Genomic DNA, 57671 nt, shown 5'->3' with positions numbered 1-57671 from the left:
GAGGATCGGCACCAGCACCTGCCCGGCGCGGCGGCTTTTCGCGGCGAGCGTGCCGTACACGAGCGTGAAGATCAGCGAGGCAACCATCGCCGCGAGCATGCGCAGCGTGGTGCGCATCGCGTATTCGGGCAGATTCGCCGGATCGAGCGAGATGGCCTGCGTCTGTAACGTGGAGATCGGCGCCATCGTCTCGTGAAAGCCGATCGCCGCCATCGCGATGATGCAGATGATCAGCGGAAACGCGACGAAGTCCCAGCGATTGGGCAACACCCGCCATGCGGACGCGTTGGCGGTGCGATTCAGGTTGAAACCGAAGTCCATCAGGCACGCTCCCCGGCCGGGCAGGCGGTGGCAGCAGCCGCGGCAACGGCGGCCGCGTCGATGCGGGGAAGGCGTGCAACAGCGGCCGCGCGCGCGCTGCTACGGTCGAAGGATCGGTCCGGAAAGCGGAATTCAGGCATGGCTAGACGCTTCTGCGCGGTAAATCGTTGGCATTGGAGACGCGTTGGCCGGTTACAGTGCGAGCCGTGCGGCGAATCACGCCGACTTCCCGCGCCGCCCGGCGCACCCGCCACCGCTGGCGCCGCCCGAGGGCTGGCGAGCTTTCCTCGTTTTGGACGGCACGACACTACTACAACCTGTGTTTCAGGCACAACCTCGGGCACCACTTTTGCATCGGTCGGGAGCCGTTCGGGACGTCCGGCGGCCTCTCCCGCACACAGGCGTCGCGTCCAGGCCACATCTGGCAAACCCGTGTTTCCATTCAGAAAATGCCGCGGCGAGCCGTTAAAGACGCTGATGAGTGGTCAGGCGATGCAATATGCGCCTCCCGGGTCGCCGCGCGGCGGTTAAAATCGCAGCACGGCAAGCGGCGCCTGGATTTCCCGGCGACCTGCGCGACCCTGCTGCTGAGGTCCACGGTTACACAACATCGGCACGGCGGGCAGATACCCTCGAGGACACGCCCCGGCGCCGGCAGGCTGCAACGCATGACCCTGTCGCATTAAACAGTCAGACGGATCGAACGGATCAAGCAGATCAACACGCCGATGAACAGGACAACCTTGCGCCAGCTAACCGGGCCGGTCAGTTTCATGCTGATCGTGCTTGCATGCTGGCTCGCCGCCGGCGTGATCGCGGACCGGATGGTACAGCAAGAACTGAACGCGGCCATGCGGGCGCAGCAGCAAATGTCCCTCTCGATCGTCGACAATATGGCCGAAGTGATCGCGAGCGATCTCGCCATGTCACGCGCCATTCCAGCCACGATGGCCGAACTGGGTGTGATCCAGCACGCGCTGACGCAAACGCAGAATTATGCCGCGAACAGCGCCAGCGCGGAACCCGCTCACCGCGACGAACTGCTGCGGATGCCCGAGCTGGCGGCCGTCAGCAGCTTCCTGCATGACGCGCAAGGCTTCTCCGGTCTCGACTCCATCTGGCTCGTCAACGCGAACGGCCTGTGCGTCGCGTCGAGCAACGCGCAGAACGGACAGAGTTTTGTCGGCATCGACATGCGCTCGCGCGGTTATCTGGCCAACACGTTGCTCGGCGCGTTCGCCGAAGCGTACGGCGTCGGGCGGGCGAGCGGCGAGCCGGGCATCTTCATCTCGGCACCGGTCTACGACGACGGTGTACTGGTCGGCGCGGTCGCCGCCAAGGTCGGCATCGCCCGGCTGCGTCACTGGGTCGCGCACGCCGGCACCTTCGTCGCCGACGACAACGGCGTCATCATCATGGCGCACAACAGCGCGCTCGAAGGCCGCGCGCTGCCCCACTCGCGCGTCACGCAGATGCCGGTCGCCGCGCGCATGAGCATCTATCGCCGCGACGCTTTCCCCGAAATCGAAATTCGCGACGCCAGCCACAACGTGTATCAGCAGGCGCCGTGGTTCCCCGAATCGCAGGCGGCGAAGCTCGTCGAGATGCCGGAATATCGCGATCCATCGCTCTACCAGTCGCGCATTGGCCTGAATTCCGGACTGTCCGCGCATCTGGTCGACCCGCTCACCGCGTATCCGGAACTCGTGCGCAATCACAAGCGCGACCGCCTGCTGGTGTTTCTGACGCTGGCCGGCACCGCGGCGCTCGCATGGGTGATCGCGGTTTCGTATATGCGCGAGCGGCGCCATCATCGCGCGACGCGCGATCTGGCCGAGCAGCTGCAATCGGCGAACACGTTGCTGTCCGCCGAAGCACGCCACGACGCGCTGACGGGCGCCCTCTCGCGACGCTATTTCCTCGATCTGCTGCGCCGCGAGATCGACGGTGCACGCGCGGCGCGCGAGCCGCTGTGCGTGGCGATCGCCGATCTCGACCACTTCAAGCAGATCAACGACCGCTTCGGCCACGCAGCGGGCGACCGCGCGCTCGAACATTTCGTCGATACCTGCCGCATGGAACTGCGCGGTGGCGATTCGACCGGCCGGCTGGGCGGCGAGGAATTCGGCATCCTGCTGCCGGCTACGTCGCTCGCGGCGGGGCTCGAAGTGGTGGAACGGCTGCGCAAGCGGCTGAAGGCGGCGCCTTCCACGAAGCTGCCTTCGTCGGCGGCATTGAGCGTGAGCATCGGCATTACCGAGCTGTCGCCGGAAGACCTGCCGGAGCGCATCATGAGCCGCGCCGACCTCGCGCTGTACGCAGCCAAGTCAGGCGGACGCGACCGCAGCGAAGCCGTTCCGCCCGACGACACCGCGCCGCCCGCGCGCGCGGCGGCGTCGGTGTGGTGAGCGCCTTTGCGCGCGCGGGCGCATGAACTGAAGCGCCCGCGGAATTCCCCTGAAGGAAGCAGGTATCATCAACCTTCACAGGAAGGTTGTTGCCACTGTTTACCGGGAGAGTCGCATGAAGGGAAATCTGGTCATCGTCTGTCGCGATCAGGATGCTGTCGCGTTCGACCAGCTGCTGGCCGAATATGGCTCATTCCAGACCAGGCTGTCATCGACCACCTGGTATCTGAAGCTCGAGGTCGCGCCGGAAGTGATTCAGGAGGAAATTCTCGCGCGGCTCGGCAAGTACACCACGCATTACATCTTCGAGGCGGAAACGGTCACCTGGAATACGGTCGACAGCGACGCCGCTACCGCCCTCAACACGCTTTTCGCCGAGTAGGCAGCGCCAGAACAGGAACGCGCCAGCGGCCCGAAGACCGCTGGCGCGTTGCCTCGCACTGCCTTGATCCGCTCCGGGCCAGGGGCGTTGGCGGGGCCTATCGTCCCCAGGCCGATTCCGTTATTTTCGACGTGGCGCGCGGCAGCACATCGAAAGCGAAGCTCATCTGCACACGCAGACCACGCCCTTCGTGGTTGCCGATGTCCCACTCTCCGCCCGCCCTGCGCACCAGCCGCTCGACAATCGCGAGGCCAAGCCCGCTGTGACCGTTGCCGCCACGCGCCGGATCGAGCCGCACGAACGGCCGGCTTGCGTTGATCAGATCGTGCGCGGCAATACCGCCGCCGCTGTCATGCACCGACAACGTGAAGCCAGCCGACGTGCGCGCCGTTTCGACGACGATCGGCGGCGCGCCATACGCGTGCGCGTTGTCGAGCAGATTGGACAGGATCCGGTCGAGCGTCGCGGCCGGCAGGCGGAAGCCCGGGCCCGCGTTCAGCACCGTCTGCACGGCCGATGCGCCGGCTGCGACCGCGCGGTAGGTACGCACCACGCGCTCGCATTGCGTATCGACTTCGACCGCTTCGCTGCGATCGGCGCCGTCATGCGCGAAAACCAGAAACTGGTCGACGATATGCGCCATCGAATCGACGTCGCGCACCACGCCATCGCGCACCTTGGCTTCGTCCATCAGTTCGGCGCGCAGGCGCAGCCGCGCGAGCGGCGTCTTCAGATCGTGCGCGACGCCCGCCAGCATCACGGCGCGGTCGTTCTCCGTGCTCGCGACTTCCTGAACCATCTGGTTGAAGCCGCGTGTGAGCTGCCGCAGTTCGCGCGGTCCGCGCTCCCGCACGGGCGGCACCGGCAGCCCGCGTCCGAACCGCGCGACGGCCTGCGCGAGCGAGCGCAACGGCTGCTGCAACTGCCACGCGGCAAAGAGCGCGGCCATCACGCCCGCCGAAAAGATGGTGATGAGCCACCAGACGGTCCGGTCGAGCGAACGCGGCGGCCTGAGCGGCTGCACGGGCACGACGATCCAGCTATGGTCGCTGGCCGAGCGCACCCACAGCGTGGGCGGCTTGCCGGGCATGCCCACGCGCACCTGGGTGCCGGCGGGCATGCGGTCCTGCACGTCGTCGAGAAAGCGCTGCAACCCGGGCGGCACGCCCGCGTTTGCGGCGGGCACGTCCGGGCTCGCGGGATCGACGAGCCGCACGCGCGAAGGCAGCGGCTGATCCGGCGAGCGCGCGACGTGCTGGCGCACCGCCTCGACGAGGAAGGTGGCTTCTTCGACCGCGTAACGCGCCTGCAACTGGTTGCGATCGAGGCGCATCAACGCGTACCACGCGAAATGCGAGATCAGCAGCACACTGACGACCAGCAACGCCAGCCGTCCAAACAGCGAATCAGCTGGCCGGTGCATGTTGCTCGCCGTCGGGCACGAACACGTAGCCGCGGCCACGTACGGTCTGGATGAAGCGCGGCGTGGCCGGGTCGGTTTCCAGAATGCGGCGCAGACGCCATACCTGCACGTCGATACCGCGGTCGGTACCGTCGTATTCCGGGCCGTGCAGCAGTTCGAGCAGGCGCTCGCGCGTGAGCGTGCGCATCGGATGGTTCACGAAGATCTTGAGCAACGCGAATTCGCTGCCCGACAGTGTGAGCGGCCGGCTGTCCTGGTTCAGCGTGCGCGACTGGAAGTCGAGCGTGAAGCGGCCGAACGTGAACGGCTCGCGCTGCTCCGGAGCGGCCGCCGAAGGCAGCGTGCGGCGGCGGCGCAGCACCGCCTGCACGCGGGCCAGCAGCTCGCGCGGATTAAACGGCTTGCCGAGGTAGTCGTCCGCGCCCAGTTCGAGACCGACGATGCGATCCACGTCGTCCGCACGGGCGGTCAGCATGATGACGGGGATGTCGTCGCCCGAAGCGCGCAGCTTGCGCAGCGCCGTCAGCCCGTCGACGCCCGGCATCATCAGGTCGAGCACGATCAGGTCCGGCCGCTCGCGTTCGAGCCGGCGTTCGAGAGAGCCGGCATCGTGTAGCACCGAGACTTCGATGCCCTGCCGGGCCAGATAGTCGCGCAGAAGATCGCGCAGTTCGACGTCGTCATCGACGACCAGAATTTGAGTAGCCATGGGACGAAGTTTAACGCGCGCACCCTCCCGTTTTCGACACAAACATCCCGCAAAGGGTTACTGGGTGTTACCGCGAAAGGCGCACGTAATGTCGTGTAATGGCAACGATGGCGCGTGTAACACGCCGCGGGCCGGGCGCCTCTACGCTGTGTCTAACCGAATGCGGGCCGTTTCACTCTCTCGTGATCACGCGCTCGCACCGTCGGCCTGGATCAACATAAAGGAGTCGCTCCATGTCTACAAAAACTTCACGCTTTCTCGCCGTTGCCGCTTCGTCTCTCGCACTGAGCCTTGGCGTCGCCTATGCTGCCCAGCCGGGCGGCGCCATGGGTGGCCCCGGCGGCTGGCACGGCCACTTCATGAAGGAACTGAGCCAGCTGCACAGCCAGTTGAACCTGAACGCGGATCAGGAGAAACAATGGCAGGCCGCGCTCGACACGATGAAGCAGACGCGCGAAGCCGAACGTGCGAATCATGAGCAGATGAAGCAGCAGTTCAAGTCGATGCAGCAGCAACCGATTCTCGACCTGAACGCGATGCACGCTGCCCATCAGAAGATCGAGCAGCAGGACGCGCAACTGCGCGAGCAGAGCGCAACCGCATGGCTCACGTTCTACAACGGCCTGAACGACCAGCAAAAGACGACCGTCAGTACCGCGCTCAAGCAACGTTTCGCGAAGATGGAACAACGCCACGAGAAGATGCATGAGCGTTGGGAACACCATCGTGGCGCGGCGCCGGGCGCGGCTTCGGCGGTCAAGCCTTAAGCGGCAGGCACCACGCCACCGTTGCTCCCGCAGGCGGCACACGCTGCCTGCGGGAAATACAAAAACGCCACGGATGAAAATTTCCGTGGCGTTTCTTTTCGCGACGTTACCGCGCGAAGGTTTTCACCCGCACGCGCGGCCTGTGACGCCGGCTTCAGCCCAGATCGAACAGCAGCACTTCGGCCTGATTGCCCTTTTCGAGCGTTACCGTGTCGACGTCGGCGAGCATCGCCGCATCGCCGGCCGCGAGCGCTTCGCCATTGACCGTCACGCCGCCGCGCGCAACCTGCACATAGACACGCCGTCCTGCCGGCACCTTGTAGTCAGCACGCTCGGCGCCGTCGAACAGCCCGGCGTGAATCGATGCATCCGAATGGATCGTCACCGAACCGTCGCGTCCATCGGGCGAAGCGACGACGCGCAGACGGCCACGTTTGTCCGCATCGTCGAAGTGTTTCTCTTCGTAGCCGGGCGCGTCGCCGCGTCGGGCCGGCAGCACCCAGATCTGCAGCAGATGCAGCGCATCTTCCTTCGATGCGTTGAACTCGCTGTGCATGACGCCCGTGCCGGCGCTCATCCGCTGGACGTCGCCGGGGCGGATCGTTGAACCGTTGCCCATGCTGTCCTTGTGCGCGAGCGCGCCCTGCAGCACGTACGTGACGATCTCCATGTCGCGATGGCCGTGCGCGCCGAATCCTTCACCAGGTCCGATCACGTCTTCGTTGATGACGCGCAGCGGGCCGAACTGCATATGGTCCGGATCGTGGTAGTCGGCAAACGAAAAGCTGTGATACGAGTCGAGCCAGCCGTGGTTGGCGTGACCGCGCTCGTCCGAGCGGCGAATCTGCAGCATGTCGATCTCCTGTCAATATTGAGCGATGCACAGAATGTAGGGGCGCGCAGCCGAAAGGACAATCCGCACCCGCGCACTGCATCGTTTCGCCAGTGACGCCAATCTGATCCCGATCGCGGGCCGCACGACGCGGGCATGCCCGACCAGGGGCGAAGCCCGGGTGGCGCGCGCCGGCTGTTCGGGTAAAATACCGCGCTTTTCGGTCGGACGGACTTGTGCCGCACGCCCTCGCGCCTTCCGCCATGTCTCCCATCACTCGAACGGGCGACCCGTAGGGACCTGCGACGGGCCTGCGCGGCAATTTTGTCCGCCTAGAATAGCGACGGCGAACCAGACACGGTGACCGCTGGCCGCTGGCCCGATAACGGTCAACGGCGGCGGTCGGGAAACCAGCGGAAAGCGGCCACGGGAGACCGGGCCGGTACCAATGGGCCGGACGGGGTTCTGGTTATACAGTCGGAAAAAGCGCTGCTTCGCCGGCGAAGACATGGCAGGTAACCCGCACAAGGGGGAACGCCTGACGTGTCTCGCGGCCCCGGATCCGGGGCACGGCGAGGCAGTCACGAATCGCACAGCGGCCCGCTGTGCGTTGGGCGTCTCGCCGGATCGACGGATCCACCGGCAACGGGATGCACGGCGCGCGCGGAACCGCGTCTTTCGCGGCGTCGAGACGCGTCGTCAAGGACTTATATGTTTCTTTCAGGCTACGGCCCCATCATCCTTGCCGGCACCTGGCAGACCGTCAAACTGGCGGTGTTGTCGCTGGTATTCGCCTTTCTCCTCGGCCTGATCGGCGCGGGGGCGAAACTGTCGAAGAACCGTGTGTCGCACGGCATCGGCACGCTGTATACGACGCTCATACGCGGCGTGCCCGATCTCGTGCTGATGCTGCTGCTCTTCTACAGCATCCAGATCTGGCTGAACAACCTCACCGACCTGATCGGCTGGGACCAGATCGACATCGATCCGTTCGTAGCCGGCGTGATCGTGCTGGGCTTCATCTACGGCGCGTACTTCACCGAGACCTTCCGCGGCGCGTTCCTCTCCGTGCCGCGCGGCCAGCTCGAAGCGGGCTCGGCCTACGGCATGAGCGCCTGGCAGGTGTTCTCGCGGATCATGTTCCCGCAGATGATGCGCTTCGCGCTACCCGGCATCGGCAATAACTGGCAGGTGATGGTCAAGGCCACGGCGCTGGTGTCGATCATCGGTCTCGCCGACGTCGTCAAGGCTTCGCAGGATGCCGGCAAAGGCACGCTGCGATTCTTTTTCTTCACCCTGCTGGCGGGCGCCATCTATCTCGTCATCACCACCGTCTCGAACTTTGTGCTGATGTACCTCGAAAAACGTTACTCGACCGGTGTGCGAAAGGCGGACCTATGATCGGGCTGATCCAGGAATACTGGCGCAACTACCTCTTCACCGACGGCTATCGTTTCACCGGTCTCGCGATCACGATGTGGCTGCTGGTCGTGTCGATCGGCCTCGGCTTCTGCCTGTCGATCCCGCTCGCGGTCGCGCGCGTGTCGAAGAAGAAGTGGCTGTCGCGCCTGGTGTGGCTGTATACATACGTGTTTCGCGGCACGCCGCTGTACGTGCAGCTGCTGCTCTGCTACACGGGCCTCTACAGCCTCGAATTCATCCATTCGCACGAACTCACCGACGCGTTCTTCCGCAACGGCATGAACTGCACGCTGCTCGCGTTCACGCTGAACACCTGCGCGTACACCACCGAAATCTTCGCGGGCGCGATCAAGGCCACGCCATACGGCGAAATCGAGGCGGCCCGGGCGTACGGCATGTCGCCGTTCACCCTGTATCGCCGCGTGATCCTGCCTTCGGCGCTGCGTCGCGCGCTGCCGTACTACAGCAACGAAGTGATCCTGATGCTGCACGCGACGACCGTCGCGTTCACCGCGACCGTGCCGGACATCCTCAAGATCGCGCGGGACGTCAACTCGGCCACGTACCAGTCGTTCGGCGCGTTCGGCATTGCCGCCCTGCTCTACCTCGCCATTTCCTTCACGCTCGTGTGGCTGTTCCGCCGCGCCGAGCACCGCTGGCTCGCCTATCTGCGGCCGCAGGGCAAGTAAGCCCGACGACGGAAGACACAGATGAAAACCAGCAAACAGAAGCTCTTCGTCGATGAGCTCCACAAGCAGTACGGCGACAACGAAGTCCTGAAGGGCGTCTCGCTGCAGGCGAACGCAGGCGATGTGATCAGCGTGATCGGCTCGTCCGGTTCGGGCAAGAGCACGATGCTTCGCTGCATCAACTTCCTCGAACAGCCGAACGCGGGCCGCATCTTCGTCGACGGCGAGGAAGTGCGTACCGTGAAGGACATCCGCAGCGGGGCATTGCGCGTCGCCGATCCAAAGCAGTTGCAGCGCGTGCGTACCCGGCTTTCGATGGTGTTCCAGCACTTCAACCTGTGGTCGCACATGTCGGTGCTCGAGAACGTCACCGAGGCGCCCGTGAATGTGCTCGGCCTGCCGCGCCGGGAAGCCGAGGAGCGGGCGCGTCAGTACCTCGAGAAGGTCGGGCTCGCGCCGCGTGTCGAGAAACAGTATCCGTCGCATCTGTCGGGCGGCCAGCAGCAGCGTGTGGCGATCGCCCGTGCGCTGGCGATGCATCCCGATGTGATGCTGTTCGACGAACCGACCTCGGCGCTCGACCCGGAACTCGTCGGCGAAGTGCTGAAGGTGATGCAGACGCTCGCGGAAGAAGGCCGCACGATGATCGTCGTCACCCACGAGATGGCGTTCGCGCGCAACGTGTCGAACCACGTGATGTTCCTGCATCAGGGGCGTGTGGAGGAAGAAGGCCACCCGGACGAAGTCTTCAAGAATACGAAGAGCGAACGCCTCAAGCAGTTCCTCTCGGGCAGTCTCAAGTAAGCACGACGGATCTGTAGTTTATGTAGTTTTACAAGGCGCTTTCAGCGCCTTGTTTTATTTCGGTTACCTGCACGTTGAATGCGCGGCTTTTCCCAGAATGTGTGCAAAAACAGCCCGCTTTTGCCCTACTCCTGACGATTTCAGACGTCAATAGTGGCAATCCTTGACTTCATGCGTTATGAACCGTGATTCCCTTGTCGCACAAGGGTTTGAGCGTGTTTTAGAGCATTGTTGCCGAAGTGGTGGGCACAGACGTATTGCAATTTGGCGACACCTCTTTGGGAGACGTCGATTTTCTTCGCCACGTAGGGGTATTTTTGCTAAATTAGTAACCAAAGTAGCAAAACAAAGTTCGATAAAAGTAGTTTCACTTCATAAGACGCACAGGAGATACCGGTCGACGAGGGATCGGGCATGACGCAAAGATGGCCATACCAAGGCCGCAGCGTCATCAACATACGACCTCGGCCGCACAACTCTCTGGTACGGATTTCTGTTCGGCGCCTCTGGCGTCCGGACACCATTCGCAGTACTGGGTTTACTTTTTGACAGGGTATGGAGGAGAAGATGAAGAAAGTTTTGCTCGCGGCATCGCTGCTGACGTTCGGCATGGCAGCACAGGCACAGAGCAGCGTCACGCTGTATGGGCGTCTGGATGCCGGTCTTGAGTACATGAGCGGCGTGCCGCAAGGCACCGGTGCAAATGGTCAGGCAACTGGCAGCACCAACCGTTTCCGCGCGGAAAGCGGCGACTGGGGTACCAGCCTGTGGGGCATGAAGGGTGTTGAGGACATCGGTGGCGGCAACAAGGTTCTCTTCCAGCTGGAAGGCTCCTTCAACACGATGAACGGCACGGGCCCTGGCGGCGGCGGTCTCTTCAATCGCTGGGCAACGGTCGGTATGTCGAACAACCAGTTCGGTACGCTGCTGCTGGGTCGCGAACTCTTCATCTCGAACGGCGTGTGGGACTTTGACCCGTTCGGTCAGTCGAACTGGTCGTCGGCGTCGCTGGTGCGTGGCCGCAACTGGCCGCAATCGAGCAACAACATTTCGTACCAGTCGCCGAAGGTCGCGGGCTTTGACTTCTATGGTCAATACGCGCTGTCGAACGCAACGAGCTGGAACGGTAACGGCACCACCCCGCAAGGTCGCGAAGGTGGCGCACAGATCACGTACACGAACGCACTGTTCCAGATTCGCGGTTTGTACGATGAAATCCGCAACCCGGCAAACGGCTCGCTGTACGGCCCGAACCTGACTGGCGTCAATACCCTCAACACGGGCAACGGCGTGTTCGCAGCATCGCGCGAATACTCGGCTCTCTTGAACGTGTTCCTCGGCCAGTTCAAGGTCCAGGCTGCATACCAGGCTATCCGCTCGTCGGGTGCTGAAGGTGTTCTGCCGGGTCAACCGACGACGCTCGATCACGAATGGGGCGGTGTGACGTGGCAAGCAACGCCGGCAGCTGCGCTGATCGCAGCGGTCTACCACGTGAACGGCAACAACGGCGCAGGCAACGCGACGATCTACACGATCGGCGGCTCGTACAACCTGTCGAAGCGCACGCTGCTGGACATCCAGATCGCAACGACGCAAAACAGCAAGGGTGCTAACTACGGCCTGAATGCGAACAACGCCGGTACGGCTACCAGCACGGACAATCCGCTGCCGGGTCACAGCCAGTCGGGCGTGTATGCAGGTATTCAACACTCGTTCTAATCGAACGGTGTAATCAGAACAGTTAAAGAGAAGTTTTCACGCTGCTGCGAGAGGCGCGTATCGGTGCGGTACCTGAAAGGGTATCGCACCGTTTTTTATTTCTGGCGCGCGTATAAAAAAAGCACCGGCGTGGTGCAACGCCAGTGCTCTCTTCCAGCCGTCAGTCTTCTGGATCCACCTCAAACCGCTGCTTCGTTTTCCTCGCCGGTGCGAATCCGGATCACGCGCTCGACTTCCGCCACGAAGATCTTGCCGTCGCCGATCTTGCCCGTGCGTGCCGCGCCGATGATCGCGTCGATCACCTGATCGCACTGATCATTCGCCACCACCACTTCGATCTTCACCTTCGGCAGGAAATCGACCACGTATTCCGCGCCGCGATACAGCTCGGTGTGGCCCTTCTGACGGCCGAAGCCTTTGACTTCCGTGACGGTCAGCCCGGTCAGCCCGACTTCGGCCAGCGCTTCGCGCACTTCGTCGAGCTTGAACGGTTTGATGACTGCGGTGATGCGTTTCATGGCGTGCCTCGTCCAGATCGAAAGATTGAAAAAACTGAAAATGGAATGAATGCTTTTGATTCTACGCCGCGCCAGACCGGTTGCGAGTAGTCCGGCGCCGCGCGCGCGATCTCATTCCACCGGTTCCGTATAGCGCGACGTGACCGGATAGCGCCAGTCGCGACCGAACGCACGATGCGTGACGCGAATGCCGATCGGCGCCTGACGCCGCTTGTATTCGTTGATCTTGATGAGGCGCGTGACGCGCCTGACGTCGTCCACCGCGTAGCCCGCCGCGACGATTTCCGCGAGCGAGCGGTCCTCTTCCATGTACATGCCCATGATCGCGTCGAGCACGTCGTATTCCGGCAGGCTGTCCTGGTCGGTCTGGTTCTCGCGCAGTTCGGCCGAAGGCGCGCGCGTGAGAATCCGCTCCGGGATGATGTCCTGCCGCGCGAACGTCGTCGCGGCATTGCGGTAGTGGCACAAGCGATAGACGAGCGTCTTGGCGATGTCCTTGATGACCGCGAAGCCGCCGGCCATGTCGCCATAGAGCGTGCAGTAGCCCACCGCCATCTCGCTCTTGTTGCCCGTCGTCAGCACGATCGAGCCGAACTTGTTCGAGAGCGCCATCAGCAACGTGCCGCGAATGCGGGCCTGGATGTTTTCCTCGGTGGCGTCTTCGGCGCGGCCGGCGAATTCATCGGAGAGCGACGTGCGAAACGCGTCGAACATCGGCGCGATCGCGATCTCGTCGTAGCGTACGCCGACGCGCCGGGCCATCTCGGCGGCGTCGGTCGTGGAGATGTCGGCCGTGTAGCGCGACGGCATCATCACCGCGCGCACGCGCTCGGCGCCGAGCGCGTCGCAAGCGACCGCGAGCACCAGCGCCGAGTCGACGCCGCCCGACAGCCCGATAAGCGCGCCAGGAAAGCCGTTCTTGTCGATGTAGTCGCGCACGCCCATCACGAGCGCCGCGTACACCTGCGCTTCGACGGAAAGCTCCGGCGCGATTGTGGACGGCAGCGGCACCGCGCCGTCGAATTCGACGATCGGGCACGTCTCCTCGAACTGCGCGAACTTCGCGACCAGCTCGCCCTTGCCATCGAGAACAAACGAGCCGCCGTCGAACACCAGTTCGTCCTGCGCGCCGACCATATTCACGTAGACCATCGGCAGGCCGGTCTCGCGGATGCGCGCACGCAGGATGTCGACGCGCACCGCTTCCTTGTTGAGGTGATACGGCGAGCCGTTTGGAATCAGCAGCACCTGCGCGCCCGCGGCCTTCGCGATCTGCGCGGCCGACGCATGCCAGACATCCTCGCAGATCACGACGCCGTATTTCACGCCGTCGAGCTCGAACACGAACGGCTGCGGATCGGTGGCGAAATAGCGCTTCTCGTCGAAGACTTCCGTGTTCGGCAGATCCTGCTTGCGATACGTGCCGACGATCTCGCCATCGACAATGAGCGATGCCGCGTTGAACGTATCGACCGGCGGCACGCCGCGCTCAATCGGCGCGTTTGCATTACCATGGCCGTTCGCCGTGTCGCGATACGGATGGCCGACCACCACGTGAAGGCCCGTGAAAGGCTTCAGCTGCGCGGCCAGATCCGCGAGCGCAGCGGCGCTCGCGGTATAGAACGCCGGACGCAGCAACAGGTCTTCAGGCGGGTAACCGGAGAGTGCGAGTTCCGGCGCGACCAGCAGCTTCGCACCATCGTTGTGCGCTGTGCGCGCCGCGTCGACGATTTTGGCGACGTTGCCGGCGAAGTCGCCGACGGTGACATTGAGTTGGGCTAGAGCGATTCGGGTCTTCATGACAGAGCGTGAAAGGCGGGCCTTGAGCCTCGCGACGACGGCAGCAACAGGGGTTCGAAGCAACGGACAAAACGAAGGCCGGCATCAAACCCGGCGCAATCACGGACGACGCGGCGCACCTCGTGCATCCCGACGTCGAACAGAGTGGAACGGTTACACAGATTGAATCAGGAACGCTTCGATTATCGCACGGGCATTCTGGCGTCGCCGCTCGAGGTGGACGCCGTCGAATGGAACGCGCTCCTCGCACGGCAGTCGCAACCGACGCCGTTTCTGCGCCACGAATTCCTGAGCGCGCTGCACACGACGCGCTGCGCGGTGCCCGACACCGGCTGGGCAACCCAGTTCGTCACGCTGACGGACGAACGCACCGGGCGTCTGGAAGCGGCCGCACCGGTGTACCTGAAAGGTCACTCCTACGGCGAATATGTATTCGACTGGGCATGGGCCGACGCCTACAAGCGCAACGGCGTGCCCTACTACCCGAAGCTCCTGTGCGCGGTGCCGTTCACGCCCGTGCAGGGCAACCGGCTGCTCGCCAGCGGCGAGCCCGCGCTGCGTCAGCTGGCGGCGACCGTCGTGGCGTTTGCCGAACAGGCCGACGTATCGTCGCTGCATGTGCTCTTCCCGACCGAAACCGAAGCCCGTGCGCTGACCGATCTCGGCATGATGCAACGTGAAGGGGTGCAGTTTCACTGGCTGAACGACGGCTATCGGACGTTCGACGATTTCCTGTCGACGCTCGAACAGAAGAAGCGCAAGAACATCCGCGCCGAGCGGCGCAAGGTACACGACGCGGGCATCACGTTCCGGCGCGTGCGCGGCGAGGACGCCACCGACGCCGACTGGCGTTTCTTCAACAAATGCTACCGGCAGACGTATCGCGAGCATTTTTCGACGCCGTATCTGAACCTCGACTTCTTCCGGATGATCGGCGAGACGATGCCGGAGAACCTGCTGCTCGTGATCGCGGAATTCGAGGGCAAGCCGGTCGCGGGTTCGCTCGTCGTCTACCAGCGCGACGACAAAACCGGCGGCACGCTGTACGGACGCTACTGGGGCGCGCTCGAACACGTGCCGTGCCTGCATTTCGAAACGGCGTACTACCAGCCGCTCGAATTCTGCATCGAGGAAAAGCTCGGCGCGTTCGAAGGCGGCGCACAGGGCGAACACAAGATGGCGCGCGGTTTTCTGCCGACCGTCACGCGTTCCGCACACTGGCTCGCGCATCCGGCGTTCTCGGATGCCGTCGAACGCTTCCTTGAAGGCGAAACGAACAACATCCACGCGTATGTCGACGAACTGCGCGAACACAATCCGTTCAGGACGTGATGCCCTGGTTTCTCTACCTCATCGAATGCGAAGACGGCAGCGTCTACACCGGAATTGCGGTCGACGTGCAGGCGCGCTTCGACAAACACGTCAGCGGGACGGGGGCGCGCTACACGCGTTCGCGCAAGCCGCGACAGCTGCTCGCTTCGTTCGAGCTCGCCGACCGCTCGAGCGCATCGCGCGCCGAGTACTGGGTCAAACGGCTCACCGCCACCGAAAAACGCGCGCTGGCGGCCGGCGTGCGCACGCTCGATTCGGTGTTGCCCGTGGTGGAAGTTGAGGCTGAGATTGAACCCGAGGCCGATGTATCCGCACGCACGGCATAAAAAAACCGCGCGGCCCCGAAAGGCCCGCGCGGTTTTTTCCATCTGGCGGCGACTGCTTACTTCTTGTGGTTCGCAACGCCTTCGGTGATTTCCTTGTGTGCGGCCTCGATGCCCGCCCAGCCGTCCACCTTCACCCACTTGCCCTTCTCCAGCGCCTTGTATTGCTCGAAGAAGTGCTTGATCTGGTCTTTCAGGTACGCCGGGACATCGTCGACCGACTTCAGGTCCGCCGTCATCGGGCAGATCTTGTCGTGCGGCACGGCGATCAGTTTCGCATCGACGCCCGATTCGTCCGTCATCTGCAGCATGCCGAGCGCGCGCGCACGCACCACGGAACCCGCGAGCAGCGGGAACGGCGTGATCACGAGCACGTCGACCGGGTCGCCGTCGCCCGACAGCGTCTGCGGAATAAAGCCGTAGTTGGCCGGATAGCGCATGCCCGTGCCGATGAAACGGTCGACGACGAGCAGGCCCAGATCCTTGTCGGCTTCGTACTTCACCGGATCGCTTTGCGCCGGGATTTCGATGATGACGTTGAAATCTTGCGGGAGATCTTTGCCTGCGGGGACGTGATTGAAGCTCATGGGCGTTCTCTGGTCAGGATGAAATCGGAGCACGGCCTGGGCGCGGCGCCCTTTGGAAGCGCTCGCGGCCGCGTGGCCGGACAGTGCGGAATGCGCCATTATAGCCAATCGGCCGATGGCGGCCGGCGCGGGATCGGCGCGATAATCGTTCCGTGCCCCGCGGATTGCGCGGCTGCCGCGGATTATCTTCACCATGCGGCGCGCAACCTCGGGCACGATCCGTTCAGGTCCGCGAGCGCGGGCGTTTCCGGTTTTCAGCCAGGAGCATGCATGGAAGAAGCGAAACACTTCATCGGCGGCGAATGGAGCAGTTCCACGGGTGGCGGCACGATCGACGTCATCGACCCATCGGACGGCCAGCCGTTCACGCGCCTCGCGCGCGGCACGGCGGCCGATATCGACCGCGCGGTAGGGGCCGCCCGGCGCGCGTATGAAGGCGCATGGGGTGCGGCAAGCGCGGCCGAGCGTGGCCGCGTGCTGTACCGGCTGTCGATGCTCGTCACCGCGTGTCACGAGGAACTGGCGAGGCTCGAGGCGCGCGATACCGGCAAGCCGCTCCGGCAGGCCCGTGCCGATGCGTCCGCGCTCGCGCGCTACTTCGAGTTCTACGCCGGTGCCGCCGACAAACTGCACGGCGAAACGCTGCCCTATCAGTCCGGCTACACCGTCTTCACGATCCGCGAACCGCACGGCGTCACCGGCCATATCGTGCCGTGGAACTATCCGATGCAGATTTTCGGCCGCAGCGCGGGTGCGGCGCTGGCCGCGGGCAACGCATGCGTCGTCAAACCCGCCGAGGACGCGTGCCTGACAGTGCTGCGCGTCGCCGAACTTGCTGCCGAGGCGGGTCTGCCGGCGGGCGCGCTGAACGTCGTCACGGGTTACGGACACGAAGCCGGCGCGGCGCTCGCGCGTCATCCTGGCATCGATCACATCTCGTTCACGGGTTCACCGGACACAGGCAGGCTCGTCGCGCAGATGACCGCCGACAACCACGTGCCCGTCACGCTGGAACTCGGCGGCAAGTCGCCGCAGATCGTGTTCGCCGATGCCGACCTCGAAGCCGCGCTACCGGTACTGGTGTCGGCGATCGTCCAGAACGCGGGCCAGACGTGTTCGGCCGGCAGCCGCGTGCTGATCGCGCGCGAGATCTACGAGCCGCTGCTCGACCGGCTCGGCGCGGCGTTTCATGCGCTGCGCGTCGGGCCTTCCGCCGCGGACCTCGATTGCGGCCCGCTGATCAGCGCGAAGCAGCAGCAACGCGTATGGGACTTCCTCTCCGATGCGCAACACGACGGCATCGCCATGGCGGCGCACGGCGAAGTCGTCGCCGAGGCGCCCGAAACCGGCTTCTACCAGGCGCCCACGCTGCTGCGCGACGTGCCGCCCACGCACCGGCTCGCGCGCGAAGAGGTGTTCGGTCCGGTGCTCGCAGCCATGCCGTTCAGCGACGAAGACGAAGCGGTGGCGCTCGCTAACGGCACGCCTTACGGGCTTGTCGCGGGCATCTGGACGCGCGACGGCGCGCGCCAGCTGCGTCTCGCGCGGCGCGTGCGCGCGGGGCAGGTGTTCATCAACAACTACGGCGCGGGCGGCGGCGTCGAACTGCCGTTCGGCGGTGTGGGGCATTCCGGTCATGGCCGCGAGAAAGGCTTCGAAGCACTCTACGGATTCACCGTGCTGAAGACCGTGGCTATCCGGCACGGCTAGTTTTGGGTTCAGGGATATTGCGTTCCGGCGTCCACGAAAAAACAAGGAGACATCATGCGGTTGACAGGCAAGACAGCCATCGTCACAGGTGGCGGCTCGGGTTTTGGTGAAGGCATCGCGAAAACGTACGCGCGCGAAGGCGCCAACGTCGTCGTCAACGATCTGAACGGCCCGGCTGCCGAACGTGTCGCGAGCGAGATCGCGCTGGCGGGCGGCAAGGCGATCGCGGTCACAGGCGACGTCACGCGCGGCGAAGACTGGAGCAGGTTGCGCGAAGCCGCGCTCGAAGACTTCGGCAGCGTGCAGATCGTGGTCAACAACGCAGGCACGACCCATCGCAACAAGCCGGTGCTCGACGTCACGGAGGCCGAGTTCGATCGCGTCTACGCGGTCAACGTCAAAAGCCTCTACTGGAGCGTGCAGCAGTTCGTGCCGTACTTCCGCGAACAGGGCGGCGGCGTGTTCATCAACATCGCATCGACGGCGGGCGTGCGACCGCGGCCCGGGCTCGTCTGGTACAACGGCAGCAAGGGCGCCGTGATCATCGCGAGCAAGTCACTCGCGGCCGAACTCGGGCCGGACCGCATCCGCGTGAACTGCGTGAATCCGGTGATCGGCGAAACCGCCCTGCTCTCCGAATTCATGGGCGTCGAGGATACGCCGGAGAACCGCAAGCGCTTCCTGGCTGGCATCCCGCTCGGCCGCTTCTCGACGCCGCAGGACATTGCCAATGCATGCCTGTACCTCGCCTCGGACGAAGCGGAGTTCATCACCGGCGTGTGTCTCGAAGTGGACGGCGGGCGCTGCGTCTAGCACGCGCCGGAGCGCATTGCGGTGGCTTGGGGCGACCCCCGTGGATCGAGGTAACGCCGCGGCGACCTGACGTCACCCGTGTTGCCCTGGGGCGTATCGCCGCGACTTGCAAAGCAAGCCCGGAACGCCGATATGCAGCACCGTTCGCGCCGCGAACTCTCAGTGTTTTCCCCGACCCGGGCGGCACGGATTTCGCCTGAACCCCGTATAGAATGCGCGAAACCCGGCACTTCTTTCTACGTAGAACGAACGAGGAAAAAAACCATGGCCAGTCCCGCGAATCCGCTGCGCGCCCCCGGCGCCGGCGCCCCGCCTTCCACCTTCGAGGAGGCGACGTACCGCAAGGTGGCCTGGCGGCTCACGCCGCTCCTGATGCTGTGCTACGTCGTGGCCTATCTCGATCGTGTCAACGTGGGCTTCGCGAAGCTGCAGATGACCACCGACCTCAACCTGAGCGACGCGGTCTACGGCTTCGGCGCGGGTATTTTCTTCGTCGGCTACTTTATCTTCGAGGTCCCGAGCAACATCATCCTGCACAAGGTCGGCGCGCGCGTGTGGATCGCGCGGATCATGGCGTCATGGGGCATCGTCTCGATGCTGACCATGTTCGTCACCACGCCCACCATGTTCTACGTGATGCGTTTCCTGCTCGGTCTCGCTGAAGCGGGCTTCTTCCCAGGCATCATCCTGTATCTCACATACTGGTATCCGGCACACCGGCGCGGTCGCATGACGACGTGGTTCATGACGGCCATCGCGCTCTCCGGCGTGATCGGCGGCCCGGTATCAGGCTATATCCTGAAGAACTTCAACGGCATGAACGGCTGGCAAGGCTGGCAGTGGCTGTTTCTGCTCGAAGGCATTCCCTCGGTGATCGTCGGCGTCTGGGTGTTCCTGAAACTCGACGACCGCATCAGCAAGGCGAAATGGCTGACGCCGGAAGAACAGCAACTGCTCGAACGCAACGTCGCCGCCGAGGAAGCGGTCAAACACGACATGCCGGTCCGCAAGGTGATGTCGAGCCCGCGCGTCTGGCTCATGAGCCTGATCTATTTTTCGTTCGTGATGGGCCTCTACGGCGTGAGCTTCTGGCTGCCGACGATCATCAAGGCAACCGGCGTCACCGACGCCTTCACGATCGGCCTGCTTTCGGCGATTCCGTTCGCCGCCGCCGTCGTCGCGATGGTGCTCGTCGCGAAGAGCGCCGACCGCATGCGCGAGCGTCGCTGGCACATCGCGGTGCCGGCGTTCGTGGGCGCGCTGGGGCTGGTGCTGTCGGTGGTATGGGCGCACAACACGCTGCTCGCGATGACTGGCCTCACAATCGCGACGATGGGCATCATGACGACCCTGCCGCTCTTCTGGAGCCTGCCGACCGCGTTTCTCGCCGGCACGGGCGCGGCGGCCGGCATCGCGATGATCAATTCGCTCGGCAACCTCGCCGGCTTTCTGAGTCCGTACGCCGTGGGCTGGCTCAAACAGGCCACCGCCGCCAACGATTCGGGCATGTACATGCTGGCCGGCTGCATGATCGTCGGCGGCCTGCTCGCGATCAGCGTCCCGGCGCGCCTCGTGAACCGTTAGCGCACTTTCGTTTCGGCCCATCGTAAAAAAGCCTCCGTGAGCAACGCTCACGGAGGCTTTTTCCATCGATCTCGCTTTGCGGCGTCAAACCACGTTCATCGCCAGCGCGCTTTCCCGATAGTGTTCGCTTGCCTTGCCTGCGTCGCCAAGCTGCTCGTGCAGTCGCGCGAGCGCGCGATGGGAGCGGATCTTGAGCGGCTCGTTGTCGGCGAGCTTCAACGCCTGTTCGAGAAACGACTGCGCCTTGCCCCACAGCTTCTGATGCAGGCACAGACGTCCGAGCGCGAACAGCAGATCGGCGTCGTCGGGGCGATCGTTCTTCCAGGCTTCCGCCTTCTGGATCAGCGGCAGCGCGTCGCCGCCCGCGGTTTCCGGATAACGGCGCAGCAAACGCGCGTCCCAGTTCTGCGCAAGCGCTTCTTCCACGATCCTGCGTGCGTCGCCGGGACGGTTCAGGCCGGTCAGCAACTCGGCAGCCAGATCGGCGAGACGCGGCGAATGCCGCTCGGTCGGCGTGAGCGAATGCCATAGTTCGAGCAGTGCGTCCGCGTTGTGACGACGGTCGCGCAGCAGGTTCTCCGCCGCCAGTTGACGCAGGCGCACCGCGACGGCCGGATGGATGGCCTCGCGCTTTTCCAGCGTCTTGACGAGCTTCAGCACCTCGCTCCAGTTCTTCAACTGTTGCTGCGCGCGCAGCGTGATCTGCTGCGCATGAATACGCCGGCCGCCCTGCGTCTGCATCTGTTTCAACGCTTCCAGCGCGCCGTCCGCATCGCGGCCATCCGCGCGCATGTCGGCGGTTGCCATGAGACGTGCGTCCTGCCAGTCGGTTTCGTCGATCTGCGCGAGCCACTCGTCGCGACGCGCGTATTCGTGCATGCGATGCGCCGCATTTGCGGCGATCAGCCCCGCGGCGCCCTTGTTGTCCGGGTTCGCCAGCGCGTCGCGTGCCGCTTTTTCCGCGCGCGAGAAACGGCCTGCATAGAAGTTGCCGATCGCGTCACGCAGCGCCGCCTGCGCCTTCGCGACGCGCGAACGCGCACGGTAGGCCGCGACACGTTGCGGCATGCGCCAGAGGTTGCGGATCGCGCGCATCAGCGTGTACAGCACGATGAACGTGATCACCAGACCGACGACGAACAGGTTCAGCGAAATGTCGACGCGATACGGTGGGTAGACGATCAGCACCTGCCCGGTGTCGAACCGGCCGGCCGTCGCCAGCACGACCGCGATCACGAACAGGAAGGCCAGCCAGAGGAGTCCGCGGATAGCCATGATTAACCCCGGCTCCGGTATTGATGGACAGCCTGCAGGCTCGTGTTCAGGTTCGGCAGTTCGACCGCTGCCGAACCGGTGTCCACGTCCTTGACCAGGCCGCGCACCGTTTGCACGCGCTTCGAGGAACTGTCGAAGTAGCGGTCGAGTGCGGCATCGGCGGCATGCAGGTCGGACTTGAGCGTCGTCTGGTTGCGCGAGAGGAGAGCGAGCCGCGCCGACAGCAGGCGCAACTTCAGGTTCTCGCGCACGAAATAGCCCTGGTCGGGCGACACGAGCATCGCGTCGGCATTGTCGATGCGGCGGACCTGGACGAGGCTCGCGAGCTGCTGGCCGAAGCCCGCGGTGAACTCATGCCACAGCACCTTCCAGCGTGGCTCGCCGGTCGCGGCCGACACCTTCGCCGAGTCGGCGGGCACGGCCGCATGCGCGGTGGCGTGGCCGATCGGCGCTTCGCCGGAAAGCGGCAGCGTGTCGACCTGTTCGATCGCGTTGTCGAGCTTGATCGCAAGGCCCGTGAGGTCGGTGGACGGCGCCGATTTCAGCTTGTCGATGTCCTGCGCGATCGCCTTGCGCACGACGACGACCTGCGCGCTGTCCGACGCGGCGAGGCGCGTGTCGGCGCTTTGCAGCGCGAAGAGCGCAAGCTGCGTATTGCCGGTGAGCTGCAGTTGCTGGCTCGCCGCCGACAGCATCTCGCCGACTTCCGCAAGCGTCCAGTCGTCGCGATTGCGCGCGAGATCCGCGTACTGCTGCTGCAACGCCTGCTGACCGGCCTGCGCGTCGGCGAGCTTGCCTTCGAGTTGCGAGACCTGCGAGTCGGACTGGTGAACCGTTGCGAGTGCCTGTTCGGTCTTCACATTGAGCGCGGCAGTCTGCGCGTCGTTGGCCTGCTGACGCTGCACCAGCTGCTGCTCCATCCGGTCGACCTTGCGGTTCAGCGCGAACGCGCCGACACCTGCCGCGCAGATCAGCACGACGATCACGAACCACAGCAGGGGGTTGCTCGTGCTGCGCGGCTTGTGCTGCGCTTCGTAGGGCGTGAAAGGCGGGTTCGGCGGCAACGGAGGCGTGGCAGCCGGCGGGATGGATGCGTTTCTGGAATCGTTCGAATCTGTCATGCGTGAGTGAGCCGGGTTGGACGGTACCGGTTTAACAACGGAAGCAACGGAAGCTGCGGAGGCGAGCAACGCACGGGCAATACGCTCGTCGCCCGCGCCAGACACCGTAATCCTATCAAAACCCACCCCCCGTGCGGTCTGCGCGATGCGTGGATGAGGCGTGACGAGCATCGCGCGCTTCAACTGCGCGATCTCGCCGGCGGTCAGATGCTCGCGAGCCAGTTCGTCGAGGTTGCGCACGCCTTCGGAACTCGTGAGCAGCCACGTGTGCGGCACGCCCGACAGCAGCGCATGCACGCGCGACCATGCGCTGACAGACGGCTCCGGCACGATGCGCCGGTAAGCCGCCACGGTCTCGACCTGCGCGCCTGCTTCACGCAGACGGTCGGCCAGCCATTCGCGCCCGCCGTCGCCGCGCACGATCAGCACGCGGCGCCCCTCGAAGCCGCCCGTGCCGGGCGTCGCCTCGAGCGCCGCGAAGAGCGCCTCGGAATCGAAACGGCCAGTGTCGTCATCGGCGGCGACACTCGGGCTGATCACACGATACGCAGGGGCTTCGACACCGTGACGCGCGAGCGCGGCCACGCTGCCCGGCCCGACGACGCCCACCGGCAGCGCATGCGGCCAGATTGCATCATGGTGGGCGAACGCGCGGTCGACGGCGTTCGGCGAGACAAACACCACCAGCGCATAGTGTTCAAGCGAAGTGAGCGCGGCACGCAACGGAGCGGCATCCTCGACTTCGCCGATGTCGATCAGCGGGAATTCGAGCGTCGCGACGCCGGTGGCGGCCAGTTGCGCCATCAACGCCGCCGACTGCCCGGCGGGCCGCGTGATCACGACGGTGAACCCGGGCGGCACTGTCGCGCCGGCGGCAGGAGGCGGATCGACGTGTGCGCCGGTCGACATCACGCGCCGGTCACGTCGCCGCTCGCGGGACTCAGCGAGCGGACAATATCGAGCGCGCCCTGGCTTTCGAGCGACGCCGCCACTTCCCGACCCAGTTCGATCGCGGCGCCGACCGTGGGCGCGGGCGAGGACGCCTGCGCGGTCAGCACGCGCCGGCCGTCGGGTGTGGCGACCATGCCGCGCAGATGCAGCGCGCCGTCATGCCATGTCGCGTACGCGGCGAGCGGCACCTCGCAGCTGCCGCCCAGCATGCGCGACACCATGCGTTCGGCTTCCACCGCGGCGGCGGTATGTTCATGATGAAGCGGCGCAAGCCACGCGGCGAGCTCGGCGCGATCCTCGCGGATCTCGATGCCGAGCGCGCCCTGTCCGGCTGCGGGCAGGCTGTCGTCCGGATCGAGCAGCGCGCGGATACGGTCAGCCAGACCCAGCCGCTTCAAACCCGCCGCAGCGAGAATGATGGCCGCGTAGTCGCCACGGTCGAGCCTGGCGAGACGCGTATCGAGGTTGCCGCGCAACGGCTGCACGACAAGTTGCGGATAGCGCACGCGCAGCATCGCCTCGCGCCGCAGGCTGGAGGTGCCGACCACGCTGCCCGCGGGTAGCGCCGCAAGCGAATCAAACGTGTTCGAGACGAATGCATCACGTGGATCCTCGCGCTCCATGATGGTAGACAGCGCGAAGCCCGCGGGCAGTTCCATCGGCACGTCTTTCAGCGAATGCACGGCCAGATCGGCGCGGCCGTCGGCCAGCGCGCTCTCCAGTTCCTTGACGAAAAGACCCTTGCCGCCGACCTTCGAAAGCGTGCGATCGAGAATCTGATCGCCACGTGTTGTCATTCCAAGGATTTTTACGTCACAAGATGGATATAATTTGTGCAGCGCACACCGCACGTGTTCGGCCTGCCACATGGCAAGGCGGCTTTCTCGCGAAGCGATCACCAGCGTGCGGGGTAGCGCTGAATGGGTCTCGGAATTCATTGCAAGGTCAGTGGAGGACGGGGTTCAATAACAATCAATGTTAGCACGCACGCCAGTGCTTCCTTATCGGCCGGATGGCCGTGCTGGCGTGGCATCGACACAGGAGACAGGCCCGTTTCGGGTGCCGCCGCCGTATCTGTCCCGGTTTGCCGTACGGTCGTTCGCGCGCCGTGCGGCAGCATGCGGGATGATGCATTGCGGCGCGCCGTGCGGCAATGACCGGTTCCCTTCCTCCTGTGCCTCGTCCGCGTGCATGCCGTTCCTGCAGTCCGGCGTCGTTGCTTGTCCGCGCTTCAGCGGTGCACGGCGGCGCCTGCGCAGTTCGTGCGCATGTGTTTTGAAACCGCTGTTCATCATCAACAGACCCAGGCTTCCCCGAGGAAACCCATCGTGACGTCTTCCGGATCGGCGCGCCCAGCCCGCCGCAACACTGCATCGCCCACTGGTTCCCAAACCGCGAGCGCCCTCGCTGCTCCCGCCAAAGCGACCCGAATAACGAAAGCCCCCCAGGCCGCCGCTAAAAGCGTGAAGGCCAGCAAGGCCTCCAAACCCGTCGCGCCCGCGAAACCCGCGAAGGCGCCGAAAATACCGAAGGCCGGCGCGGCGCTCGACGGCGCCCGGACAACACCCGCTTCGAAGCCAGCCGCAAAGCCCGTTGCAAAGCGGGCGAATGGAGCCGCGAACGGCCGCGCGAAATCGTCGTCCGATATCGCGCCCAGGGCTGTCGCGACAGCGCCGGCGAAGTCCGGCGGCCGCACGCGTGAAGACAAGGACCAGCCGCTCTTCCAGGACATCCGCTATCTCGGACGCCTGCTCGGCGACGTCGTACGTGAGCAGGAAGGCGACGCGGTGTTCGATGTCGTCGAAACGATCCGTCAGACAGCCGTGCGCTTTCGTCGCGAAGACGACAGCGTCGCCGCGCAGACGCTCGACAAGAAGCTGCGCACGCTGAGCCCGGAACAGACGGTGAGTGTCGTGCGTGCGTTCAGCTACTTCTCGCACCTCGCCAATATCGCCGAAGACCGTCACCGCAACCGCCGTCACCGCATTCACGCGCTGGCGAACGCCGCGCCGCGTCCAGGTACGATGGCGTATGCGCTCGAACGTCTGATGGCCGCCGAGGCCGCGCCGACACCCGTCCTGCAGCAGTTCTTCAACGAAGCGCTGATCGTCCCGGTGCTGACCGCGCACCCAACCGAAGTGCAACGCAAGAGCATTCTCGACGCGGAGCACGATGTCGCGCGCCTGCTCGCCGAGCGCGACCAGCAGTTGACCGCGCGCGAACGCGCGCACAACGAAACGATGCTGCGCGCCCGCGTGACGTCGCTGTGGCAGACGCGGATGCTGCGCGACGCGCGTCTGACGGTCGCCGACGAAATCGAGAACGCGCTGTCGTATTACCGCGCGACGTTCCTCGAGGAAATCCCGGCGCTCTATGCCGATATCGAAGCCGCGCTGGCCGAACACGGCCTGCCCGCGCGTCTGCCGCCGTTCTTCCAGATGGGCAGCTGGATCGGCGGTGACCGCGACGGCAATCCGAACGTGAGCGCCGCGACGCTCGAACACGCGATCACGCGTCAGGCCACGGTGATCTTCGAACACTATCTGGAGCAGGTGCACAGGCTCGGCGCGGAACTGTCCGTGTCGAACCTGCTGGCCGGTTCGAGCGAAGCGCTACAGACGCTGGCGGCAGCCTCGCCCGACGAGTCGCCGCATCGCACCGACGAGCCGTATCGCCGCGCGCTGATCGGCGTGTATGCCCGCCTCGCGGAAAGCGCGCGCGCGCGTCTGGGCGCGGGCGTCGTCGCCGCGCGCAGCCACGGCGGCGCCAAACCTTACGCCGACGCCGCCGAATTCGCCGCCGACCTGCACGTGCTGATCGATTCGCTGACGGAACAACACGGCGCCTCGCTTGCCGCGCCGCGTCTGTCGCCGCTCGCGCGGGCCGCCGAAGTCTTCGGCTTCCATCTCGCCAGCATCGACCTGCGCCAAAGCTCGGACATCCACGAAGCCGTCATCGCCGAACTGCTGAAGCGCGCAGGCGTCGAGGACGACTACGCCGCGTTGTCCGAAGCCGACAAGCTGACGGTGCTGCTAAAGGAGCTCGGCCAGCCGCGTCCGCTGCGCCTGCCGTACGTGGAGTACTCGGATCTCGCGAAGAGCGAACTCGGCGTGCTCGAAATGGCCCGCGTGACGCGCGAGAAATTCGGCCCGCGCGCGGTGCGCAACTACATCATTTCGCACACGGAAACCGTGAGCGATCTGGTCGAGGTGATGCTGCTGCAAAAGGAAACGGGCCTCCTGAAAGGACTGCTCGGCAACGCCGAACAGCCCGCGCATGACGGCATCATGGTGATCCCGCTCTTCGAGACGATTCCCGATCTGCGCAACGCGCAGCACATCATGCGCGACCTGATCGCGCTGCCGGGCGTCGATTCGCTGATCGAGCATCAGGGCGGCGAGCAGGAAGTCATGCTCGGCTACTCGGACAGCAACAAGGACGGCGGCTTCCTCACGTCGAACTGGGAGCTGTATCGCGCGGAACTGGCGCTCGTGTCGCTCTTCAACGAACGCGGCGTGACCCTGCGGCTCTTCCACGGCCGCGGAGGTACAGTCGGACGCGGCGGCGGCCCGACCTATCAGGCGATCCTGTCGCAGCCGCCGGGCACGGTCGACGGCCAGATCCGTCTCACCGAGCAGGGCGAGGTAATCGCGAGCAAGTTCGGCAACCCGGAGATCGGCCGGCGCAATCTGGAAACGGTCGTCGCCGCGACGCTCGAAGCCTCGCTGCTGCCGCACGGCAATGCGCCCGACCAGTTGCCCGCGTTCGAGGAAACGATGCAGCAGCTTTCGGATGCGGCGATGGCGTCGTATCGCGCGCTCGTCTACGAAACGCCGGGTTTCAAGGAGTATTTCTTCGAGTCGACGCCGATTTCGGAGATCGCCGAGCTGAACATCGGCAGCCGTCCGGCTTCGCGCAAGCTGCAGGACGCGAAGCAACGCAAGATCGAAGACCTGCGCGCGATTCCGTGGGGCTTCTCGTGGGGGCAGTGCCGTCTGCTGCTGACCGGATGGTATGGCTTCGGCAGCGCGGTGGCCGCGCATCTGGACAGCGCGCCGACCGATGCCGAACGCGCACGCCGTCTCGCGCTGCTGAAGAAGATGCACAAGACGTGGCCGTTCTTCTCGAACCTGCTGTCGAACATGGACATGGTGCTGGCGAAGACCGACCTCGCGGTCGCGTCGCGCTACGCACAGCTCGTGACCGACAAGAAGCTGCGCAAGCATGTGTTCGAGCGCATCGTCGGGGAATGGGAACGGACGTCGAAGGTGTTGTCGGAGATCACCGGCAAGAGCGAGCGGCTCGCCGATAACCCGCTGCTCGCGCGCTCGATCAAGAACCGCTTCCCGTATCTCGATCCGCTGAACCACCTGCAGGTGGAACTGCTGAAGCGCCACCGCGCGGGTGACCGGAACGCGCGTCTGCGACGCGGTATACACCTGACGATCAACGGTATCGCGGCGGGCTTGCGCAATACGGGCTGATCCGGCTGACCGGGTTTGCGCCGGGTGGCCGGCGAACCCGTTCTGGTTCGAAGGGCACGCTTTCCTTTTATCGGATCGCGTGCCCTTTCTGTTTGTGCGACGTGCGTTTCGAAGCGCCCTTTTCCCCGCACGCCGTCAAGTGTCGAAGCGCCGCTTCAGTGCGCCTCGATCATCAGCGCATCGAGTTCGAACGAGCCGTCCGCCTGCACGTTGAAATACGCCCGCACCTCGTCGGGCGCACTCGCCCAGACCGACTGGATCGCGACGATGCGCGGTTCGGGCGTGCGCATCCGCTTGACCCACGCGTCGAATCCGATCGGCAGGCGCCAGCGCTCGCGAATCGACACCTTGAAGCCCGCGGCGTCGAACAGCGCGATCCATTCGTCGCCGCGATAGTCGCGGATATGCGAGCCGTCGCGCAACAGTTCGACCGTCTGGATGTGCGTGTCGAGCAACGGATGATCGCTACCCGCGATATCGACGAACAGCACGCGGCCGCCCGGTTTCAGCACGCGACGCACTTCTTTCAGCGCCTGCGGCACGTCATGCCAGTGGTGCGCGCTCATGCGGCTGATGACCCAGTCGAACGAGGCGTCGGCGAACGGCAGCGTTTCGGCCGCGCCCTGCTGCGTGCGGATCGTGTCGAGCCCGCGTTCGCGCGCGGCTGCGGCGACAGTCTCCAGCATCTGCGGGGCGATGTCGTACGCGACAACCGACTTCGCGTGCGGCGCCACCGCGAAGCTCGCGTGACCGGCGCCGCAGCCCATGTCGAGCACCGTCGCGCCGGGCGTCGCCTGAATGGCGGCGGCCAGCGTCTGCAGATCGGCGCCCGTCGCGTGAACGTGACTCGTCAGGTAAGCGGCGGCGGTCGAGCCGAACGCGTCGGCGACCTGGTCGTGATGCTTCATGGAATGCTCCTCTGCCCGGATAAATGCGGGTCGCCTCGGGTTGATCGTGGGTGGAACGGCACGCCCTTCATGTATGCCAGTTCGAAAAGCGCCGTTCCAGCCGCTACAATAGAGCCCGCTCTGTACCAGTACAAGTTAAGCAATTATTCTGGTATCACCACCACCCGCTTCCAACGACATGATGAACCGGCCGTCTTCCCCCGAGCTTGCACCGCCTCCGCTCGACGCCACGCCTGCGCGCGCGCTCGGCGACTTCATCCGCGCGCATCGCGAACGGCTGTCGCCGCAGGCCGTCGGCTTGCCGCCGGGGCCCCGGCGGCGCACGCCCGGCCTGCGGCGCGAGGAAGTCGCGCAACTGTGCGGCGTGAGCCCGACCTGGTACACGTGGATCGAACAGGGCCGTCCCGTGTCGGCCTCCGCCGATGCGCTCGCGCGCATTGCCGTCGCGCTGCAGCTTTCGCGCGCCGAGCGGGCGTATCTGTTCGAGCTCGCCGCGCAACGCGACCCCGCCGAGCCCGACCCGGCCGCCGCCGACGCACCCGCGCGCCTGCTCGAAACCGTCCAGCTGATCGACGCGCCCGCTTACGTGCTCGACCGGCAGTGGAACGCGCTCGCATGGAACGCGCGGGCGGCCGACCTCTTCGTCGGCTGGCTCGACGACGGGCACGACCGCAACCTGCTGCGCTTCACGTTCACCGAGCCCGGCGCGCGCGATCTGATCGCCGACTGGGAACCGCGCGCGAGGCGGCTCGCCGCCGAATTTCGCGCGGATTCGATCCGCCACCTGAACGAAGCGCCGACGCGCACGCTGATCGATTCGCTGAGCGCGGCGAGCGATGCGTTCGCGCGCTTCTGGGCGTCTCAGGACGTGGGTGGCCGCGAGGGCGGACGGCGGGAATTCAACCACCCGCGCCACGGCCGCATCGTCTACGACCAGATGACGTTCAAGCCCGCGCATCGCGAGGATCTGAAGCTCGTCGTACTCGTGCGGATGTAGATCGTCTGGCGGGACGACCTGCTACCGCCAGCAGGTGCGCGGGCCCGGGTCGGGATGGAACGTCGCCGGATGCTAAAATCGCTGTCCCGATGAAATCTTTTCTACCGGCGACGTTGGTACAGGTCGCCCGCCTTTCACCGTCTCTCCACTGCCAAACATCATGACGTCCCAACTGCACAAAAAAGGCGAAGCCTGGTCGGCACGCTTCTCGGAGCCGATGTCGGAACTCGTCAAACGCTATACGTCGTCGGTTTTCTTCGACAAACGTCTGGCGCTGGTCGATATCGAAGGTTCGCTCGCGCACGCCTCGATGCTGGCCGCGCAGAAGATCATCGCCGACGACGACCTCGCCGCCATCCAGCGCGGCATGGCGCAGATCAAGGGCGAAATCGGGCGTGGCGAGTTCGAGTGGCAACTCGACCTGGAAGACGTCCACCTGAACATCGAAGCGCGCCTGACGGCGCTGATCGGCGACGCGGGCAAGCGCCTGCACACCGGCCGCTCGCGTAACGACCAGGTCGCGACCGATATCCGTCTGTGGCTGCGCGGTGAAATCGACCGCATCGGCGGATTGCTGAAGGATCTGCGCGGCGCACTGATCGATCTGGCTGAACAGAACGCCGCGACGATCATGCCGGGTTTCACGCATCTGCAGGTGGCGCAGCCGGTGACGTTTGGGCATCACCTGCTCGCTTACGTCGAAATGTTTTCGCGCGACGCCGAGCGCATGCGCGATTGCCGTACGCGCGTGAACCGTCTGCCGCTGGGCGCGGCCGCGCTCGCCGGCACGAGCTATCCGATCGACCGTCATGCTGTCGCGAAGACGCTGGGCTTCGACGGGATCTGCGCGAATTCACTCGATGCGGTTTCGGATCGCGACTTCGCGATTGAATTCACAGCCGCTTCGGCGTTGGTGATGACGCATGTGTCGCGGTTCTCCGAAGAGCTCGTTTTGTGGATGAGCCCGCGGGTCGGGTTTATCGATCTGGCGGATCGCTTCTGCACCGGCTCGTCGATCATGCCGCAGAAAAAGAATCCCGATGTGCCTGAGCTTGCGCGCGGCAAGACCGGGCGTGTGAATGGGCATTTGATGGCCTTGCTCACGCTGATGAAAGGCCAGCCGCTCGCGTATAACAAGGACAATCAGGAAGACAAGGAGCCGTTGTTCGATACCGTCGATACGGTGGCGGATACGTTGCGGATTTTTGCTGAAATGGTTACCGGGATTACCGTGAAGCCTGCGGCTATGCGGGATGCGGCGCTTCAAGGGTTTTCTACTGCTACCGATCTGGCTGATTATCTTGTGAAGCGTGGGTTGCCGTTTCGGGATGCTCATGAAGCTGTCGCGCTTGCGGTTCGCGTTTGTGTCGATCGTGAGTGTGATCTGGCGGATCTTTCGCTCGATGAGATGCGGAGTGAATTGCCGAATGTCGCTCACCTCATCGGTGAGGATGTTTTTGAATACCTCACGCTGGAAGGCTCCGTCGCGAGCCGGAATCATCCTGGCGGGACCTCGCCTGAGCAGGTTTTGAGCGCTGTGAAGGTGGCTCGCGGGGCGTTGAGTTAGGTCTTTCTGGTTTTCTATTTCTTTGATTCTGGGCGGGTTCTTTTTTCCAGGGCCCGCTCTTTTCTTTGGCCTTTCCTTGTGTTCGTGTCGGTCTATTGGTGTTGCCCCTGTGCGGGGCGGCACTTACTTTTCTTTGTCCCCCAAGGGGACTTCCTTCGGGGCGTCTTCCAAAGAAAAGTAAGCAAAAGAAAGGCGCTTCGAAAACTCATTTCTTCCCGGTGCGTCATTCATCGGGAATGGCAACCCATGAAGTGTCGCCCTCACACTTCAACCGGCATGGGTCCCCGCGCGATTTCGTCCCTCGCGCAGCAGCGCCCGTGACACAGCACTCATTCACCCGCCTCCGCACTTCGTGCGTCGCCGTCGTTCACACAGCCGGGCGGGCGGGCAAGCGTAATGTCCACGGCCGCCTCCCCTCAGTTCATCGCGTTCGCGTTCGGAGGGCACCGGCAATGTTTGCCTGCGCCCGCAGGCCCTGCGCCTCAGTCGTTGCCCACCGTCTCCGATAACCGCTTGAGCGTCGCCACCCGCGCGCCAATGATGTCGATCTGGCCACGCGCATCAACCAGCGGCGTGGTCGCATCGCGAAAACCCCGCCACGCACGCTCCGCGCGAATCAGTGTCGGCCGTGCACGCGAAGGCATCTCCCTGCGCAGCCGCAGGTAGTAACGGTTCAGATCCCCGTCCGCATGCGCGCAGTCGGCATCGCGCCAACACGCGCGCACGCGCGGCGCCGGTTTGTTGCCGCCACCCGCTGTGCCCGCGTTCGCGGCCGCGGTTCGAAGCGTCAGCGCGCGGTCACGTACCGGCTGCAGTTGCATGTCGGCCTCGAACAGCACGTACATGGTGCCGCGCGTCGTTTCGAAAACCGCCCTCAGCATCGGTGCCTCGGCGGCACGCCACGCCTTCCAGTTTCGCTGGCTACGCTCCCAGCCGCTGCGCTGCGATCCCTTCGTCTTTGCCAGCAGCTGCTGATACGCGAGATCGGACGCGGACTGCCACGCCGCCCGCGCCGTTTCCATGCATTGCACCTGTCCCGCCGTCGACGACATGTCGCCACGCGCAAGGCACGTGTGCATCGACGCATCGATCGGATCAGCCGCCGCGACTTCGGCATGCGCCACGCCGGTCTGCACGGCGAGTGCCACGACGGCCGCACACCATCCCGCACGCACCGCCGTCTTCAGACGCCCCTTCATCCGGCCCGCACGCAATCGACAAAGTACTCGATGCGCCCGTTGATCGTCTCGCCCACCAGCCCGTGAATGTCAGTGTGGAAACCCGGGAAGCGCTCGTTGAATTCACGCGCAAACCGCAAGTAGTTGACGATCGTCTTGTTGAAGCGCTCGCCCGGAATCAGCAGCGGAATGCCCGGCGGATACGGCGTCAGCAAAATCGAGGTCACACGGCCCTCGAGTTCGTCGATCGGTACCCGGTCGATCTCGCGATGCGCCAGCTTCGCAAACGCATCGGACGGCTTCATCGCCGGTTCCATGCTCGACAGGTACATCTCGGTCGTCAGCCGCGCGATGTCGTTCGCGCGGTAGACGCTGTGGATCTGCTCGCACAGATCGCGCAGGCCGATGCGCTCGTACATCGGGTGATGCGAGACGAACTCCGGCAGCACGCGCCACAGCGGCTGGTTGTTGTCGTAGTCGTCCTTGAACTGCTGGAGCTCGGTGACCATCGAGTTCCAGCGGCCCTTCGTGATGCCGATCGTGAACATGATGAAGAACGAATACAGCCCGGTCTTCTCGACGATGATGCCGTGCTCGGCCAGATATTTCGTCACGATGCCGGCCGGAATGCCGGATTCGCCGAAATCGCCGTCCATGTCGAGACCCGGCGTGACGATCGTCGCCTTGATCGGGTCGAGCATGTTGAAGCCTTCGGCGAGCGGGCCGAAGCCGTGCCAGCGGTCGTTCGGGCGCAGCATCCAGTCCTCGCGCGAGCCGATGCCCTCGTCCGCGAACTGGTCGGGGCCCCACACCTTGAAGAACCAGTCGTCGCCGTACTCGGCGTCGACCTTGCTCATCGCACGGCGGAAATCGAGCGCCTCGGCGATCGATTCCTCGACGAGCGCGGTACCGCCCGGCGCTTCCATCATCGCCGCCGCCACGTCGCACGACGCGATGATCGCGTATTGCGGGCTCGTCGACGTATGCATCAGATACGCCTCGTTGAAACGGTGCCGGTCGAAGCGACTGTTTTTCGAGTCCTGCACGACGATCTGCGAAGCCTGCGAAATGCCGGCCAGCAGCTTGTGCGTGGAGTGCGTCGCGAACACCATCGCGCCGATGCGCGGACGGCCCGCGCCGATCGCGTGCATGTCCTGATAGAACGGGTGAAACTCGGCGTGCGGCAGCCATGCTTCGTCGAAGTGCAGCGTGTCGAGCCAGTCGCCCAGCATTTCCTTGATCATCTCGACGTTGTAGATCACGCCGTCGTACGTGCTCTGCGTGATGGTCAGGATGCGCGGCTTGAGGTCCGGATTCTTCTCCAGTGCTTCGCGTGCGAACGGATTCGCCTCGATCTTCCTGCGGATGTTTTCCGGCTCGAATTCGCTGCGCGGAATCGGGCCGATGATGCCGAAGTTGTTGCGCGTCGGCGTCAGGAACACCGGAATCGCGCCGGTCATCGTGATCGCGTGCAGGATCGACTTGTGGCAGTTGCGGTCGACCAGCACGATGTCGCCAGGCGCGACCGTACCGTGCCAGACGATCTTGTTCGAGGTCGACGTACCGTTCGTCACGAAAAACACGTGATCGGCGCTGAAAATGCGCGCCGCGTTACGCTCGGACGCCGCGACCGGACCGGTGTGATCGAGCAGCTGGCCGAGCTCGTCGACGGCATTGCAGACGTCCGCGCGCAGCATGTTCTCGCCGAAGAACTGGTGGAACATCTGGCCAAGCGGGCTCTTCAGGAACGCGACGCCGCCCGAGTGGCCCGGGCAGTGCCACGAGTACGAACCTTCTTCCGCGTACTGCACCAGTTCCTTGAAGAACGGCGGCGCGAGCGAGTCCAGATACACCTTGGTCTCGCGGATGATGTGGCGTGCGACGAATTCCGGCGTGTCCTCGAACATGTGGATGAAACCATGCAGTTCGCGCAGGATGTCGTTCGGCAAATGGCGCGAGGTGCGCGTTTCGCCGTACAGGAAAATCGGAATATCCGCGTTGCGGCGGCGCACTTCGGCCACGAACGCGCGCAGCGCGACAATCGCGGCGGCCAGCTCGGGCGTCTCGCCTTCGACCACGACGTTGTCGACATACGGCAGCAGTTCATCGTCGTCGATCGACAGGATGAAGCACGACGCACGGCTCGATTGCTGCGCGAACGAAGTCAGGTCGCCATAGCTCGTGAGCCCGAGCACTTCCGCGCCTTCTTTCTCGATGGCTTCGGCGAGCGCCCGGATGCCGGAACCCGAAATGTTCTCGGAGCGGAAATCTTCGTCGATGATGACGACGGGAAAACGAAACTTCATGGGCGATTCTCCAAAAAGAACGACCGCTGCTTCTGTTGCGCAGCGGTCACCCGAGTAGCCGGTGAGTCAATGCGCCTCGCGCGTCACGTTTTAGGCAACGTCACGCCGTGCTGGCCTTGATACTTGCCGCCGCGATCCGCGTACGACGTTTCACAAATCTCGTCGCTTTCGAAAAACAGCACCTGCGCGACGCCTTCGTTCGCGTAGATTTTGGCAGGCAAAGGTGTCGTATTTGAGAATTCGAGCGTGACGTGCCCTTCCCACTCCGGCTCGAACGGCGTCACGTTGACGATGATCCCGCAGCGCGCGTACGTGGACTTGCCGAGACAGACGGTCAGGACGCTACGCGGAATGCGGAAATACTCGACGGTGCGCGCGAGCGCGAACGAATTCGGCGGAATGATACAGACGTCGCCCCTGAAGTCGACGAACGATTTTTCGTCGAAGTTCTTCGGGTCGACAATCGTCGAATTGATGTTCGTGAAGATCTTGAATTCGTTGGCGCAGCGGATATCGTAGCCGTAGCTCGACGTGCCATAGCTGACGATCTTCCGGCCGTCCTCGGAGACGCGGACCTGGTCGGGCGCAAACGGCTCGATCATGTTGTGCGACGCGGCCATGCGCCGGATCCACTTGTCGGATTTGATGGTCATAGTTGAACGCTGCCTGACGGATAAAAGCCGGATAGAAGCCCGACGTAAGCAAGTGAGCCAGATACGCGGCCGGGCCGCGGGCCGGATCCGGGGCCGGCCGGCAGGCGGTGACCCACGCGCTGCCCGGCTGGCGCCCGACGAAAGGCGCTTATTTTACGCGATCGAACGAAAGTTGCCGGTAGCGGGGAATTTCACTGCCGGATCAGTCCGCACGCGAGCGGAACGCCCGCGCCATGCTGCGGATACGCGTACGGATCGCTCGCGTCGCGATGCAGCAGCACCGAACGCTGCACGACTGAACGCACGCCGTCGAGCGAGACCTCCGGCGCCACGATAAAGCCGCTCGCCACGCCGTTCGAATCCGCGTGAATGTTGCCGAGGTCGCCCTCGACACGCGCGCCCGCCTTGAGCCGCTCCGCACCCGGCGAGAAAATCGCGCCGGCGCTGGACCCGTCGGAGGCGTTGCAGTCGCCGCGCTCGTGGATCTGCAGCGCGTGATCGCTGTTCGGCGGCAGACCCGCCAGGTTGTATGTGACCTGCACGCCGTCCGAGCGCTCGATGAACGTCACGGTGCCGCGGGCCAGATTGCCGGCTGTGGGCAGCAACTGCGCGTCGGCGCGCTTTTCCTGTGGTCTCAGGAATGAAGTGCAGCCGCACAGAAGCAGGCTGCTGGCAGTCAGAACGATGAACGCATGCACCGCCTGTCCGTCGATTCGTTGTCTCATGCGATCCTCTTGTCAGCCGGCGAGCGCCCCTGCGCCCGCCCTGCCCGACCTCGAAGCCGACATGATACCGCGCCGGCCTCGCGCATTGACGCATGTGACATACCTGCCGGATAGCCAGCACGGGCAGATGCACGGACCCGCACACGTCGGGCGCGAACCCCTCAGGTGTTCTGCACGACGATATTGGGGAATTTAGACGTCATGTCGCGCGCGCGCTCGGCGATATGGATCGCGACCTTGCGCGCGATCGAGCGGTAGATATCGGCGATACGGCCATCCGGATCGGCCACCACCGTCGGGTGCCCGGAGTCGGCCTGCTCGCGGATCGCGATATCGAGCGGCAGGCTGCCGAGCACGTCGACACCGTACTCCTTACCCATGCGCTCGCCGCCGCCGGCGCCGAAGATATGCTCTTCATGACCGCAGTTCGAACAGATATGCATGCCCATGTTCTCGACGATGCCGAGAATCGGAATGCCCACTTTTTCGAACATCTTGAGGCCCTTCTTCGCGTCGAGGAGCGCGATGTCCTGCGGCGTCGTGACGATCACCGCGCCCGTCACCGGCACGCGTTGCGACAGCGTCAGCTGGATATCGCCCGTGCCCGGCGGCATGTCGACAATCAGATAGTCGAGATCCTGCCAGTTCGTCTGCCGCAACAACTGTTCGAGCGCCGACGTCGCCATCGGGCCGCGCCACACCATCGGATTGTCCTGGTCGACCAGAAAGCCGATCGAGTTGGCCTGCACGCCGTGACCGGTCAGCGGATTCATCGACTGGCCATCCGGCGATTCCGGCCGGCCCTCGATGCCCAGCATCATCGGCAGCGACGGGCCATAGATGTCGGCGTCCAGAATGCCGACCGAGGCGCCATCACTCGCGAGCGCGAGCGCGAGATTCACGGCCGTCGTGCTCTTGCCGACGCCGCCCTTGCCCGATGCCACGGCGACGATGTTCTTCACGTTCGGCAGCAGCTTGACGCCGCGTTGCACGGTATGCGCGGCGATTTGCTGCGACACCCGCACGCGGACGTTCGCGACGCCCGGCACCTCGCGCAGCGCGCCGGCGACCAGCGCCTCGATCGCCGCGAACTGACGCGTGGCCGGATAGCCGAGTACCACGTCGACGCTGACCGTTGCATCATCGACGGAAACGTTCTTGAGGTTCTTTGCCGCCGCGAACGGGTGGCCGGTGTTAGGGTCAGCGACAGCCGCGAGTGCAGCGTCGACCAAAGCCCGATCGATACTCATTGAAACTCCGGGAACACAGGTGGCACGCTCGGATCGAATCGTCGCCGGCCACAGGAAATTGAAAGAAATTGTTGCACAGGATTGCGAAAAACAGGCTCCCCGGGCACGCTTCGGCGACTATTAGCTGAAGGGCCAAATCGCCGTGCGATCAGCCATCATTGTAGTGGCTGGCGCGTGGCCTTGCCTGATACCCCTTTTCCGCTGTCGGTACGGACAGTCTGTCCGGTATCCTGCCTGAGTCGTCGACAACCGGTTTTTTGAAGAGAGGAACAAAAATGAACACGAAAATCATCAGCCATCTTACGGTGTTTGCAGTTGCTGGCGTGCTGCTCGCGGGCTGCGCGTCCCAGCAGGGTACTAACACGGCCGTCGGTACGGGCGTGGGTGCGGCAACGGGCGCGGGTCTTGGCGCGATCTTCGGCGGCGGCAAGGGTGCGGCGATCGGCGCGGGCGTCGGCGCCGCGGTCGGCGGCATCACCGGCTACAACTGGCAGGCAATTCACAACAAGCTGTCGGGCGCCACGAAGGGCACCGGCACGCAGATCACCGAGCAGCCGGACGGCTCGCTCAAGCTGAACATCCCGAGCTCGGTCACGTTCGACACCAACAGCTACGCGATCAAGCCTTCGTTCGCGCCGGTGCTGGACCAGGTCGCCCAGACGCTCAGCCAAAGCCCGGAAGTGATCGCGCAGGTGGTCGGCCATACGGATAGCACGGGCCAGGCAGCGTACAACCAGACGCTGTCGGTGAACCGCGCGCAGAGCGTGGTGAACTATCTGGCAACGCACGGCGTCGCGGCGCAGCGCCTGTCGGCGCAGGGCATGGGCGCGACGCAGCCGGTCGCGGACAACAGCACGGAAGCGGGCCGCGCCCAGAACCGTCGCGTCGAAATCTATCTGCGTGCAACGGCCCAGCCGGGTCAGGCACCGAAGTAACCCCATCTACGCAAGGGGAATGGCGGGCCACCCGGCCTGCCGGAACGGCCGGCCAGCGGATAAAAGCGGCGAATCGAAAAAAATTCGAACTCTGCTGAAAATCCACTGTCTGTCTTTACGGTACGTGGCTGGCGATGCCGCCGCGTCACCATTCTCCTCTTGTCGTTGTTGCTCCGGGGCTCAGCCCCGGTTTTTTTTTGGGCGCCCGGTTTTCGGCAACACGCCTGAACCGAACGTTGCGAAGGCGCCGCGAGACCCACGCTTCCTCCCTGTGCTGTCCGTCACCCGAATTCATCCGCGTGTCTGCCAGAGCGCATTCACCCGTTCCCAGGCCATCCGGCGAGCGCCGCGCCGGCAGGTCTGCCCTGCTAGAATCGAAGTTTCGTCCTTCCGCAAGTCCCAGAATCCCTATGTCAGCACCCGCTACCGATCTCACCGCAGGCACGCCGCCGGGCCGTCGCCAGATTCTCGTCACGTCCGCGCTTCCGTACGCGAACGGACAGATTCACATTGGCCACCTGGTCGAATACATCCAGACGGACATCTGGGTCCGCTCGATGCGCATGCACGGGCACGAGATCTACTACGTGGGCGCCGACGATACGCACGGCACGCCGGTCATGCTGCGCGCGGAAAAGGAAGGCATCACGCCGAAGCAGTTGATCGACCGGGTCTGGCAGGAACACAAACGCGATTTCGACAGCTTCGGCATTTCCTTCGACAACTACTATTCGACCGATTCCGAAGAGAATCGCGTCCTGAGCGAATCGGTCTACGTCGCGCTGCGCGAGGCCGGCCTGATCGAGGCGCGCGACATCGAACAGGCATATGACCCGGTCAGGGAAATGTTCCTGCCGGACCGCTTCATCAAGGGCGAGTGCCCGAAATGCGGCGCGAAAGACCAGTACGGCGACAGCTGCGAAGTGTGCGGTTCGACCTATTTGCCGACGGATCTGGTCAACCCGTACTCGGTCGTCTCGGGCGCCACGCCGGTCCGCAAGACGTCGACGCACTATTTCTTCCGCCTGTCGGACCCGCGCTGCGAGAACTTCCTGCGCGGCTGGGTGGGCGGTCTGGCGCAGCCGGAAGCCACCAACAAGATGCGTGAGTGGCTCGGCGATTCGGGCGAGGCGAAGCTCGCCGACTGGGACATTTCGCGCGACGCGCCCTACTTCGGCTTCGAGATTCCGGGCGCGCCCGGCAAGTATTTCTACGTGTGGCTCGACGCGCCGGTCGGCTATTACGCGAGCTTCAGGAATCTCGCCGAAAAGCGCGGCATCGATTTCGACGCGTGGACGCGCAAGGGGTCGACGGCCGAGCAGTATCACTTCATCGGCAAGGACATCCTCTATTTCCACACGCTGTTCTGGCCGGCGATGCTCGAATTCTCGGGGCATCGCACGCCGACCAACGTGTTCGCGCACGGCTTCCTGACGGTGGATGGCGCGAAGATGTCGAAGTCGCGCGGCACGTTCATCACCGCGCAAAGCGTGATCGACACCGGCCTGAATCCGGAGTGGCTGCGTTACTACTTCGCGGCCAAGCTCAACAGCACGATGGAAGACCTCGATCTGAACCTCGACGACTTCCAGGCACGCGTGAACAGCGACCTCGTCGGCAAGTACGTGAATATCGCGAGCCGCGCGGCGGGCTTCCTGATCAAGCGCTTCGACGGCCGCATCCAGGACAGCGCGATGCATCATCCGCTACTCGCGACGTTGCGCGCCGCCATCCCGCAGATCGCGGCGAACTACGAGGCACGCGAGTACAACCGCGCGCTGCGCCAGACGATGGAACTCGCCGACGCCGTCAACAGCTACGTCGACACGGCCAAACCGTGGGACCAGGCCAAAGACCCGGCGAACGCGGTCGCGCTGCATGAAACCTGTTCGGTGAGCATCGAGGCGTTCCGGCTGCTTTCGCTCGCGCTCAAGCCGGTTCTGCCGAAGCTTGCCGAAGGCGTCGAAGCGTTCCTCGGCATCGAGCCGCTCAAGTGGTCGGATGCCTCGGTGCCGCTCAGCCCGGCGCGCGCGATCAACGCATACAGGCATCTGATGACGCGCGTCGATCCGAAGCAGATCGAGGCGCTACTCGAGGCGAATCGCGACTCGCTGCAAGCCACGGAATCCGGCACGCCGACCGCGGATGAAAAGGCCAAAGCCAAAGCGAAGGCAAAGGCCGCGGCGTCGAACGGCAACTCGGAGAACAAGGCTGACGCGGAAGAATCGCCGTTCATCTCGATCGACGATTTCGCGAAAATCGATCTGCGGATTGCGAAGATCGTCGACTGCCGCGCGGTCGACGGATCGGACAAGCTGCTGCAACTGACACTCGACGTCGGCGAAGAGAAAACCCGCAACGTGTTTTCGGGGATCAAGTCGGCGTATCAGCCGGAGCAGCTCGTCGGCAAGCTGACCGTGATGGTCGCCAATCTCGCGCCGCGCAAGATGAAGTTCGGTCTGTCGGAAGGCATGGTGCTCGCGGCATCGGCGGCTGACGAGAAAGCCGAACCGGGCATCTACGTGCTCGAACCGGGCAGCGGTGCAAAGCCCGGCATGCGCGTGAAATAACCAGCGAGGTAACCCGCATTGAAGGCGTGCCGGCGCGGCGCCTTCGGCTCATCAAAAAGCACGTCCGCGGACGTGCTTTTTGATTTTCCGCTCACCAGTTGACCCGGTCGAAGCGCCGCGTGTAGAAGAGTTCGACGCCCTCGAACGTGCCGCCGTACGCGGCAACCGACCAGTAGCGTGTCAGGTTCACGGTCGCCTTGATCGCGTTGCTCGCGGTCTGCAATCCCTGTTCGTAGCCGATCACGAGCCATTCGTTGATCGCCTTCGACACCATCACCACTTCGGGGTCCGTCAGGCCGACATCGCTGCGCCCGATCGAGAACTCGTCGAGCCCGAGCGTGTTGGCGATCTTCTTGCCGCTCGCGCTGCCAAGCAGCGCGAGCGCGGTCGTCATCGTGCTCTGCTGCCCGAGGTTGTTGCCCTGATCGGTGCCATGACCGAACAGCAGCCACGAGAGCTTTTCATTATCCGCCACGTTCGGCTCGGACACGAGTTTCACGACCGGCGACTGGATCGTGCCGGTCACCTGCACACCCGCCTCGACCTGCTGGTTGCGGCGCATCGCGAGAATGTTGATGCCCGGATTCGCCACCGGCCCGTTGAACGTGAAGAAGCCGTTTTCAATGCCGAGCTTGCGGCCGAACGTGGTGTAGGTCGATCCTTCGGTGACGCGCACGTTGCCCACCGCGCGCAGCGGCAGGTTCGGCGCGCTCATCGCGGTAATCGTGCCGCGCAGGCCCAGATCGGCGCCCTGCCCGCGGAAACGGAAACTGTTGCCAAGGTTGATGTCGATGTTCGCGCGCGGCGCGAACGGCCCGATGGGCTTGTCGCTGCCCTCCACCGTCGGCTGCTTCTCGCCGCGCACCGTGCCATCCGGACGCACGATCACCACATCGTCACCGAGCTTCGGCGCCGACTGTTCCGGCAGGTCGAAGAGCGCGTGGTCGACGTTGAACTTGCCGTCGATCGCAAGCCCGCCGAGCGGCCCGGCGCTCGCGACGCTCGCATTGCCCGACAGTGACAGTTCACGATCCGGCGAGGCAAACAGTTCGAGCTTGTCGGCGACGATGCTCGCCTTGACGTCCGGGTCCGGGCCGCCGAGCTTGACCTGACCGGTGGCGCGCAGCGTGCCGCTTGCGCCGTGAAACTCGACCTGCTGAAAGTCGACGAGATTGTCGGACAGCGCAATGCGGATCGTGCCGTCCTTCAGCTGCACGCCCTGGTCGACGAGCGTGGCCGAGAGCCCGTCGCCGATCAGCGAGCCCGACAGGTTCGGCTTCGCGGCGGTGCCGGCGAGCGCGAGCTTCAGTGCGAGATGTCCGTCGAGCAGATAGCTCGGGCCGAACAGGCCGCCAGTCGTTTTCAGCGACGGTACGTTCGCGACCACGTTGCCCGTCAGCGGCGCTTCTTCACCGACCGTCAGCATGCCGTCCTGCATGACGAGTGTCGTGTGGGCGTCGGCGTCGATCACGCCAAGCCGGTTCGCCTGCGCATGCACGGTCGCGTTCAGACGGTTGCCGCCGCTGAAATCGGCGCGCGCCGCAATGTCCGTAATGCCGAGCGATGCCAGACCGCGCCCGACCTCGACTGTGATATCGCCCGTGCGACGCTTCAGCTGGATGTGGCCCGTGGCCGTCTCGCCGAGCGAAAAGTCCCAGTCGCCGTCGAAGACCAGATCGGTTTTGACAACCGGCGCCGTGCCGGTCATTTCCTGCCGCAGTTCCTGCAACCGCGGCACCGAGATGTTGGTGATCGCGCCTGCCGAGCGGATCCGGCCGTGATCGAAGGCAAAGGATTTCAGATCGAGCACCGCGGTCTCGAGCGTCAGATGCGTCGAACCCAGCGTCACGCGGCTCGGGGCGACGCTCACCGTCAGCGGTGATTCGAGATTGAGCGACGGCGTGCCGCGGTTCTGCAGACGCGTCACCGTGCCGTCCCAGTGCGTGCCGTCGCGCGCGTCCGTCAGATGGCCGCTGGCGGCAAGGGTCAGGTCTACCGAACGCTCCCGGACCTTGCCGGTCGCTTCGGCGTCGAGCGTATGGTTCGCACGCGTGCCGCGCAGATGCGCGTTGAGGGTCGCCAGTTCGACACCTTCGGTCGAAAGGTTGCGCGCGTCCGTCGTGAAGACGAGCGCGCCGTTCGCGCCGTCGCGCAACTCGGCGTGGCCTTCCGCGTGGCCGAGCCGGTTCGCGCCGAACGCCACGTTGTCGGCCTTGTAGTTCAGCACGACGTCCGGATGGGCGAACGAACCGGTGACGTCGCCGTCCGCCGCGACAAAGCCCGCGATGCCAAAACCGAGCCGCTCCAGTTGCGGCGCGTCGACCCGGAACCGCAGACGGTCGCCGCGCGCGCCGAAACTGCCCTGCAGATCGACGTCGTTACCCGCGATCGAGAGGCTCGCCTTGCTCGGCAGGATGCGCGAGCCGGCGAGCTGGATCGTACCGTTGCCTGTCAGCGGCAGGTCGTCATAGACGCTCGGACCAAGCCGGAATTCGGCCTTCGTGGTGAACGTCGGGCCCAGCACGCCGGCCGCCGTGATCGCACCGTTGACGCGCGCCTCGATCCGGCGTTTCGCGGGCGCAGGATGTTTTGCGACGGGTTTCTGGGGGGCGGTGGCGCTCGCCGCCGAAGCAGTGGTGGCGTTGGTGCCCCTCGCTGGCTTCCCGCCCTTTGCAGCTGAAGCTGAAGCCGAAGCCGGGGCCCGGGCCGGCATCCGGGAAGTCAGCAGCAGAGGATCGAAGTCGGTCAGCGTCGCCTTCAGGTTGTAGGTGGAATTCGCGTCGTGCTTGATGGCGCCGCCCAGATCGATGCGGCCCTTGCCGGCGGTCAGCCTGACGTCGCTCAGGCTCATGCGCGCCGGATCGAACGTCACCTTGCCCTGCGCACGAAGCGCCGCCTTCGGATCGGTGAGATCGAGCGTGATGCTCTGGATGTCGTCGTTCAGGCGGATGCCGACCGGCCCGGACAACTGCGTCGGCATGACACTCGCTTCGATCGCATTCAGATCGAGACCCGAGACGTGCAGGTCGAACTGGCCGTGCTTGCCGGCGAGCGCGCCGCCGCCGGTGACCATCGCGTTTTTCACGAGCCGCACGTTCAGGTTCGAGATGCGCTGCGTGTGGGCGTCGAGTCGCACGTCGGCGCGGGCGTCGATGAGGGGCAGCAGTTTCTGGTCGATACCGCCGGGCTTCGCATTGACAATCGAGATCGACCCCGCGACCGCGAAACCAGGCTTTTCCGCAGCCTGCGCGGCGCCGCTCGCGGCCTCGTCGGGTGCGGAAGCTGGCGGAGTCCCGCTCGTTACGCTCACCGCGCTTGCCGGACGACCCGCGACGCCCGCGCCCGGCACACCCGCGCTGCTGGCCGCGCGTACCGACGAAGCAGCCTCAGGCGCAAACACCATCGTCGAGCCGTCGCCGGCCTCGACCGGCTGCAACTCGGCGCGCACCGCCAGGTCGGCGAACGGCGCGCCCGGCGCAAACGCCTGCGGATTCACGTGATCGAACGTCAGCGTCGCGCGCTGGACCGGCACGGCGGCAAACGGCGTCGCCTCGACGTGCGCGTGGCCCGAAAGCTTCATGCCGCTGGCGTCGAGCTCGGCGACGAGCGTCTCCAGCGATCCCGTCAGATGGCCGCCGACCTGCACCGCTTCGTCGTTGACCTTGCCGGAATAACCGGCCTCGCCCGTCAGCGCAAACGGCTTGACGCCATCCAGCTTCACCGACGCCGTCACCGCGCCGAACGGCGTATCGAGGCGGTCGATCGCGGCTTCGTGGTGGCGGCCGTCGCTGCGCCCGTGAAACACGAAACGCGAGAATTCGGTCGTCGATCCGCCCTGTCGCAGCAGCAGTCCGTCCACCCGCAGATCGCGCACATCGAGTTGCAACGGCAGGCGCAGATCCTGCGGCAGCGTCAACGGGCCCGAGCTGGACGTCGAAGGGGCGACACGCGCTTCGATCGTGCCGATGTGCAGATAGTCGATCGAAAAGCGCCACGGCTTGTCGGTCAGCGCCCAGCGACCGTCGATGCGGTCGATCCTGATATCGGTGCCGCTGCCGTCGAGGCTGCGCCATTGCAACCGATGCAGCCGCAAACCGGTGGCGACCGTGCCGCCGTCGAGCGTGCCGGTGAGCCGGCCGTCCAGCATCCTGACCGCCAGGTGCCAGGCGTATGCCGTGCCGCGCTCGGTCGTGAGCGTGCCGTACAGTAGCCCTGCGACCAGCGCGACGAGTACCACCGGCACCGTGGCCGCCCACACGAGCGTAATCCACAGCCGGCGACGCCGGCGCGGACGCACGGGCGGCGGCGCGGCTCCATCGGGGCCGCCGGGGCCGCCAGGCGTGGTGTCGCCGGGCTGGTCGGGTGGCGGGTTGGCGGGCGTATCCGTCGTCATGAATAAAATCAGAAAGCGATGCCGAGCGTCAGATACGGACGCACGCTGTGATTACGAATGCCGTACGCGAGGTCGACGTCAACCGGGCCGACCGGGCTGCGCCAGCGCGCACCCACGCCGACGCCCGGATAGAACACGCGTTCGCCCCAGGTATCGGTGGCCGTGCCGATGTCGAAGAACGCCGCGGCGCCCCAGTCGTGATTGAACCAGTGCTGATATTCGCTCGTCGCCGTGACGACGTATTTGGTCGGCAGGATCGAGCCGTCGACGTTGTTACCGATGCTCTGAAAGCCGTAGCCGCGTACCGAATTCGAGCCGCCCGCGCGGAACAGCAGCGACGCCGGAATCCCGCTCGACGAGCCGCTCGTGAACACACCGCCCAGTTCCGCGCGAAACAGCACGAGGTCGCGCTTGCCGACCGGCACATACTGCTGGCCGCGCGCGTAGCCGCGCACGAAGCTCTGGTCGGTCAGCACGTGCTTGACAGCGAAGCCGGCCTCGACGTGAATCAGGTTGCCCGAGCGCGGGAAAAGCGGGTCGTCGGTATTGCGGCGCGTCCATGACCAGGTGGGCACGAGCGCGCGGCTCGTCGTGGGCGGCCCGACGTTCTGCAGCAGCCGGTCCTGGTAGTAGAGGATCGAATATGAGTAGTCGATGAACTGCGAGGTTCGTGCCCGCTGTACGCCGGCGCGCGCGCTGTAGATGCGCGTATCCGACACGTCGGTGGTCGTATAGGACGCGAGCACGCTGTTCACCCAGCCACGCTGGCCGGGCGGCATCGCCAGCTGAACCTGGCCGTACTTCTGGATCTGGTCGATCCGGCCGTCCACGGTGAACGGATACGCCGCGCCGAACGTGTCGAGATACGAATACGATCCCTGGACTCGCGGGCCGTTGTCGGTCGAATACCCGACGCCGCCGCGAATGCTGTTGTACGGATATTCGCTGACCTTGACGTGGATGGGCGTTTCGAGCGGCTTCGCCGTATCGCTGTCGGTGTCGATGGCGACGCTCGCGTAATACGGCGTGTTCTGCAACTGGCGCTGGAGTTCGACGATGCGCTGCTCGTCGTAGATATCGCCGGCCGTGATCGGGTTCACGTTCTCCACGATCTGCCCGGGATAGCGGCGCGTGCCGGAGACATCGAGCTTGCCCATCGTGAACGTCGGGCCGCTGTCGAACGTGACGCTCAGTTTCGCCTCGTGCGTGCGCGGATCGATGCGTGCCTCGGAATGGTAGATCTTCGCACCCAGATAACGGCGCGCCTGCAGTGCTTTCAGCGAAGCGTTCTTCGCGCCGTCCCAGTCGCCCTGCGAAAACGGGTCGCCCTCGTGCAGCGAAAACGCGAAGCGCGCCGCGTTTGCCTGCGCCTGGTCTTCGGTCAGCACGGGCCCGCGAAACGACAGTGAAATCGAAGAGATCGTGGTCATCGGCCCGGGATCGACACTCACCGTGACCTCCCGCTTGCCCTCGACCGTGCGGACGTCCGTGCGCACGACCGGCGAAAAATAGCCCTGCGTCGCCGTGAGATCGCGCACCTGCTGCGGCGTCGCGGTGACGAGGAAGTCGAACTGGTCGTCGCTGATGTCCTCGCGTTTCGCGAAGCGCGCGATATCGAGATGCGCTTCCAGCAGCTTGCGCAGCGCGCGCGGCGAGGTTTCGATGTCGACCTTGTAGGAGGGCGCCGTGCGCGCCTGCGCGTGGCCGGCGCTCAGGGCACAGACGAACGCAAGGAAGCTGAAGACGAGCCACACCCTGAGCGTGCGCGCCTTCAGGCGCGCGGCGTCCATGCGCCCCACACCAGCTGCTGCACGCGACACGCGCGACGGTTCGATCACACACCCCGCCAAACAGGACCTCCGGCCATTATTGGTTGTTTCCGCCCGGCGCCGCGCAGGCGGACCGCAACGCGCTATTTGACCACATCGGCACGGCACGGCGATCTCAAATGAATCCTTTGAGCGGAACCGCCAGAACTGCCCCGCCCGCCCGCCTGGCCGGGCGCCGCAGCCCTCGTGCAACTGGCAGCGCCCGCGCTTCGACGCCGCGGCGGCAGGAATGTTCCGGGACTTTTCGACCGGACCGGGCGCTTGCGGTAAAATTACCGTCGACACCGGCTGGCGCCCTGGGCGACGGTCGCATTCATCTCTCACGGACGTCGAACCATGTATCAATCGGATATCACGCAATTCCTGAATCAGCTGAAGCAGCAAAAGCCTGCTCTGGAAGCAGAACAGCGCCGCGGCCGTTCGCTGCTGTGGGACAAACAGCCGATCGATCTGGACGAGCGCGCCAAACAACAATCGTCGCGCGTTGAACAGACGCCTTACGTGTATTACCAGAACTTCTGAGCGTGACGACTGCCGACGAGGCCCGCGCCGCATCGGGACGTCCCGACGCAGCGCTCGCCGCGCCCGCGACCGATTCGACGCCTGATACCGTCGACGGTATCGCTTTCGCGCGCCTGTACGGCGAGCCGCTCTTCAAGCTGCCGACGGACCTGTACATCCCGCCGGACGCGCTCGAAGTCTTTCTCGAAACGTTCGAAGGCCCGCTGGATCTGCTGCTCTACCTGATCCGCAAGCAGAACTTCAACGTGCTCGACATTCCGATGGCCGACGTCACCACCCAGTATCTGGGCTACGTCGACCAGTTGCGCAAGACGAATCTCGAACTCGCCGCCGAGTATCTGCTGATGGCCGCGATGCTGATCGAGATCAAATCGCGCATGCTGCTGCCGGTGAAGAAGGCGGACACCGGCGACGAAGTCGAGGATCCACGCGCCGAACTCGTGCGCCGGCTGCTGGAATACGAGCAGATGAAGCTCGCCGCGCAACGTCTCGACCAGTTGCCGCAACTCGGGCGCGATTTCCTGCGCGCCGAGGTGTACATCGAGCAGAGCATCACACCGCGCTTTCCCGACGTGAATTCCGACGACCTGCGCGCCGCGTGGGCCGACGTGATCAAGCGGGCGAGGCTCGTGCAGCATCACCGTATCTCGCGCGAGGAACTCTCGGTGCGCGAGCACATGAGCACGATCCTGCGGCGCCTGCAGAACGCACGGTTCATGGAGTTTTCCGACCTGTTCGACACCACGCGCGGCGTGCCGGTCGTGGTGGTGAACTTCATCGCGATGCTTGAGCTCTCGCGAGAATCGCTGATCGACATCACCCAGGCCGAGCCGTTCGCACCGATCTACGTGCGCCTCGCCTACCTGCCTGCATGAGGCTCGCCTCGTGAACACCCGGCGATTCGCCGACGGGGCACCCTCTTTCGCCTGAAAAATCCGCAAGGAACCCGCGACCGATCATGAAAGTCATCAGCTCGATCCACGAATTGCGCGACCAGTTGCGCGGCCAGAACCGCACTGCCTTCGTGCCAACGATGGGCAACCTGCACGAAGGCCATCTCTCGCTGATGCGCCTCGCGCGCCAGCACGGCGATCCGGTGGTCGCGAGTATCTTCGTGAACCGGCTGCAGTTCGGCCCGAACGAGGACTTCGACAAATATCCGCGCACGCTCGAAGCCGACATCGAAAAGCTGCAGAAGGAAAACGTCTACGTGCTGTTCGCGCCGACGGAGCGGGATCTGTATCCGCAGCCGCAGGAATATCGCGTGCATCCGCCGCACGATCTCGGCGACATCCTCGAGGGCGAATTCCGGCCAGGCTTCTTCCAGGGCGTGTGTACCGTCGTGATGAAGCTGATGTCGTGCGTGCAGCCGCGCGTCGCGGTGTTCGGCAAGAAGGATTACCAGCAGTTGATGATCGTCCGGCAGATGTGCAACCAGTTCGCGCTACCCACCGACATCATCGCCGCGGAAACCGTGCGCGACGCCGACGGCCTCGCGCTCAGCTCGCGCAACCGTTTCCTGCAGGCCGCCGAGCGCGCCGAGGCGCCGCGCCTTGCGGCCGAACTGAACCGCGTGCGCGACGCCGTGCTGGCGGGCAACCGCGATTTCGCGCAGATCGAGGCCGCCGCGATGGCCGCACTCGCCGCGCGCGGCTGGCAACCGGACTACGTCGCGGTGCGCAAGCGCGTGAACCTGCTTCCCCCGACCGCGCAGGATATCGACGAGCCGCTCGTCGTGCTCACGGCCGCGAAACTGGGCGCGACGCGCCTGATCGACAACCTCGAAATCTGACGCCGACGGCTACCGGACGCATCGCGTCACCCGTTCAGCGCACGTTCCACGCACATTCAGGGTACTTAAGGAAAGAAACGGTCATGCAACGCCATATGCTGAAGTCGAAGATCCACCGCGCGGCGGTCACGCACTGCGAACTGCATTACGAGGGTTCGTGCGCGATCGACGAAAACCTGCTCGAAGCGGCGAACATCGTCGAGAACGAGCGAATCGATATCTGGAACATCAACAATGGCGAACGTTTCTCGACGTACGCGATCAAGGGCGAACGCGGCAGCGGCATGATCTCGCTGAACGGGTCGGCGGCACGGCGCGCGCAGCTGGGCGATCTCGTCATCATCGCGGCGTTCGCGACGGTCGACGAAGCCGAGCTCAAGGCGGGCTGGAAGCCGGATCTGGTCTTCGTCGACGAGCACAACCGGATCAAGGGCAGCCGGGATCACGTGCCGACGCAGAGCTGGACCTGAGCCGCACACAGCCTGCCGTGCCGTTCATCCGGCCCGGCCCCGGATGCAAAAAAAGCGCAGCGTGAACACGTTGCGCTTTCCTGTTTCTGGCCGGAGAAAACTGGCTCAAGGCCGCGTCAGTACAACACCATCTGCGTACAGCGGAACAGGGCCATCACCTTGCCATTGGGCGCAAAAACCTTCGCGTCCCAGATCTGCGTGCTGCGGCCCAGATGCACGCCGGTCGCCTCGGCTCTGACAACCCCTTCGATCGCCGTGCCCAGAAAATTGCTCTTCAGTTCGATCGTCGTGAAATTCACCGCCTTGTCGGGCAGATGGGCGAGACACGCATAACCGCAGGCCGTATCGGCCAGCGCGATCACCGAGGCCGCGTGCAGGAAGCCGTTCGGCGCGAGCAGATCGCCGCGCACCGTGAGTTCGCCGACGAGCGCCCCCTGTTCGAGCGAGACGACGCGAAACCCGAGCAGATCGGGCAACGTCCCTTTTTGCCGTTCACGCAGGCGTTCAATCGTATATTCCGGGCGAAGCGTGCTCATAAGGTTCGAACCTCAACTGAAAAGGTAAAAAGACGGAACGGCCTGGACAAAGACTTCGAAGCGACCGGATTTGCCGATATTATCAACGCCTGAACGCAATCGACTGCAAAGCGAAAGACAGGCACGGTAAACCGGCTGGCGCGGCCGGCCTTCTTCCCGGGAGAATTCATGACGGTCATCGTAGTGGCGAATCCGAAGGGCGGCGTCGGCAAAAGCACGCTCTCTACCAATCTGGCAGGTTTTTTTGCGGCATCCGGCGAGTGGGTCGCGCTCGCGGACCTGGACAAACAGCATTCCTCGCACGCCTGGCTCGACTTGCGGCCCGGCACGCTGCCCGCCATCGAACGGTGGGAAATCGATCACGACACCCCGGTGAAACCGCCCAAAGGTCTTGAACACGCGATCATCGATACCCCGGCCGGCCTGCACGGCAATCGCATGAACGCCGCGCTGGAACTGGCGGACAAGATCATCGTGCCGCTCCAGCCATCCATTTTCGATATTCTCGCGACACAGGAATTCCTGGAGCGGCTCGCGAAAGAGAAGGCCATCCGCAAAGGCAACATCGAAGTCGGCGTCGTCGGCATGCGGGTCGACGCGCGCACGCGCTCGGCCGACCAGCTGCATCGTTTCGTCGAAGGCCTGAAGCTGCCGGTGCTGGGCTATCTGCGCGATACGCAGAACTACGTCCAGCTGGCCGCGCACGGGTTGACGCTGTGGGATGTCGCCAAAAGCCGCGTCGAGAAAGACCTCGAACAGTGGCAACCCATCATCGAATGGACCAACGGCAAGGGTTGAACATCACGTTCAGCCGCTCGTCACCCCTGAAACAACCGCACATGCGACCTGTGCCGCCCCGCGAGACGGGGCGGCACGATAGGGCCGATCATCCAGCGCGCCAGGGGCAGCAACCTGTCGCACCGGACATCACGGCCAGAAGCATCAAACGCCAACAGTCTGCCGCGATGCCCGCGCCGCGCCAACAGCGTAGAGCCCGCCGCCCAGCAACCCCTGCACGACCAGCGCGATCGCCCAGAACGCCGGGTATTCCCAGCCGCCGCTCGGCGACGTGAAGCTCCATCCGTTGTGCAGATGAACCGACATCGCGCCCAGCATGAACGGCAGCAGTACAAGCGCGACCCAGCGCACCTGGAAGCCCAGCAGCAGCGCGATACCGCCAGCGAGTTCGACGAACGCCGTCACATACGCGAGCCATCCCGGCAGCCCGACGGACACAAAAAACGCGGCGGCGCCAGGCAGCGTGAAGACGAGAATTTTCTGCAGGCTGTGGGCGAGATACAGCACGCCCAGGGTCAGCCGCAGGATCGTGGCGGCTGCATCGGCGTTACGGGTCGAATTCATGTCCGGCTCCTCAAAGGGTTGAACTGACAGCGCGAGGCGCGCCATCGATGGAGCAGACTGTATTCGAACCCGTGAGGATGAAAAACTGCCAGAAAGGCTTAGATTATTTCCTTTCAGGTGTTAATCGGTTAATTCGCTAATCCACTGTGCCAGCTGAGCGCGCCGAACAGCTTCGGCAGATCGAGGTGTGCCGCCAGGGTGTCGGCGAGGCGATCGAGCGACGCCTCGCGTAGCGCCGGATAGTCCAGATGCCGCGCGTCGGCGAGGCCGGCCCACGCGAGCATCGCGTGGCACGCCTGCGGCGTATCGAAGAGCCCGTGCAGGTAGGTGGCGAAAATCTGTCCATCGCTGGAAATCGCGCCGTCGGGGCGCGTCGCCGCCGGTTCATCCCCAGCCAGAAGCAGCGCGGGCCGCGCGAGCGCCGGCCCTTCCGTCTCGCCCATGTGGATTTCGTAGCCCTTCACCGTGGCCGGATCGCCCAGCGCGAGGCGGCCCGTCGCGTTCTTCAGCGTCTTCGCCTGGGTGAGCGTCGTCGAATAGTCAAGCCAGCCGAACCCGGCGACGCTCCCCGGCGCGCCTTCGACGCCATGCGGGTCCGCCACTTCGCGCCCCAGCATCTGCATGCCGCCGCAGATGCCGATCACACGCCCCCCGTAACGCAGATGGCGACGCAACGTCTCTTCCCAGCCCTGGCCGCGCAGCCACGCGAGATCGGCCTGCACGTTCTTCGAGCCGGGCAGGATCACGAGGTCCGCCGGCGGCGGCGCCGTGCCGGTCCGTACGTAGCTGAATGCCACTTGCGGATGGACGCGCAGCGCGTCGAAATCGGTGTGGTTGCTGATATGCGGCAACGCCGGCACGACGACGCGCAATACCGGCGCGCCATCGGCCGCATGGGCGGTGTGCGGATCGCGCGGCAGCATATCCTCGGCATCGAGCGTAAGGCCGTGCAGATACGGCACGACGCCGAGCACCGGTTTGCCGGTCTTCGCTTCGAGCCAGTCGAGCCCGGGCTTCAGCAGTCCGATGTCGCCGCGAAACCGGTTGATGATGAAACCGCGCACCCTTGCCTGCTCGCCCGGCGAGAGGCATGCGAGCGTGCCCGTCAGATGCGCGAACACGCCGCCGCGATCGATATCCGCGACCAGCACGACCGGACAGTCCACCGCCTCGGCGAAACCCATGTTCGCGATGTCGCGATCGCGCAGGTTCACTTCCGCCGGGCTGCCCGCGCCTTCGACGAAGATCGTGTCGTACGCCGCCTGCAGGCGCGCATACGATTCCAGCACGGCTTCGAACGCGACCGGCTTGTAGTCGTGATACGCCCGCGCGTCGAGATTCATGCGCGCCTTGCCGTGGATGATCACCTGCGCGCCGCGGTCGCTCGTCGGCTTGAGGAGCACGGGGTTCAGGTCGGTGTGCGCATCGATGCCGGCGGCGAGCGCCTGCAACGCCTGCGCGCGCCCGATCTCGCCGCCATCGACCGTCACGGCGCTGTTGAGCGCCATGTTCTGCGGCTTGAACGGCGCGACCCGCACGCCCGCGCGACGCGCAAGCCGGCACAACCCCGCGACGAGCGTGCTTTTGCCCGCATCGGATGTCGTACCCTGGATCATCAGCGTGCCACGCGGCACGTGGACGTTTTCATGCGCGTGCTGATCGGGCGAAGCGGCCGAAGGGGTCGAAGAAAGCTCGGGTAATGAAGAGGTCGTCACGAAAGAATCGCAGGGCGGCGGCAAGAGGAGCCCGCATTATCGCCCGCGAGGGAACACGCCGGTAGCCGGTACAATCACGCGATGATTCCCCGCGACCTCACCTTCGTTCTCGGCGGCGCCCGCTCGGGCAAGAGCCTGCATGCCGAACGGCTCGCCAGCGAAAGCGGCTTGCCGGTCACCTATATCGCCACCGCGCGCGTCGCGGACGACGAATTCGCCGAACGTGTCGCGCATCATCGCGAACGGCGTCCGTCGCACTGGAAGTTGCACGAGGCGCCGCTCGATCTCGCGGGTGCGGTCGCCGCAATCGACGCGCCCGGCCATTGCATCCTGATCGACTGCCTGACGCTGTGGCTCGCCAATCTCCTCTGCCCGCCCGGCGACGCGCCGCCGGCCGGTGAACCTCAAACGCTGCTGTCCGCGTTCGAAGCGGCGCTGGTTTCGGCGCGCGGCAAGATCATCGTCGTCAGCAATGAAATCGGGCTGGGCGTCGTGCCGCTGGGCGCGGCGACGCGTCTTTACGTCGACGAACTCGGCCGCCTGAACCAGCGCATCGCCGCGTTGAGCACGCAGGTCACGATGATGGTCGCGGGCCTGCCGCTCGCGCTCAAGACACCGGCCGCCGCATGATCCTCACGATGCCGCTCATCGCCACGCTCGCGACGGCCTCGGTGATCGTCGACCGCTGGACTGGCGAGCCGCGTACCGCGCATCCGCTCGTCGCGTTCGGCAAGCTCGCCGCCGCGATCGAGACGCGCCTGAACACGGGCGTGCGCGCGCGGCTGATGGGCATCGTCGCGTGGCTCCTCGCGGTCGCGCCGCCGGTTGCGATTGCCGCGTGGCTCGTCGCCGTGCTGCCGTTCCTGTATGCGTGCGCGCTGCACGTCGCGCTGTTGTGGTTCGCGCTCGGCGCGCGCAGCCTGCACGATCACATCGCACCGATCGCGCGCGCGCTCGTCAGGCGCGATCTGGCACAGGCGCGCATGCTGACCTCGCGCATCGTGTCGCGCGAGACGGCCCACGCCGATGAAGCCGCGCTTTCCCGGGCCGCCGTCGAATCAGCGCTCGAGAACGGCAACGACGCGATCTTCGGCGCGCTCTTCTGGTTCGCGCTGCTCGGCGGACCGGGCGCGCTGGCGTTTCGTCTCGCCAACACGCTCGACGCGATGTGGGGTTACCGCACGCCGCGTTATCTGCGTTTCGGCTGGGCCGCCGCGCGCTTCGACGATGTGCTCAACTGGATTCCCGCGCGTCTCACCGCCGCGAGTTACGCGCTGCTCGGCGATACGCGCAACGCACTGCGCTGCTGGCGCGAACAGGCGCCGCGCTGGGACAGTCCGAACGCCGGGCCAGTCATGGCATCGGGGGCCGGCAGCCTGAACGTGCAACTCGGCGGACCGGCGGTGTATCACGGCGCGATCGAGCAACGTCCGATGCTCGGCATGGGCCGCACCGCGACCGCGCAGCATGTGATGGCGGCGCTGACGCTCGTCGAGCGCAGCGTGTTCCTGTGGCTCGCCGTACTGATCGTACTGGCGCTCCTAAGCGTGCCATTCAATGTCTGACGCCATCGTTCACGGCGGCAACCTGCACGAAGCGGCGCGCCGCCATGGCATCCCGTACGAAGACTGGCTCGATCTGTCGACCGGCATCAATCCGCACGGTTATCCGGTGCCACCGGTGCCCGCCGATGCATGGCGGCGTCTGCCCGACGAAGGCGACGGCTACGCCGCGTGCGCCGCGCGCTACTACGGCGCGCCGGATGCCGCGCACGTGCTGCCGGTCGCGGGCAGCCAGGCCGCGATCCGCGCGCTGCCCGCGCTGTTGCCCCAAGGCACAGTCGGCATCGCGCCGCTGACGTATGGCGAATACGCGCCGGCGTTCGAACGCGCCGGTCATCGCGTGATGCCGCTCGACGTGACCGGCGCAACACTGCCCGATGCGATGACACATGCCGTAGTCGTCAATCCGAACAATCCGACTGCGCAACACGTGAGCGCCGCGACGCTGCATCGATGGCATGCGCAGTTGTCGGCGCGCGGCGGCACATTGATCGTCGACGAGGCGTTTGCCGACACGATGCCGTCCGGCTCGCTTGCGGGGTCGACGAATCGTGCGGGACTGGTCGTGTTCCGCTCGCCAGGCAAATTCTTCGGACTTGCCGGCGTGCGCGCGGGCTTCGTGCTGGGCGTGCCCGCGCTGCTCGCGTCGTTGCGCGAAACGCTTGGCGCGTGGACCGTGAGCGGCCCCGCGCGCCACGCCGTCACGGCAGCGTTCAACGATGCCGGATGGCAACGCACGATGCGCGCGCAACTCGATGACGACAGCGCGCGTCTCGCCGCGCTCCTCGACGCGCACCGGCTGCCGCTCAGTCGCACGCCGCTCTTCGCGTGGACACCGGACACGCGTGCCGCCGCGCTGCACCACGCGCTCGCGCAACGCGGAATCTGGACGCGCTTTTTTCCGGCACCGGCGAGCGTGCGCTTCGGTCTGCCCGCAACGGACGCGCAATGGTCGCGTCTCGAACAGGGCTTGAAGGACAGCATGCACGCGATCGGGACCGCGCCCCTCTCCTCCTTCGACGATCGATGACGCAACGCCTCGCTTCTGTTGTCCTTTCCGCTCTCGCTGCCTGCGCGTTTTCAGCAAGCGCGTTCGCGACCACCGTCACCGACGATTCCGGTGCCGCCGTTACCCTCGCCGCCCCCGCGCAACGCGTGATCAGCCTTGCGCCTCATGTCACCGAGTTGCTGTATGCGGCGGGCGGCGGTGCGAAAATCGTCGGCGCGGTGACGTACAGCGACTATCCGCCCGCAGCGAAACAGTTGCCACGCGTCGGCGACAACAAGGCGCTCGATCTCGAACGTATCGTCGCGCTGAAGCCGGATCTGATCGTCGTGTGGCGTCATGGCAATGCGCAGCGTCAGCTCGACCGTCTGCGCGACCTGCACATTCCGCTCTATTTCAGCGAACCGCATCATCTCGACGACATCGCCGTCACGTTAACGAAGCTCGGCGCGCTGCTCGGTACATCGCCGGTCGCGGACGCCGCCGCGAGCGCGTATCGCAACAGCATCGCGCAACTGCGCGCGCGTTACGCGTCGAGGCCCACTGTGAGCGTGTTCTATCAGGTCTGGGATCAGCCGTTGATGACACTCAACGGCACGCATCTGATCAGTGAAATGATTGCGCTGTGCGGCGGGCGCAATGTGTTCGCGAAACTCGAACCGCTTGTGCCGACCGTTTCGACCGAAGCCGTGCTCGCCGCCAATCCGGAAGCGATCGTGACCGCATCGCCCGGCGCGACGACACCCGACCGGCCGTTGCCGCAACTCGACACATGGCGCGCGTGGCCGGCGCTCGATGCCGTCGCGCACGACAACCTCTTTGCCATCGACGGCGATCTGATCAACCGTCCCGCGCCGCGCATCGCGCAAGGCGCGGCGCTACTCTGCCAGGATCTGGAGACGGCGCGCTCGCATCGAACGGGCAAACCGCAGCGCTAGCGCGCGCCTTTTGCCAGCGGCGTGGATGCGCTCAGACGTTCCAGCGCACGAGCGTCCACGCGGCGCCCGGTTCGCGTCGCCGCAGCCACACCACGCCGGCAAAATCGATCGACCACGAAAGCGTCTGTTCAAGCGATACGCGAAGCGCGAGCGATGTCAGCACACGTATCACGCCCGCATGGGTAACGACGTGCACGCATGCATCGCCAGCTTCGGTTTGCCGCTCATCGAACCATGTCTCCACACGTGCGCTGAACTGCGCGACACTCTCGCCGCCGTGCGCGCGCGCGTGATGCAGATCGGCGGCCCAGTCGTCGAGCAACGCCCGATCGATGTCGTCCCAACGCCGCTGCTCCCACGTGCCGAAGTCCATCTCCTGCAAGCGGGGATCGACGGAAACTTCACGGGCCCATCGCGCGGCCCACGGCGCAGCGATCGAGTGACATCGCGTCAGCGGGCTCGACCACACGCTATCCGGCGCGG

Annotated in this window: 48 protein-coding genes (2 of these 48 only partly in view); 26 read left to right on the top strand and 22 right to left on the bottom strand. The window is 64.9% G+C overall.

Going from position 1 to position 57671, the window contains the following annotated elements; all coding sequences use genetic code 11:
• Positions 1-321, bottom strand: partial view of an ABC transporter permease gene (locus LPA34_RS01020; protein ID WP_228973975.1) — the beginning only. 1431 nt of this gene lie to the left of the window's left edge; 321 of the gene's 1752 nt are visible here — the first part of the coding sequence; it begins with the start codon at positions 319-321; the stop codon falls past the left edge of the window.
• Positions 322-1049: 728 nt separating this feature from the next.
• Here LPA34_RS01020 and LPA34_RS01015 point away from each other — a divergent pair.
• Both LPA34_RS01015 and LPA34_RS01010 read left to right on the top strand, forming a co-directional pair.
• Positions 1050-2729, top strand: a complete 1680-nt coding sequence (locus LPA34_RS01015; protein ID WP_228973973.1) for a sensor domain-containing diguanylate cyclase — start codon at positions 1050-1052, stop codon at positions 2727-2729.
• A gap of 115 nt (positions 2730-2844) precedes the next feature.
• Positions 2845-3111, top strand: a complete 267-nt coding sequence (locus LPA34_RS01010; RefSeq protein WP_228973970.1) for a double-stranded DNA-specific endonuclease — start codon at positions 2845-2847, stop codon at positions 3109-3111.
• Positions 3112-3208: 97 nt separating this feature from the next.
• Here LPA34_RS01010 and LPA34_RS01005 read toward each other — a convergent pair whose 3' ends face one another.
• Complete coding sequence (locus LPA34_RS01005; RefSeq protein ID WP_228973968.1) at positions 3209-4534, bottom strand: ATP-binding protein; 1326 nt, start codon at positions 4532-4534, stop codon at positions 3209-3211.
• Complete coding sequence (locus LPA34_RS01000) at positions 4518-5243, bottom strand: response regulator (protein ID WP_228973966.1); 726 nt, start codon at positions 5241-5243, stop codon at positions 4518-4520. The genes LPA34_RS01005 and LPA34_RS01000 overlap by 17 nt, the downstream gene beginning before the upstream one ends.
• A gap of 233 nt (positions 5244-5476) precedes the next feature.
• On the opposite strand from LPA34_RS01000, the gene LPA34_RS00995 reads away from it, so the two are divergent.
• Entirely contained in the window at positions 5477-6010 is a 534-nt protein-coding gene (locus LPA34_RS00995) for a Spy/CpxP family protein refolding chaperone (protein WP_228973963.1), read from the top strand.
• A 154-nt stretch (positions 6011-6164) separates the two neighbouring features.
• Here LPA34_RS00995 and LPA34_RS00990 read toward each other — a convergent pair whose 3' ends face one another.
• Positions 6165-6863 (bottom strand): pirin family protein, encoded by a 699-nt coding sequence (locus LPA34_RS00990; protein ID WP_228973961.1) that lies wholly within the window; start codon positions 6861-6863, stop codon positions 6165-6167.
• A 690-nt stretch (positions 6864-7553) separates the two neighbouring features.
• Between LPA34_RS00990 and LPA34_RS00985 the strand changes: the two genes are divergently transcribed.
• The 4 genes from LPA34_RS00985 to LPA34_RS00970 all read left to right on the top strand — a co-directional run bounded on the left by LPA34_RS00985 (position 7554) and on the right by LPA34_RS00970 (position 11476).
• Positions 7554-8243: an ABC transporter permease gene (locus tag LPA34_RS00985; RefSeq protein WP_228973959.1), complete on the top strand. Its 690-nt coding sequence runs from the start codon at positions 7554-7556 to the stop codon at positions 8241-8243.
• Positions 8240-8953 (top strand): ABC transporter permease, encoded by a 714-nt coding sequence (locus LPA34_RS00980; RefSeq protein WP_228973956.1) that lies wholly within the window; start codon positions 8240-8242, stop codon positions 8951-8953. The genes LPA34_RS00985 and LPA34_RS00980 overlap by 4 nt, the downstream gene beginning before the upstream one ends.
• A gap of 21 nt (positions 8954-8974) precedes the next feature.
• Positions 8975-9757, top strand: coding sequence for an ABC transporter ATP-binding protein (locus LPA34_RS00975; protein ID WP_228973955.1), 783 nt, complete (start codon positions 8975-8977; stop codon positions 9755-9757).
• Between the two features lie 567 nt (positions 9758-10324).
• Positions 10325-11476: a porin gene (locus LPA34_RS00970; protein WP_228973954.1), complete on the top strand. Its 1152-nt coding sequence runs from the start codon at positions 10325-10327 to the stop codon at positions 11474-11476.
• Positions 11477-11655: 179 nt separating this feature from the next.
• On the opposite strand, the gene glnK is transcribed toward LPA34_RS00970, so the two are convergent.
• A complete protein-coding gene (gene glnK / locus LPA34_RS00965) occupies positions 11656-11994 on the bottom strand; it encodes a P-II family nitrogen regulator (protein ID WP_074265470.1) in 339 nt (112 codons plus the stop codon).
• 111 nt (positions 11995-12105) lie between these two features.
• Positions 12106-13794 carry an NAD+ synthase gene (locus LPA34_RS00960; protein ID WP_228973952.1) on the bottom strand — a complete coding sequence of 563 codons (1689 nt, stop codon included), beginning with the start codon at positions 13792-13794 and terminating at the stop codon, positions 12106-12108.
• Positions 13795-13956: 162 nt separating this feature from the next.
• Between LPA34_RS00960 and LPA34_RS00955 the strand changes: the two genes are divergently transcribed.
• Both LPA34_RS00955 and LPA34_RS00950 read left to right on the top strand, forming a co-directional pair.
• Entirely contained in the window at positions 13957-15126 is a 1170-nt protein-coding gene (locus LPA34_RS00955) for a GNAT family N-acetyltransferase (protein ID WP_228973950.1), read from the top strand.
• Positions 15126-15452, top strand: coding sequence for a GIY-YIG nuclease family protein (locus LPA34_RS00950; protein ID WP_228973948.1), 327 nt, complete (start codon positions 15126-15128; stop codon positions 15450-15452). Before LPA34_RS00955 ends, LPA34_RS00950 begins: the two co-directional genes overlap by 1 nt.
• Before the next feature lie 56 nt (positions 15453-15508).
• On the opposite strand, the gene ppa is transcribed toward LPA34_RS00950, so the two are convergent.
• Entirely contained in the window at positions 15509-16036 is a 528-nt protein-coding gene (gene ppa / locus LPA34_RS00945; RefSeq protein WP_228973946.1) for an inorganic diphosphatase, read from the bottom strand.
• A gap of 270 nt (positions 16037-16306) precedes the next feature.
• Here ppa and LPA34_RS00940 point away from each other — a divergent pair, with 270 nt between their 5' ends.
• From LPA34_RS00940 to LPA34_RS00930, 3 genes are all read left to right on the top strand, one after another.
• Positions 16307-17746, top strand: a complete 1440-nt coding sequence (locus tag LPA34_RS00940; protein WP_228973944.1) for an aldehyde dehydrogenase family protein — start codon at positions 16307-16309, stop codon at positions 17744-17746.
• 54 nt (positions 17747-17800) lie between these two features.
• Complete coding sequence (locus LPA34_RS00935) at positions 17801-18559, top strand: SDR family oxidoreductase (protein ID WP_228973943.1); 759 nt, start codon at positions 17801-17803, stop codon at positions 18557-18559.
• 264 nt (positions 18560-18823) lie between these two features.
• Positions 18824-20143, top strand: coding sequence for an MFS transporter (locus LPA34_RS00930; protein ID WP_228973941.1), 1320 nt, complete (start codon positions 18824-18826; stop codon positions 20141-20143).
• An 84-nt stretch (positions 20144-20227) separates the two neighbouring features.
• Here the strand turns inward: LPA34_RS00930 and LPA34_RS00925 are convergent, their stop codons facing one another.
• The 3 genes from LPA34_RS00925 to hemC are packed head-to-tail and all read right to left on the bottom strand — an operon-like array spanning position 20228 to position 24428.
• Positions 20228-21418 carry a heme biosynthesis protein HemY gene (locus LPA34_RS00925; RefSeq protein WP_228973938.1) on the bottom strand — a complete coding sequence of 397 codons (1191 nt, stop codon included), beginning with the start codon at positions 21416-21418 and terminating at the stop codon, positions 20228-20230.
• Positions 21419-21420: 2 nt separating this feature from the next.
• Positions 21421-23448 (bottom strand): fused uroporphyrinogen-III synthase HemD/membrane protein HemX, encoded by a 2028-nt coding sequence (hemDX, locus tag LPA34_RS00920; protein ID WP_228974177.1) that lies wholly within the window; start codon positions 23446-23448, stop codon positions 21421-21423.
• Positions 23448-24428 (bottom strand): hydroxymethylbilane synthase, encoded by a 981-nt coding sequence (gene hemC, locus LPA34_RS00915; RefSeq protein ID WP_228973936.1) that lies wholly within the window; start codon positions 24426-24428, stop codon positions 23448-23450. Before hemC ends, hemDX begins: the two co-directional genes overlap by 1 nt.
• Positions 24429-24818: 390 nt before the next feature.
• On the opposite strand from hemC, the gene ppc reads away from it, so the two are divergent.
• Positions 24819-27974, top strand: a complete 3156-nt coding sequence (gene ppc / locus LPA34_RS00910; protein WP_228973934.1) for a phosphoenolpyruvate carboxylase — start codon at positions 24819-24821, stop codon at positions 27972-27974.
• A 155-nt stretch (positions 27975-28129) separates the two neighbouring features.
• Here the strand turns inward: ppc and LPA34_RS00905 are convergent, their stop codons facing one another.
• On the bottom strand, positions 28130-28882 hold the full coding sequence (locus tag LPA34_RS00905; protein ID WP_228973931.1) for a class I SAM-dependent methyltransferase: 753 nt from the start codon (positions 28880-28882) through the stop codon (positions 28130-28132).
• A 181-nt stretch (positions 28883-29063) separates the two neighbouring features.
• Here LPA34_RS00905 and LPA34_RS00900 point away from each other — a divergent pair, with 181 nt between their 5' ends.
• Positions 29064-29879 (top strand): helix-turn-helix transcriptional regulator, encoded by an 816-nt coding sequence (locus LPA34_RS00900; protein ID WP_228974176.1) that lies wholly within the window; start codon positions 29064-29066, stop codon positions 29877-29879.
• Between the two features lie 160 nt (positions 29880-30039).
• Positions 30040-31446 carry an argininosuccinate lyase gene (gene argH, locus LPA34_RS00895; protein WP_228973929.1) on the top strand — a complete coding sequence of 469 codons (1407 nt, stop codon included), beginning with the start codon at positions 30040-30042 and terminating at the stop codon, positions 31444-31446.
• A 482-nt stretch (positions 31447-31928) separates the two neighbouring features.
• On the opposite strand, the gene LPA34_RS00890 is transcribed toward argH, so the two are convergent.
• The 5 genes from LPA34_RS00890 to apbC all read right to left on the bottom strand — a co-directional run bounded on the left by LPA34_RS00890 (position 31929) and on the right by apbC (position 37558).
• Positions 31929-32645 (bottom strand): lysozyme inhibitor LprI family protein, encoded by a 717-nt coding sequence (locus LPA34_RS00890; RefSeq protein WP_228973926.1) that lies wholly within the window; start codon positions 32643-32645, stop codon positions 31929-31931.
• Positions 32642-34930 (bottom strand): arginine/lysine/ornithine decarboxylase, encoded by a 2289-nt coding sequence (locus LPA34_RS00885; RefSeq protein ID WP_228973924.1) that lies wholly within the window; start codon positions 34928-34930, stop codon positions 32642-32644. The genes LPA34_RS00890 and LPA34_RS00885 overlap by 4 nt, the downstream gene beginning before the upstream one ends.
• 83 nt (positions 34931-35013) lie before the next feature.
• On the bottom strand, positions 35014-35583 hold the full coding sequence (gene dcd, locus LPA34_RS00880) for a dCTP deaminase (RefSeq protein ID WP_228973922.1): 570 nt from the start codon (positions 35581-35583) through the stop codon (positions 35014-35016).
• Positions 35584-35774: 191 nt separating this feature from the next.
• Positions 35775-36308, bottom strand: a complete 534-nt coding sequence (locus LPA34_RS00875) for a superoxide dismutase family protein (protein WP_228973920.1) — start codon at positions 36306-36308, stop codon at positions 35775-35777.
• A 161-nt stretch (positions 36309-36469) separates the two neighbouring features.
• Positions 36470-37558, bottom strand: coding sequence for an iron-sulfur cluster carrier protein ApbC (gene apbC / locus LPA34_RS00870; protein ID WP_228973918.1), 1089 nt, complete (start codon positions 37556-37558; stop codon positions 36470-36472).
• Positions 37559-37833: 275 nt separating this feature from the next.
• Between apbC and LPA34_RS00865 the strand changes: the two genes are divergently transcribed.
• Both LPA34_RS00865 and metG read left to right on the top strand, forming a co-directional pair.
• The gene (locus LPA34_RS00865) at positions 37834-38493 is read left to right on the top strand and encodes an OmpA family protein (RefSeq protein ID WP_228973916.1); all 660 of its coding nucleotides are present in this window, start codon (positions 37834-37836) and stop codon (positions 38491-38493) included.
• 410 nt (positions 38494-38903) lie between these two features.
• Positions 38904-41063, top strand: a complete 2160-nt coding sequence (gene metG / locus LPA34_RS00860) for a methionine--tRNA ligase (protein WP_228973914.1) — start codon at positions 38904-38906, stop codon at positions 41061-41063.
• 91 nt (positions 41064-41154) lie between these two features.
• Here the strand turns inward: metG and LPA34_RS00855 are convergent, their stop codons facing one another.
• Positions 41155-45456 carry a translocation/assembly module TamB domain-containing protein gene (locus LPA34_RS00855; RefSeq protein ID WP_228973912.1) on the bottom strand — a complete coding sequence of 1434 codons (4302 nt, stop codon included), beginning with the start codon at positions 45454-45456 and terminating at the stop codon, positions 41155-41157.
• 8 nt (positions 45457-45464) lie between these two features.
• Positions 45465-47246 carry an autotransporter assembly complex protein TamA gene (locus LPA34_RS00850; RefSeq protein ID WP_411178743.1) on the bottom strand — a complete coding sequence of 594 codons (1782 nt, stop codon included), beginning with the start codon at positions 47244-47246 and terminating at the stop codon, positions 45465-45467.
• 375 nt (positions 47247-47621) lie between these two features.
• On the opposite strand from LPA34_RS00850, the gene LPA34_RS00845 reads away from it, so the two are divergent.
• From LPA34_RS00845 to panD, 4 genes are all read left to right on the top strand, one after another.
• Entirely contained in the window at positions 47622-47807 is a 186-nt protein-coding gene (locus tag LPA34_RS00845; protein ID WP_228973908.1) for a DUF3460 family protein, read from the top strand.
• Between the two features lie 2 nt (positions 47808-47809).
• Positions 47810-48682, top strand: a complete 873-nt coding sequence (locus LPA34_RS00840; RefSeq protein ID WP_228973906.1) for a segregation and condensation protein A — start codon at positions 47810-47812, stop codon at positions 48680-48682.
• An 83-nt stretch (positions 48683-48765) separates the two neighbouring features.
• Positions 48766-49599, top strand: a complete 834-nt coding sequence (panC, locus tag LPA34_RS00835; protein WP_228973904.1) for a pantoate--beta-alanine ligase — start codon at positions 48766-48768, stop codon at positions 49597-49599.
• 83 nt (positions 49600-49682) lie between these two features.
• Positions 49683-50069: an aspartate 1-decarboxylase gene (panD, locus tag LPA34_RS00830; RefSeq protein ID WP_228973902.1), complete on the top strand. Its 387-nt coding sequence runs from the start codon at positions 49683-49685 to the stop codon at positions 50067-50069.
• A 116-nt stretch (positions 50070-50185) separates the two neighbouring features.
• Here the strand turns inward: panD and LPA34_RS00825 are convergent, their stop codons facing one another.
• Positions 50186-50605 carry a PaaI family thioesterase gene (locus LPA34_RS00825; protein ID WP_228973899.1) on the bottom strand — a complete coding sequence of 140 codons (420 nt, stop codon included), beginning with the start codon at positions 50603-50605 and terminating at the stop codon, positions 50186-50188.
• A gap of 168 nt (positions 50606-50773) precedes the next feature.
• Here LPA34_RS00825 and LPA34_RS00820 point away from each other — a divergent pair, with 168 nt between their 5' ends.
• Complete coding sequence (locus LPA34_RS00820; protein ID WP_228973898.1) at positions 50774-51403, top strand: ParA family protein; 630 nt, start codon at positions 50774-50776, stop codon at positions 51401-51403.
• 144 nt (positions 51404-51547) lie between these two features.
• Here the strand turns inward: LPA34_RS00820 and LPA34_RS00815 are convergent, their stop codons facing one another.
• Together LPA34_RS00815 and LPA34_RS00810 are read right to left on the bottom strand one after the other, a co-directional pair.
• Entirely contained in the window at positions 51548-51967 is a 420-nt protein-coding gene (locus tag LPA34_RS00815; protein ID WP_228973896.1) for a DoxX family protein, read from the bottom strand.
• A gap of 128 nt (positions 51968-52095) precedes the next feature.
• Positions 52096-53583, bottom strand: coding sequence for a cobyric acid synthase (locus LPA34_RS00810; RefSeq protein ID WP_228974173.1), 1488 nt, complete (start codon positions 53581-53583; stop codon positions 52096-52098).
• A gap of 180 nt (positions 53584-53763) precedes the next feature.
• Here LPA34_RS00810 and cobU point away from each other — a divergent pair, with 180 nt between their 5' ends.
• Genes cobU through LPA34_RS00790 form a run of 4 tightly spaced genes read left to right on the top strand, consistent with a single transcriptional unit; the run spans position 53764 to position 57188 of the window.
• Positions 53764-54312, top strand: a complete 549-nt coding sequence (gene cobU / locus LPA34_RS00805; protein ID WP_228973894.1) for a bifunctional adenosylcobinamide kinase/adenosylcobinamide-phosphate guanylyltransferase — start codon at positions 53764-53766, stop codon at positions 54310-54312.
• The gene (gene cbiB, locus LPA34_RS00800; RefSeq protein WP_228973892.1) at positions 54309-55247 is read left to right on the top strand and encodes an adenosylcobinamide-phosphate synthase CbiB; all 939 of its coding nucleotides are present in this window, start codon (positions 54309-54311) and stop codon (positions 55245-55247) included. Before cobU ends, cbiB begins: the two co-directional genes overlap by 4 nt.
• On the top strand, positions 55240-56274 hold the full coding sequence (gene cobD, locus LPA34_RS00795) for a threonine-phosphate decarboxylase CobD (RefSeq protein ID WP_228973891.1): 1035 nt from the start codon (positions 55240-55242) through the stop codon (positions 56272-56274). Before cbiB ends, cobD begins: the two co-directional genes overlap by 8 nt.
• Positions 56271-57188, top strand: coding sequence for a cobalamin-binding protein (locus tag LPA34_RS00790; protein ID WP_228973889.1), 918 nt, complete (start codon positions 56271-56273; stop codon positions 57186-57188). Before cobD ends, LPA34_RS00790 begins: the two co-directional genes overlap by 4 nt.
• Positions 57189-57219: 31 nt before the next feature.
• On the opposite strand, the gene cobC is transcribed toward LPA34_RS00790, so the two are convergent.
• Positions 57220-57671: the 3' portion of an alpha-ribazole phosphatase gene (cobC, locus tag LPA34_RS00785; protein WP_228973887.1), read on the bottom strand. 133 nt of this gene lie beyond the right edge of the window; the window shows 452 of its 585 coding nt (coding positions 134-585); its start codon lies off the right edge, out of view — the gene reads right to left on this strand; it ends in the stop codon at positions 57220-57222.

The sequence above is a fragment of the Paraburkholderia gardini genome, from assembly GCF_907164575.1.
Taxonomy (GTDB): domain Bacteria; phylum Pseudomonadota; class Gammaproteobacteria; order Burkholderiales; family Burkholderiaceae; genus Paraburkholderia; species Paraburkholderia gardini.
Note: the sequence above shows the minus strand (reverse complement) of the source record. Positions and strands in the feature narration are given on the sequence as shown.

Coding starts and splice junctions, on each gene's coding strand:
- LPA34_RS00890 (WP_228973926.1), bottom strand. CDS start 32,645: ATGAAGGGGCGTCTGAAGACGGCGGTGCGTGCGGGATGGTGTGCGGCC.
- LPA34_RS00935 (WP_228973943.1), top strand. CDS start 17,801: ATGCGGTTGACAGGCAAGACAGCCATCGTCACAGGTGGCGGCTCGGGT.
- LPA34_RS01005 (WP_228973968.1), bottom strand. CDS start 4,534: ATGCACCGGCCAGCTGATTCGCTGTTTGGACGGCTGGCGTTGCTGGTC.
- panD (WP_228973902.1), top strand. CDS start 49,683: ATGCAACGCCATATGCTGAAGTCGAAGATCCACCGCGCGGCGGTCACG.
- LPA34_RS00900 (WP_228974176.1), top strand. CDS start 29,064: ATGAACCGGCCGTCTTCCCCCGAGCTTGCACCGCCTCCGCTCGACGCC.
- LPA34_RS00985 (WP_228973959.1), top strand. CDS start 7,554: ATGTTTCTTTCAGGCTACGGCCCCATCATCCTTGCCGGCACCTGGCAG.
- LPA34_RS01015 (WP_228973973.1), top strand. CDS start 1,050: ATGAACAGGACAACCTTGCGCCAGCTAACCGGGCCGGTCAGTTTCATG.
- dcd (WP_228973922.1), bottom strand. CDS start 35,583: ATGACCATCAAATCCGACAAGTGGATCCGGCGCATGGCCGCGTCGCAC.
- LPA34_RS01000 (WP_228973966.1), bottom strand. CDS start 5,243: ATGGCTACTCAAATTCTGGTCGTCGATGACGACGTCGAACTGCGCGAT.
- LPA34_RS00940 (WP_228973944.1), top strand. CDS start 16,307: ATGGAAGAAGCGAAACACTTCATCGGCGGCGAATGGAGCAGTTCCACG.
- LPA34_RS00850 (WP_411178743.1), bottom strand. CDS start 47,246: ATGGACGCCGCGCGCCTGAAGGCGCGCACGCTCAGGGTGTGGCTCGTC.
- cobD (WP_228973891.1), top strand. CDS start 55,240: ATGTCTGACGCCATCGTTCACGGCGGCAACCTGCACGAAGCGGCGCGC.
- LPA34_RS00875 (WP_228973920.1), bottom strand. CDS start 36,308: ATGAGACAACGAATCGACGGACAGGCGGTGCATGCGTTCATCGTTCTG.
- LPA34_RS00810 (WP_228974173.1), bottom strand. CDS start 53,583: ATGATCCAGGGTACGACATCCGATGCGGGCAAAAGCACGCTCGTCGCG.
- LPA34_RS00865 (WP_228973916.1), top strand. CDS start 37,834: ATGAACACGAAAATCATCAGCCATCTTACGGTGTTTGCAGTTGCTGGC.
- metG (WP_228973914.1), top strand. CDS start 38,904: ATGTCAGCACCCGCTACCGATCTCACCGCAGGCACGCCGCCGGGCCGT.
- LPA34_RS01010 (WP_228973970.1), top strand. CDS start 2,845: ATGAAGGGAAATCTGGTCATCGTCTGTCGCGATCAGGATGCTGTCGCG.
- hemC (WP_228973936.1), bottom strand. CDS start 24,428: ATGAATTCCGAGACCCATTCAGCGCTACCCCGCACGCTGGTGATCGCT.
- hemDX (WP_228974177.1), bottom strand. CDS start 23,448: ATGTCGACCGGCGCACACGTCGATCCGCCTCCTGCCGCCGGCGCGACA.
- glnK (WP_074265470.1), bottom strand. CDS start 11,994: ATGAAACGCATCACCGCAGTCATCAAACCGTTCAAGCTCGACGAAGTG.
- LPA34_RS00925 (WP_228973938.1), bottom strand. CDS start 21,418: ATGGCTATCCGCGGACTCCTCTGGCTGGCCTTCCTGTTCGTGATCGCG.
- LPA34_RS00885 (WP_228973924.1), bottom strand. CDS start 34,930: ATGAAGTTTCGTTTTCCCGTCGTCATCATCGACGAAGATTTCCGCTCC.
- LPA34_RS00995 (WP_228973963.1), top strand. CDS start 5,477: ATGTCTACAAAAACTTCACGCTTTCTCGCCGTTGCCGCTTCGTCTCTC.
- LPA34_RS00970 (WP_228973954.1), top strand. CDS start 10,325: ATGAAGAAAGTTTTGCTCGCGGCATCGCTGCTGACGTTCGGCATGGCA.
- LPA34_RS00855 (WP_228973912.1), bottom strand. CDS start 45,456: ATGACGACGGATACGCCCGCCAACCCGCCACCCGACCAGCCCGGCGAC.
- cobU (WP_228973894.1), top strand. CDS start 53,764: ATGATTCCCCGCGACCTCACCTTCGTTCTCGGCGGCGCCCGCTCGGGC.
- panC (WP_228973904.1), top strand. CDS start 48,766: ATGAAAGTCATCAGCTCGATCCACGAATTGCGCGACCAGTTGCGCGGC.
- LPA34_RS00980 (WP_228973956.1), top strand. CDS start 8,240: ATGATCGGGCTGATCCAGGAATACTGGCGCAACTACCTCTTCACCGAC.
- apbC (WP_228973918.1), bottom strand. CDS start 37,558: ATGAGTATCGATCGGGCTTTGGTCGACGCTGCACTCGCGGCTGTCGCT.
- LPA34_RS00960 (WP_228973952.1), bottom strand. CDS start 13,794: ATGAAGACCCGAATCGCTCTAGCCCAACTCAATGTCACCGTCGGCGAC.
- cbiB (WP_228973892.1), top strand. CDS start 54,309: ATGATCCTCACGATGCCGCTCATCGCCACGCTCGCGACGGCCTCGGTG.
- ppa (WP_228973946.1), bottom strand. CDS start 16,036: ATGAGCTTCAATCACGTCCCCGCAGGCAAAGATCTCCCGCAAGATTTC.
- LPA34_RS00930 (WP_228973941.1), top strand. CDS start 18,824: ATGGCCAGTCCCGCGAATCCGCTGCGCGCCCCCGGCGCCGGCGCCCCG.
- LPA34_RS00975 (WP_228973955.1), top strand. CDS start 8,975: ATGAAAACCAGCAAACAGAAGCTCTTCGTCGATGAGCTCCACAAGCAG.
- argH (WP_228973929.1), top strand. CDS start 30,040: ATGACGTCCCAACTGCACAAAAAAGGCGAAGCCTGGTCGGCACGCTTC.
- LPA34_RS00845 (WP_228973908.1), top strand. CDS start 47,622: ATGTATCAATCGGATATCACGCAATTCCTGAATCAGCTGAAGCAGCAA.
- LPA34_RS00820 (WP_228973898.1), top strand. CDS start 50,774: ATGACGGTCATCGTAGTGGCGAATCCGAAGGGCGGCGTCGGCAAAAGC.
- LPA34_RS00815 (WP_228973896.1), bottom strand. CDS start 51,967: ATGAATTCGACCCGTAACGCCGATGCAGCCGCCACGATCCTGCGGCTG.
- LPA34_RS00990 (WP_228973961.1), bottom strand. CDS start 6,863: ATGCTGCAGATTCGCCGCTCGGACGAGCGCGGTCACGCCAACCACGGC.
- LPA34_RS00905 (WP_228973931.1), bottom strand. CDS start 28,882: ATGAAGCATCACGACCAGGTCGCCGACGCGTTCGGCTCGACCGCCGCC.
- LPA34_RS00825 (WP_228973899.1), bottom strand. CDS start 50,605: ATGAGCACGCTTCGCCCGGAATATACGATTGAACGCCTGCGTGAACGG.
- LPA34_RS00790 (WP_228973889.1), top strand. CDS start 56,271: ATGACGCAACGCCTCGCTTCTGTTGTCCTTTCCGCTCTCGCTGCCTGC.
- LPA34_RS00950 (WP_228973948.1), top strand. CDS start 15,126: ATGCCCTGGTTTCTCTACCTCATCGAATGCGAAGACGGCAGCGTCTAC.